The sequence below is a fragment of the Streptomyces sp. NPDC048254 genome, from assembly GCF_043201895.1.
GTDB lineage: Bacteria > Actinomycetota > Actinomycetes > Streptomycetales > Streptomycetaceae > Streptomyces.
In genome coordinates, this window is the sequence record NZ_JBICZJ010000039.1 from 1 (window position 1) to 40,745 (window position 40,745).

The 40,745-nt window shown below is 71.4% G+C and carries 42 protein-coding genes and 3 pseudogenes; 22 read left to right on the forward strand and 23 right to left on the reverse strand.

Going from position 1 to position 40,745, the window contains the following annotated elements:
- Positions 1-144: 144 nt before the first annotated feature.
- The 4 genes from ACGFZQ_RS51320 to paaI form a co-directional block, all read right to left on the reverse strand.
- Entirely contained in the window at positions 145-807 is a 663-nt protein-coding gene (locus tag ACGFZQ_RS51320) for a DUF5701 family protein (protein ID WP_393846382.1), read from the reverse strand.
- A 73-nt stretch (positions 808-880) separates the two neighbouring features.
- Positions 881-1,360, reverse strand: coding sequence for a GNAT family N-acetyltransferase (locus ACGFZQ_RS51325; protein ID WP_393846383.1), 480 nt, complete (start codon positions 1,358-1,360; stop codon positions 881-883).
- Between the two features lie 129 nt (positions 1,361-1,489).
- The gene (gene paaK / locus ACGFZQ_RS51330) at positions 1,490-2,836 is read right to left on the reverse strand and encodes a phenylacetate--CoA ligase PaaK (protein WP_393846384.1); all 1,347 of its coding nucleotides are present in this window, start codon (positions 2,834-2,836) and stop codon (positions 1,490-1,492) included.
- Positions 2,836-3,264, reverse strand: a complete 429-nt coding sequence (gene paaI, locus ACGFZQ_RS51335) for a hydroxyphenylacetyl-CoA thioesterase PaaI (protein ID WP_351734763.1) — start codon at positions 3,262-3,264, stop codon at positions 2,836-2,838. The genes paaK and paaI overlap by 1 nt, the downstream gene beginning before the upstream one ends.
- Positions 3,265-3,357: 93 nt before the next feature.
- Here paaI and ACGFZQ_RS51340 point away from each other — a divergent pair, with 93 nt between their 5' ends.
- From ACGFZQ_RS51340 to paaE, 9 genes are all read left to right on the forward strand, one after another.
- Positions 3,358-3,543 (forward strand): hypothetical protein, encoded by a 186-nt coding sequence (locus tag ACGFZQ_RS51340; RefSeq protein ID WP_393846385.1) that lies wholly within the window; start codon positions 3,358-3,360, stop codon positions 3,541-3,543.
- A complete protein-coding gene (locus tag ACGFZQ_RS51345; protein WP_393846386.1) occupies positions 3,543-4,763 on the forward strand; it encodes a thiolase family protein in 1,221 nt (406 codons plus the stop codon). The genes ACGFZQ_RS51340 and ACGFZQ_RS51345 overlap by 1 nt, the downstream gene beginning before the upstream one ends.
- Positions 4,760-4,942 carry a hypothetical protein gene (locus ACGFZQ_RS51350; RefSeq protein ID WP_393846387.1) on the forward strand — a complete coding sequence of 61 codons (183 nt, stop codon included), beginning with the start codon at positions 4,760-4,762 and terminating at the stop codon, positions 4,940-4,942. Before ACGFZQ_RS51345 ends, ACGFZQ_RS51350 begins: the two co-directional genes overlap by 4 nt.
- Positions 4,939-5,790: a 3-hydroxyacyl-CoA dehydrogenase family protein gene (locus ACGFZQ_RS51355; RefSeq protein ID WP_393846388.1), complete on the forward strand. Its 852-nt coding sequence runs from the start codon at positions 4,939-4,941 to the stop codon at positions 5,788-5,790. Before ACGFZQ_RS51350 ends, ACGFZQ_RS51355 begins: the two co-directional genes overlap by 4 nt.
- A gap of 77 nt (positions 5,791-5,867) precedes the next feature.
- Entirely contained in the window at positions 5,868-6,839 is a 972-nt protein-coding gene (gene paaA / locus ACGFZQ_RS51360; RefSeq protein ID WP_393846389.1) for a 1,2-phenylacetyl-CoA epoxidase subunit PaaA, read from the forward strand.
- Entirely contained in the window at positions 6,836-7,126 is a 291-nt protein-coding gene (gene paaB / locus ACGFZQ_RS51365) for a 1,2-phenylacetyl-CoA epoxidase subunit PaaB (protein WP_351734775.1), read from the forward strand. The genes paaA and paaB overlap by 4 nt, the downstream gene beginning before the upstream one ends.
- A 9-nt stretch (positions 7,127-7,135) precedes the next feature.
- Complete coding sequence (paaC, locus tag ACGFZQ_RS51370) at positions 7,136-7,966, forward strand: 1,2-phenylacetyl-CoA epoxidase subunit PaaC (RefSeq protein WP_393846390.1); 831 nt, start codon at positions 7,136-7,138, stop codon at positions 7,964-7,966.
- Entirely contained in the window at positions 7,960-8,475 is a 516-nt protein-coding gene (paaD, locus tag ACGFZQ_RS51375) for a 1,2-phenylacetyl-CoA epoxidase subunit PaaD (RefSeq protein ID WP_393846391.1), read from the forward strand. Before paaC ends, paaD begins: the two co-directional genes overlap by 7 nt.
- A gap of 11 nt (positions 8,476-8,486) precedes the next feature.
- The gene (gene paaE / locus ACGFZQ_RS51380) at positions 8,487-9,587 is read left to right on the forward strand and encodes a 1,2-phenylacetyl-CoA epoxidase subunit PaaE (RefSeq protein WP_351734883.1); all 1,101 of its coding nucleotides are present in this window, start codon (positions 8,487-8,489) and stop codon (positions 9,585-9,587) included.
- A gap of 153 nt (positions 9,588-9,740) precedes the next feature.
- Here paaE and ACGFZQ_RS51385 read toward each other — a convergent pair whose 3' ends face one another.
- Complete coding sequence (locus ACGFZQ_RS51385) at positions 9,741-10,430, reverse strand: alpha/beta fold hydrolase (RefSeq protein WP_393846392.1); 690 nt, start codon at positions 10,428-10,430, stop codon at positions 9,741-9,743.
- Positions 10,431-10,505: 75 nt separating this feature from the next.
- Positions 10,506-10,631: a hypothetical protein gene (locus ACGFZQ_RS51390; protein ID WP_393846393.1), complete on the reverse strand. Its 126-nt coding sequence runs from the start codon at positions 10,629-10,631 to the stop codon at positions 10,506-10,508.
- 167 nt (positions 10,632-10,798) lie between these two features.
- Here ACGFZQ_RS51390 and ACGFZQ_RS51395 point away from each other — a divergent pair, with 167 nt between their 5' ends.
- A complete protein-coding gene (locus ACGFZQ_RS51395; protein ID WP_351734785.1) occupies positions 10,799-11,140 on the forward strand; it encodes a hypothetical protein in 342 nt (113 codons plus the stop codon).
- A gap of 101 nt (positions 11,141-11,241) precedes the next feature.
- On the opposite strand, the gene ACGFZQ_RS51400 is transcribed toward ACGFZQ_RS51395, so the two are convergent.
- Together ACGFZQ_RS51400 and ACGFZQ_RS51405 are read right to left on the reverse strand one after the other, a co-directional pair.
- Positions 11,242-11,988, reverse strand: a complete 747-nt coding sequence (locus ACGFZQ_RS51400; RefSeq protein ID WP_393846394.1) for an SDR family oxidoreductase — start codon at positions 11,986-11,988, stop codon at positions 11,242-11,244.
- A gap of 138 nt (positions 11,989-12,126) precedes the next feature.
- Positions 12,127-13,029, reverse strand: a complete 903-nt coding sequence (locus ACGFZQ_RS51405; protein WP_393846395.1) for an RNA polymerase sigma-70 factor — start codon at positions 13,027-13,029, stop codon at positions 12,127-12,129.
- A 163-nt stretch (positions 13,030-13,192) separates the two neighbouring features.
- On the opposite strand from ACGFZQ_RS51405, the gene ACGFZQ_RS51410 reads away from it, so the two are divergent.
- Complete coding sequence (locus ACGFZQ_RS51410; RefSeq protein ID WP_393846396.1) at positions 13,193-13,639, forward strand: cupin domain-containing protein; 447 nt, start codon at positions 13,193-13,195, stop codon at positions 13,637-13,639.
- A gap of 82 nt (positions 13,640-13,721) precedes the next feature.
- Here the strand turns inward: ACGFZQ_RS51410 and ACGFZQ_RS51415 are convergent, their stop codons facing one another.
- Complete coding sequence (locus tag ACGFZQ_RS51415; RefSeq protein WP_393846397.1) at positions 13,722-14,195, reverse strand: carboxymuconolactone decarboxylase family protein; 474 nt, start codon at positions 14,193-14,195, stop codon at positions 13,722-13,724.
- A gap of 280 nt (positions 14,196-14,475) precedes the next feature.
- Here ACGFZQ_RS51415 and ACGFZQ_RS51420 point away from each other — a divergent pair, with 280 nt between their 5' ends.
- Both ACGFZQ_RS51420 and ACGFZQ_RS51425 read left to right on the forward strand, forming a co-directional pair.
- Positions 14,476-16,101, forward strand: a complete 1,626-nt coding sequence (locus tag ACGFZQ_RS51420; RefSeq protein ID WP_393846398.1) for a purple acid phosphatase family protein — start codon at positions 14,476-14,478, stop codon at positions 16,099-16,101.
- A 283-nt stretch (positions 16,102-16,384) separates the two neighbouring features.
- Positions 16,385-18,292 carry an FHA domain-containing protein gene (locus ACGFZQ_RS51425; RefSeq protein WP_393846399.1) on the forward strand — a complete coding sequence of 636 codons (1,908 nt, stop codon included), beginning with the start codon at positions 16,385-16,387 and terminating at the stop codon, positions 18,290-18,292.
- Positions 18,293-18,381: 89 nt separating this feature from the next.
- Here ACGFZQ_RS51425 and ACGFZQ_RS51430 read toward each other — a convergent pair.
- From ACGFZQ_RS51430 to ACGFZQ_RS51455, 6 genes and pseudogenes are all read right to left on the reverse strand, one after another.
- Positions 18,382-19,809: pseudogene (locus ACGFZQ_RS51430) on the reverse strand (alkaline phosphatase family protein).
- A 238-nt stretch (positions 19,810-20,047) separates the two neighbouring features.
- Entirely contained in the window at positions 20,048-21,403 is a 1,356-nt protein-coding gene (locus tag ACGFZQ_RS51435; protein WP_393846414.1) for an RICIN domain-containing protein, read from the reverse strand.
- 179 nt (positions 21,404-21,582) lie between these two features.
- A complete protein-coding gene (locus tag ACGFZQ_RS51440) occupies positions 21,583-22,551 on the reverse strand; it encodes a PfkB family carbohydrate kinase (protein ID WP_393846400.1) in 969 nt (322 codons plus the stop codon).
- Positions 22,548-24,026, reverse strand: coding sequence for a purine-cytosine permease family protein (locus ACGFZQ_RS51445; RefSeq protein ID WP_393846401.1), 1,479 nt, complete (start codon positions 24,024-24,026; stop codon positions 22,548-22,550). The genes ACGFZQ_RS51440 and ACGFZQ_RS51445 overlap by 4 nt, the downstream gene beginning before the upstream one ends.
- Before the next feature lie 97 nt (positions 24,027-24,123).
- Entirely contained in the window at positions 24,124-25,116 is a 993-nt protein-coding gene (locus tag ACGFZQ_RS51450) for an ADP-ribosylglycohydrolase family protein (protein WP_393846402.1), read from the reverse strand.
- Positions 25,113-25,832, reverse strand: coding sequence for a GntR family transcriptional regulator (locus ACGFZQ_RS51455; RefSeq protein WP_393846403.1), 720 nt, complete (start codon positions 25,830-25,832; stop codon positions 25,113-25,115). The genes ACGFZQ_RS51450 and ACGFZQ_RS51455 overlap by 4 nt, the downstream gene beginning before the upstream one ends.
- Before the next feature lie 276 nt (positions 25,833-26,108).
- Here ACGFZQ_RS51455 and ACGFZQ_RS51460 point away from each other — a divergent pair, with 276 nt between their 5' ends.
- Both ACGFZQ_RS51460 and ACGFZQ_RS51465 read left to right on the forward strand, forming a co-directional pair.
- On the forward strand, positions 26,109-26,315 hold the full coding sequence (locus tag ACGFZQ_RS51460) for a DUF2180 family protein (protein ID WP_351712645.1): 207 nt from the start codon (positions 26,109-26,111) through the stop codon (positions 26,313-26,315).
- A gap of 98 nt (positions 26,316-26,413) precedes the next feature.
- A complete protein-coding gene (locus ACGFZQ_RS51465) occupies positions 26,414-26,848 on the forward strand; it encodes a Fur family transcriptional regulator (RefSeq protein ID WP_393846404.1) in 435 nt (144 codons plus the stop codon).
- A 75-nt stretch (positions 26,849-26,923) separates the two neighbouring features.
- On the opposite strand, the gene ACGFZQ_RS51470 is transcribed toward ACGFZQ_RS51465, so the two are convergent.
- The gene (locus ACGFZQ_RS51470; RefSeq protein ID WP_393846415.1) at positions 26,924-27,523 is read right to left on the reverse strand and encodes a TetR/AcrR family transcriptional regulator; all 600 of its coding nucleotides are present in this window, start codon (positions 27,521-27,523) and stop codon (positions 26,924-26,926) included.
- 111 nt (positions 27,524-27,634) lie between these two features.
- Between ACGFZQ_RS51470 and ACGFZQ_RS51475 the strand changes: the two genes are divergently transcribed.
- Together ACGFZQ_RS51475 and ACGFZQ_RS51480 are read left to right on the forward strand one after the other, a co-directional pair.
- Entirely contained in the window at positions 27,635-28,312 is a 678-nt protein-coding gene (locus tag ACGFZQ_RS51475; protein ID WP_393846405.1) for a VC0807 family protein, read from the forward strand.
- 185 nt (positions 28,313-28,497) lie between these two features.
- On the forward strand, positions 28,498-29,766 hold the full coding sequence (locus ACGFZQ_RS51480) for an MFS transporter (protein ID WP_393846406.1): 1,269 nt from the start codon (positions 28,498-28,500) through the stop codon (positions 29,764-29,766).
- 146 nt (positions 29,767-29,912) lie between these two features.
- On the opposite strand, the pseudogene ACGFZQ_RS51485 reads toward ACGFZQ_RS51480, so the two are convergent.
- The 3 genes and pseudogenes from ACGFZQ_RS51485 to ACGFZQ_RS51495 form a co-directional block, all read right to left on the reverse strand.
- Positions 29,913-30,200 (reverse strand): annotated as a pseudogene (locus ACGFZQ_RS51485) (universal stress protein); the annotation flags it as partial.
- A 45-nt stretch (positions 30,201-30,245) separates the two neighbouring features.
- Positions 30,246-30,650, reverse strand: a pseudogene (locus ACGFZQ_RS51490) (SDR family NAD(P)-dependent oxidoreductase); the annotation flags it as partial.
- An 82-nt stretch (positions 30,651-30,732) separates the two neighbouring features.
- Positions 30,733-31,026, reverse strand: coding sequence for a helix-turn-helix domain-containing protein (locus ACGFZQ_RS51495; RefSeq protein WP_393846416.1), 294 nt, complete (start codon positions 31,024-31,026; stop codon positions 30,733-30,735).
- 306 nt (positions 31,027-31,332) lie between these two features.
- On the opposite strand from ACGFZQ_RS51495, the gene ACGFZQ_RS51500 reads away from it, so the two are divergent.
- Positions 31,333-32,106 (forward strand): hypothetical protein, encoded by a 774-nt coding sequence (locus ACGFZQ_RS51500; RefSeq protein WP_393846407.1) that lies wholly within the window; start codon positions 31,333-31,335, stop codon positions 32,104-32,106.
- An 83-nt stretch (positions 32,107-32,189) separates the two neighbouring features.
- On the opposite strand, the gene ACGFZQ_RS51505 is transcribed toward ACGFZQ_RS51500, so the two are convergent.
- Positions 32,190-33,422, reverse strand: a complete 1,233-nt coding sequence (locus tag ACGFZQ_RS51505; protein ID WP_393846408.1) for an MFS transporter — start codon at positions 33,420-33,422, stop codon at positions 32,190-32,192.
- Positions 33,423-33,476: 54 nt separating this feature from the next.
- Here ACGFZQ_RS51505 and ACGFZQ_RS51510 point away from each other — a divergent pair, with 54 nt between their 5' ends.
- On the forward strand, positions 33,477-34,223 hold the full coding sequence (locus tag ACGFZQ_RS51510) for an AraC family transcriptional regulator (RefSeq protein WP_393846409.1): 747 nt from the start codon (positions 33,477-33,479) through the stop codon (positions 34,221-34,223).
- 44 nt (positions 34,224-34,267) lie between these two features.
- Here ACGFZQ_RS51510 and ACGFZQ_RS51515 read toward each other — a convergent pair whose 3' ends face one another.
- A complete protein-coding gene (locus ACGFZQ_RS51515; RefSeq protein ID WP_393846410.1) occupies positions 34,268-35,464 on the reverse strand; it encodes an MFS transporter in 1,197 nt (398 codons plus the stop codon).
- A gap of 115 nt (positions 35,465-35,579) precedes the next feature.
- On the opposite strand from ACGFZQ_RS51515, the gene ACGFZQ_RS51520 reads away from it, so the two are divergent.
- Positions 35,580-36,161, forward strand: a complete 582-nt coding sequence (locus tag ACGFZQ_RS51520) for a TetR/AcrR family transcriptional regulator (RefSeq protein WP_382541199.1) — start codon at positions 35,580-35,582, stop codon at positions 36,159-36,161.
- Positions 36,162-36,184: 23 nt separating this feature from the next.
- Here the strand turns inward: ACGFZQ_RS51520 and ACGFZQ_RS51525 are convergent, their stop codons facing one another.
- Together ACGFZQ_RS51525 and ACGFZQ_RS51530 are read right to left on the reverse strand one after the other, a co-directional pair.
- Complete coding sequence (locus ACGFZQ_RS51525; RefSeq protein ID WP_393846411.1) at positions 36,185-37,042, reverse strand: DMT family transporter; 858 nt, start codon at positions 37,040-37,042, stop codon at positions 36,185-36,187.
- 147 nt (positions 37,043-37,189) lie between these two features.
- Positions 37,190-38,962, reverse strand: a complete 1,773-nt coding sequence (locus tag ACGFZQ_RS51530; protein ID WP_393846412.1) for an ABC transporter ATP-binding protein — start codon at positions 38,960-38,962, stop codon at positions 37,190-37,192.
- Between the two features lie 206 nt (positions 38,963-39,168).
- Between ACGFZQ_RS51530 and ACGFZQ_RS51535 the strand changes: the two genes are divergently transcribed.
- Positions 39,169-39,432, forward strand: a complete 264-nt coding sequence (locus ACGFZQ_RS51535) for a DUF2630 family protein (RefSeq protein WP_351712674.1) — start codon at positions 39,169-39,171, stop codon at positions 39,430-39,432.
- A gap of 167 nt (positions 39,433-39,599) precedes the next feature.
- Positions 39,600-40,574: an amidohydrolase family protein gene (locus tag ACGFZQ_RS51540; protein ID WP_393846413.1), complete on the forward strand. Its 975-nt coding sequence runs from the start codon at positions 39,600-39,602 to the stop codon at positions 40,572-40,574.
- Positions 40,575-40,745 lie beyond the last annotated feature (171 nt).

Genomic DNA, 40,745 nt, shown 5'->3' on the forward strand with positions numbered 1-40,745 from the left:
TGTCAACGTCCCCCAGCCTTCGGCCGGGGGTGCCCCCACCGCGTTGCCGCCCTCCTCCGCCTTGCAGCTGGACGCACCAGACCCCGCTCACCGGCACTGATGATGTGCCGTTGTTCTCCTGCGACCTGATCCGCCGGACAGGCCCTACCGGCCCCGGCGGCCCGCTGTCGAGGCGAAGCCCAGCCAGGTATGCCGGTTCCCCGCCCAACACCAGCCCACCTTCGGCGCGTTGCGGCGCTCACGGCCGTCCCGTCCGGTGCCGTTGCTGAGCCAGATCGCCGGAGTGCGGGAGTCCAGGCCGCCGTTGGCCTTGCGCAGCCGCGAACCGATCGTCATGAAGCAGTGGTTGCGCTCCAGGACCGCGGGCTGTTGCAGCACCCAGTGGATGCCCTCGCTGAGCAGCAGCGGGGTGCGGTCCTGCGCGGTGAGCGCGGGAAGCGCCTCGTCAGGGCTCCAGTTCGCCATCCCGTCGCCCCGGTCGAGGCCGGTGAGGACGTAGAGCGGGGCGTCGGGCAGCGTGAGCGTGTCGAGCGGGGCGAAGAGGTCGACGTCGGTCATGTCGGTGACGACGAAACCGGGCCTGCCGTCGTGCCGCAGCAGCGGTGCGAGCGCGGCGGCCGGGGCGTGCTCCGGGTGGACGGCGAGCAGGGCGCCGTCCTCGGCGGGGGCCGCGGCGACGGCGCGGACCTCGGCCGCGGACAGTCCGGCGATCTCGTGCACCCCCGACTCGATGAGCCTTTCGGCCTGCGTGCCGAGGGACGGGAGTGCGGGGAGAAGGGTGGAGGTGACGGACGCGGAGTCGGGCACGATGCTCCCAGGGTCGGGGACGGGATCGGCCCCGGGGCAACGAGGCGGCCCGCCGGGATGTTCCCGCGCATCCCTACAGACGGAGCAGATACGTCAGACCGGGGCGGCCGGAGAGCCGTGTCTCGCCGGTGACGGTGAAGCCGACACGGGCGAGTACGGCCCGGGACGCGGCGTTGTCCAGGGTGGTCGCGGCCCGCAGGACGGTCAGTCCGTACCGGGTGGCGGCCAGCACGCGGATCTCCCGCACGGCCGAGGTGGCCAGTCCCCGTCCCGCGGCCCGCTGTGCCATCCGGTAACCGAGGTCGGCGCCCCCGTCCGCCACGTCCACCAGGTTGAACCGCCCCAGCACCTCGCCCGCCTCCCCGACCAGCACATGGAAGTAGCAGGTCCCGGCCTCCTGTTCGGCCAGCAGCGCGCGGTGCCGCTCCTGGAACCGGGCGAAGTAGTCGTCGCCGCGGTCGGGGATGGTCGCCGCGAAATAGGCGCGGTTCTCCTGCTCGAAGGCGAGCAGGGCCGGGGCGTGGTCCGGACGGAGCAGGTGCAGCTCGGGCATGCGGAGGACAGTAGGCACCCCGGCCGTGTGTCCGCCAGCGTATTAGGGCCTGTCCGGCGGATCAGGTCGCAGGAGAACAACGGCACATCATCAGCCCCGCGTCTGCGGCATGATCCGCCGGACCAGGCCCTAGCCCTTGCGCAGGTCCTTGACCCGGCGGAGTTTGCCGACCGAGCGCTCCAGGGTCTCCGGGTCGACGACGGCGACCTCCACGGTGACCCCGACGCCGTCCTTGATGCCCTGGACGATCGCCTTCGTGGCGGCCTCGCGGTCGGCGGCAGCGGCGTCGGGCCGTGCCTCCACGCGGACGGTCATGTGGTCCATCCGGCCCCGCTGAGTGATCTGGATCTGGAAGTGCGGAGCCACGCCGGGCGTCCGCAGGACGATCTCCTCCACCTGGCTGGGGAAGACGTTGACCCCACGCAGGATGATCATGTCGTCGCAGCGGCCGGTGATCTTCTCGATCCGGCGCAGTCCGGGACGCGCGGTGCCCGGCAGCAGCCGCGTCAGGTCACGGGTGCGGTAGCGGATGACGGGCAGCGCTTCCTTGGTGAGCGAGGTGAAGACCAGCTCGCCGCTCTCGCCCTCGGCCAGTACCTCGTCGGTCAGCGGGTCCACGACCTCGGGGAGGAAGTGGTCCTCCCAGACGTGCAGTCCGTCCTTGGTCTCCACGCACTCCTGGGCGACACCAGGGCCGATGACCTCGGACAGTCCGTATATGTCGACCGCGTGGATGTCCAGGCGCTCCTCGATCTCACGGCGCATCTCCTCCGTCCAGGGCTCGGCGCCGAAGATGCCGACCTCCAGGGAGGTGGATCGGGGATCGATGCCCTGACGCTCGAACTCGTCGAGCAGGGTCAGCATGTAGGAGGGAGTGACCATGATGATCTCGGGGCGGAAGTCCTGGATGATCTGCACCTGGCGTGCGGTCATGCCGCCGGAGGCGGGGATCACGGTGCAGCCGGCGCGTTCGGCGCCGTAGTGGGCCCCCAGGCCGCCGGTGAACAGGCCGTAGCCGTAGGAGATGTGCACCTTGTGCCCGGGCCGGCCGCCGGCGGCCCGGATGGAGCGGGCGACGACGTCCGCCCACATGGACAGGTCGTTGTCGGTGTAGCCGACCACGGTCGGGCGGCCGGTGGTGCCGCTGGAGGCGTGCACGCGCCGTACCTCGGACATCGGGACGGCGAACATGCCGAAGGGGTAGGTGTCCCGCAGGTCCGCCTTGGTCGTGAAGGGGAAGCGGGCGAGGTCCGCGAGAGTGCGGCAGTCCTCGGGCCGGACGCCGGCCGCGTCGAACTTCCCGCGGTACAGCTCCACGTTGTCGTAGGCGTGCCGCAGTGTCGCGCGCAGCCGGGTGAGCTGGAGCGCCGCCAGCTCCTCGCGGGACATCCGCTCGGCGTCGTCCAGGAGTGCCTCGGGAAGCGGCTCCCCACGGCGGGTGGCCCTCGGCTCGGGCGCGATCACTTCGCTGCTCATCACGGCTCCTCAATCCGCGCGCGGAGGGTGCGACTGCGCCCGCGGAACTCCGCGATCACTTCGTCTCCGCGCACAACGCTCACGTCGTAGACACCGCTGCGGCCGAACCGAACGCGCTCCCGCGCCGTGGCCACCAGCACATCGCCTTCGTACGCGGGCGCGATGAAGTCGATGTCGGCGCCGGCGGCGACGGTCACGGGGCCGTGGCTGTTGCAGGCACAGGCGAACGCCGTGTCGGCGAGGAGGAAGAGATAGCCGCCGTGGGCGATCCGGTGCCCGTTGACCTGGGAGGACGTCACGGTCATCTGAAGTACGGCGGTCCCTTCGCCGTACTCGAGCAGCTCGATGCCGAGCCCTCGTGACGCCTCGTCCGCGGCGAACATCGTCTCGACGGGGCCAGGCGTCGTATCCGGTACCCGGGTCGTCATTTCCACCACCTTGTGGACCGACCGAACATTCGGTTAGCGTGCGGTGTGGTCAAGTAATCCAGCAAGCCCTCCGCATGTCAAGAGGTGCACCGCATGCCGCGCAAGACCCCTGAGGGACCCGGCCACTTCGGGCGTCACCGCCCGCTGACCGGGCGTGCGGCGGCCGCCGCCACGAGCCGCGATCACCGGTTCCGCGAGTGGTTCGGGCCCGGCTCCCTCGTCTTCGCCGCCCCGCGGTCGCGCCGCCCCGTCCCCACCGCAGCCGAGGAGGCCGCCTGATGCCGGACGTCTACCTGATCGACGGGGCCCGCACCCCGCAGGGCCGCTACGGCGGTGCCCTGGCCGGCGTGCGTCCCGACGACCTCGCCGCACTCGTCGTCGCCGAGGCCGTCCGGCGCGCCGGAGTGCCCGGCGAGGCCGTGGACGAGGTCGTCCTGGGTGCCGCCAACCAGGCGGGCGAGGACAACCGGGACGTGGCCCGGATGGCGGCGCTGCTCGCCGGGCTGCCGCACACCGTGCCCGGCTACACCGTCAACCGCCTGTGCGCGTCCGGCCTGACGGCGGTGGCCTCGGCGGCCCAGGCGATCCGCGCCGGAGAGGTGGACCTCGTGGTCGCCGGGGGAGTGGAGTCGATGACCCGGGCGCCCTGGGTCATGGAGAAGCCCGGTACCCCGTGGGCCAAGCCGGGGCAGGTGCACGACACCGCCCTGGGCTGGCGGTTCACCAACCCGCGCTTCACCGCCGCCGACCGTGCCGTCCCCCAGGACGCCGGACCGGAGACGGCGAAGGTCACGCTGTCCATGGGCGAGACCGCGGAGGAGGTCGCGGCCCTGGACGGCATCACCCGCGCCGAGTCCGACGCCTTCGCCCTGCGCAGCCACCAGCGGGCGGTGGCCGCCCAGGAGGCGGGCCGCTTCGACCGCGAGATCGTCCCCGTCCCCGTGCGTGACGGCGAGGTGGCCCGCGACGAGGGCCCCCGCCCCGCCACCACCCTGGAGAAGCTGGGCTCCCTGCGGACCGTCTTCCGCGAGGACGGCGTCGTCACCGCCGGCTCGTCCTCCCCGCTGTCCGACGGCGCGGCGGCCCTGATCGTCGCCGGCGCCGAGGCGGTGGAGCGCTACGGCCTCACCCCCCGGGCCCGGATCGTCGCCTCGGCCTCCGCCGGCGTGCAGCCCAACCTGATGGGGCTGGGCCCGGTCCCCGCCACCGAGAAGGCGCTGGCCAGGGCCGGCTGGCAGACGGACGACCTGGACGCCGTGGAACTCAACGAGGCCTTCGCCGTGCAGGCCCTGGCCGTCATCCGCCGTCTCAAGCTCGACGAGGGCAAGGTCAACGCCGACGGCGGCGCCATCGCCCTCGGACATCCGCTCGGCTGCTCCGGCGCCCGCATCCTGCTGACCCTCCTCGGCCGCCTCGAACGGGAGAACGGCCACCGTGGCCTGGCCACGCTCTGTGTGGGCGTGGGCCAGGGCGTCGCGCTCCTGGTGGAGCGGGTGTGACCACCTCTCTGCCGTACGCGTACGGCACGCGGCCGGTGGCGGAGCGGGCCGACCGGGGCGTCGCCGCCCGCCACCGCCCTGAGGCCCGCCACCGCCCCGGGGCCCGCGCCGCCGTCGGCGGCCGCGTGATCGTCGAGGACCGCATGGCAGGTTCTCCTGAGCAGAGGAGTCGCGCATGACGTCGGCACCCGACACCGTCGCGGTCATCGGCGGCGGCCGGATGGGGGCGGGGATCGCCCAGTCCTTCGCCACCGCCGGTTCCGCCGTGACCGTGGTGGAGAGCGGCGAAGAGGCCGCCGCCGCGGCGCTGGAGCGGATCGGCGGCAGCCTGCGGCGGGCCGCGGAGCGCGGCCGTCTGAGCGAGCCCGCGGAGCGGGTGGCCGGCCGGGTGACCGTCGTACCCACGGTGGACGACCTGCCGCCGGGGACCGAACTCGTCGTGGAAGCGGTACCGGAGGACGCGGCGCTCAAGGCCCGCCTCCTGAAGGCCGCCGAGGAGGCCGTGGGCGACACGACCGTCCTGGCCACCAACACCAGCTCGCTGTCGGTCACCGACCTCGCCGCGGTCCTCAGGCGGCCGGACCGGTTTCTCGGGATGCACTTCTTCAACCCGGTGCCCGCCTCCGCGCTGGTCGAGATCGTCGTCGCCCCCGACACCGCCGAGGGCACCGTCCGGGCCGCTCTGGAGTGGACCAGGGCGCTGGGCAAGCAGGACGTCGTCGTCAAGGACTCGCCCGGCTTCGCCAGCAGCCGGCTCGGCCTGGCCCTGGGTCTTGAGGCGATCCGCATGGTCGAGGAGGGCGTCGCCGCCCCCGAGGCCATCGACGACGCGATGCGGCTCGGCTACAAGCACCCCATGGGGCCACTGCGCCTGACCGACCTGGTCGGACTCGACGTCCGGCTCGCCATCGCCGAACACCTCCACGCCACCCTCGGCGACCGTTTCGCCCCGCCGCGGCTGCTGCGCGACAAGGTCGCCCGCGGCGAACTCGGACAGAAGACGGGTCAGGGTTTCTACACCTGGTGACAGGGCGGCCCTTGCCAGATCAGGGAGTGCATACCTTATGATGAACCGAACGAATGGTCGGTAGGGAGTGGGTGGAGATGACTGAAGCGGCCGGAAGGGACGCCGAGCACGACCTGGAGTCCCATTTCGAGACGACGATCTCGCGCGACCAGCGGATCGAACCGCGCGACTGGATGCCGGAGGGCTACCGTAGGACCCTGGTCCGGCAGATCGCCCAGCACGCGCACTCGGAGATCATCGGCATGCAGCCGGAAGGCGAGTGGATCACCCGGGCGCCTTCGCTGCGCCGCAAGGCGATCCTGTTCGCCAAGGTCCAGGACGAGGCCGGCCACGGCCTGTACCTGTACTCCGCCGCCGAGACCCTGGGCATCGACCGGTCGGAGCTCACCCAGCGCCTCCTCGAAGGCCGCCAGAAGTACTCGTCGATCTTCAACTACCCCACGCCCAGCTTCGCGGACGTCGGGGTCATCGGCTGGTTCGTCGACGGCGCGGCCATCTGCAACCAGGTCCCCCTGTGCCGCAGCTCGTACGGGCCCTACGCCCGCGCGATGGTGCGGATCTGCAAGGAGGAGTCCTTCCACCAACGGCAGGGCTACGAACTGCTGATGACCATGATGCGCGGCACCGACGCCCAGCGCGAGATGGTGCAGGACGCGGTGGACCGCTGGTGGTGGCCGTCCCTGATGATGTTCGGACCGCCCGACGACGACTCGCCCAACTCCGCGCAGTCGATGGCCTGGAAGATCAAGCGGCACAGCAACGACGAACTGCGCCAGCGCTTCGTCGACATGACCGTGCCCCAGGCGGCCAAGCTCGGCGTGACCCTGCCCGACCCCGAGCTGCGCTGGAACGAGGAGCGCGGCCGCCACGACTTCGGCACCCCCGACTTCTCCGAACTCAAGGAAGTCATCAGCGGCAACGGCCCCTGCAACGCACAGCGGATGCAGCGCAGGCGCGACGCCCACGAGGAGGGCGCCTGGGTGCGTGCGGCCGCGGTCGCGCACGCCGCCAAGCAGGCCGCCCGGGCACGTAAGGAGGCAGTCGCATGAGCGACTCGGAGAACTGGCCCCTGTACGAGGTGTTCATCCGCGGCAAGCGCGGCCTCAACCACGTCCACGTCGGATCCCTGCACGCCGCGGACGACGAGATGGCCCTCACCCACGCCCGCGATCTGTACACCCGGCGCAACGAAGGCGTCAGCATCTGGGCCGTGCGCTCGGACCACATCGCCGCCTCCAGCCGGGACGAGAAGGACCCCTTCTTCGCCCCCAGCGCCGACAAGGTCTACCGGCACCCGACCTTCTACGACATCCCCGACGATGTCCCGCACATCTAGGAGCCGGTGATGAGTGACGACCACGTCTACCTGTCGCTGGCCGAGGGCCACGACGACGGCGACGCCCGCTGGGCCTTCGGCACCGGCTTCGAAGACCCGCTGTACGGCGTCGACACCGCCGTACCCGAGGGCGTCGACGCCGCCGCACTGGCCGCCCAGTGCCTGGCGCTCGGCGACGACGCCTTGGTCCTGGCCCAGCGGCTCGCCGAATGGGTCACCCGGGCGCCCGAGCTGGAGGAGGAGGTGGCGCTGGCCAACATCGGGCTCGATCTGCTCGGCCAGGCACGGCTGCTGTACGCCCGCTGCGGCCAGGTGGACGGCACCGGCCGTACGGAGGACGCCTACGCCTACTTCCGCGACGCCGGCGACTTCCGCAACGTACGCCTCGCCGAGCTCCCCAACGGCGACTTCGCCTTCTCCGTGCTGCGGCTGCTGGTGTTCGCCAGCTGGCGCCTCGCCCACTTCACCGAACTGGCCGCCGCACCCGACCCGGTGCTCGCCGCGATCGCCGCCAAGGGCGTGAAGGAGCTGACCTACCACCGGCAGTACGCCGCCGAATGGGTCGTACGCCTGGGCGACGGCACGGAAGAGTCCCACGCGCGCATGCTGACGGCCCTGGAGTCGCAGGCTCCCTACTGGGAGGAGCTGTTCGCGGCGCAGGACGTGCGCGGCGCGGTCCTCGGGGATCTCCAGCAGGTCCTGGCCGCGGCCGGACTCCCCATGCCGCACACCGCGGCCCTGCCCGGTAACGGCCGGCATGGCGGACACACCGGACACCTGGCTCCGCTCCTGGCCGAGCTGCAGAGCGTGGCCCGCGCGCACCCGGAGGCGACATGGTGACCGTCCTGTCCGACGCCCGGCGGGCCCGGCAGATCGCCGAACAGGCCCCCGACCCCGAACTTCCCATGCTCACCCTGGCCGACCTCGGGGTGCTGCGGACCGTGACGATCGAGGGCGACGGCACCGTGGTCGCCGGCCTCACCCCCACCTATTCGGGCTGCCCCGCCATGGCCGAGATGCGGGCCGGAGTCGCCGCGCGCCTGCGGGACGCCGGTTTCGACCGCGTCGAGATCCGTACGGTCCTCGACCCGCCGTGGACGAGCGACTGGATCACCCCCGCAGGACGCCGCAAGCTCGCCGCACACGGCATCGCACCGCCCTCGACGGCGCCGCGGCACCCCGCCGGTCCCGTCCCGCTGAACCTGTCACCGACCCGGCGCACGGTCGCCTGCCCGCGCTGCGGATCGGCCGACACCGAGGAGACCTCCCGCTTCGCGGCCACCTCCTGCAAGGCGCTGTGGCGGTGCCTGGCCTGCCGCGAGCCGTTCGAGTACGTCAAGGAGATCTGATGGCAGAGCTGATGGCACCGACCGCCGGTGCCCCCGCGACGACAGCCCGCCGGCGCCGCCCAGCCTTCCATCCCCTGCGCGTCGCCGCCGTCCAGCGCCTGTGCGAGGACGCCGTGGCGGTCACCTTCGACATCCCCGCGGCGCTGGCGGAGGAGTTCGCCTTCGGCCCCGGGCAGTCACTCACCCTGCGCCGCGAGGTCGACGGCCGCGACGAGCGGCGCTCCTACTCGATCTGCTCGCCCGTCGGCGCACCGCCCCGCATCGGCGTCCGGGAGGTGCCCGGCGGACTCTTCTCCTCCTGGCTGGTCCACGAGGTACGGCCCGGCGACACCGTCCAGGTGATGGCCCCGACCGGAGCCTTCACCCCCGACCTCACGGTGCCCGGCCACCATGTGCTGATCGCGGCCGGCTCGGGCATCACCCCCATGATGTCCATCGCCGAGTCCGTCCTGGCTGCCGACGACCGCTCCAGGGTTACGTTGTTCTACGGCAACCGGCGCACCGACACCGTGATGTTCGCCGACGAACTGGCCGACCTGAAGGACGAGTACCGCACCCGTTTCCACCTCGCCCATGTCCTGTCCCGCGAGCCCCGCGAAGCCGAGATCCTCTCCGGCCGTCTGGACGGCGACCGCCTGGCCGCCCTCGTCTCGGGACTGATCGACGTCCCCTCCGCCGATCACTGGTGGCTGTGCGGCCCGCACGGCATGGTGCTCGACGCCCAGCAGGTCCTGGCCGGACTGGGCGTCCCCGGCGGGCGGATCCACCAGGAACTCTTCTTCGCCGACGAGCCGATCGAACCCGTCCGCCACGAGGAGGCGGCGGCGACGGGCCCGGCCAGCGAGGTCACCGTCACCCTGGACGGCCGCTCCACCACCGCCCTGCTGCCGCGCGGCACCGCACTCCTCGACTCCGCCGCCCGCATCCGCCCGGACCTCCCCTTCGCCTGCAAGGGCGGCGTCTGCGGCACCTGCCGGGCACGGATCACGGACGGCGAAGCGGACATGCGCCGCAACTACGCCCTCGAACCGGCCGAGGTGGACGCCGGCTACGTGCTGACCTGCCAGTCGTACCCGGTCTCCGAGAAACTGACGGTCGACTACGACAGCTGACCGACCGGGACGGGGAGTGCCCGCGCGAGCCGGGCTACCTGCCGGCCGGGCGCCGGCGTCCGCACCCTGCGCCGCGACGCCACCCCGGGCATCCGGTGTGCGGCCGGGATCGCGGGGCTGCCCGGATCCCGGCCGCACACCGGCCGCCGCGGGTCAGTGACCGGCCGCGGCCTGTTTGATCAGATCGGCCACCGCGTCCGGCCGCGACACGTACACGGAGTGGCTGCCGGGAACCTCGACGACCGTCGAGCCCGCCCGCTCCGACATCGCCCGCTGCGCCGGCGGCGGGATCATACGGTCGTCGGTGGCGACCAAGTACCAGCTTGGCTTGACCCGCCAGGCCGGCTCCGACACGGCGCCGTTGAGGGCGTCGAGGCCCCACGGGACCTGCGAGTCGGCCATGAACGCCGCCAGTTCGGCGGGCACGTCAGCGGCGAAGGAGTCCGCGAACTTCTCGCGGTCCAGGAACAGGAAGCCGTCCCTGGGCGGCAGGATCGGCGGCACGGGGGCGCCGGGCGGCGGGTCGGCGATGAGCGTGCTCACCGATTCGTCCTTGTCGGGCGCGAACGCGGCGACGTAGACGAGCGCCGCGACCTTCGGGTGACTGCCCGCCTCGGAGATCACGGCACCTCCGTAGGAGTGCCCCACGAGGACCGCCGGGCCGTCCTGGGCGTCGAGGACCATCCGCGTCGCCGCCACGTCCCCCTCCAGCGACAGCGTCGGGTTCTGGACGATGCTGACGTTGTACCCGTCCCGCTTGAGGACGTCGTAGATCCCCTGCCAGCCGGATCCGTCCACGAAGCCTCCGTGGACGAGAACGACGTTCCGCGATTCCGCACTCATGGCTTCTCCCTCGGCGTGTCCGACCGTCGCGGCCACGCGAAGAAAGCTAGACGGCAACCGTCGGCACCGATTCCGTCAATTGACGTAGTTCTCGGAGAGGACCACGCCGGCCGCCCTCGGACCGCGCGGGGAAGCGTCCAACACGCTGCTGTGCCGGTGCCCTTGCGGCTTCACGCGGATGTTGCCACGCTGGTCGTTCACGTTGCCTGCTCCAGCTCTCTGCGCGGCGGTCGCGAGATCGCCGGCCCGACCAGTTCCGGCCCGACCGTTCGTGCGCGCTGCTCTCCTCCCCGGCGCTGACGCGCGTACACCGCGCCCGGACCACAGCGCCCGGCCGGACAGCCGCCGCCTCACCCGGGGAGCACACGATGGACACGAACGAGGAGGCCGCGCGCGGCCTGACCGACATCCAGGACTTCCTCTACCGGCAGGCCCATCTGCGAGCGGCACGTCAGCGGGTCGCGGACTTCACCGCGCAGGAGCCGGGACTGACGCAGGACCAGAGGACGGACATCGAACGCTGGTATCTCGCGGAACAGACCTATGTGGCCCGGATGGTGACGGAGCACATCGCCGCGAGCATCGACGTCGTGGAACAGCGGCATCGCGCCCGCTTCGGACACTGGCTGCGCGGGACGCTGACCGCGATGATCCTGATCACCGTGGCGATGGCGCTGTGCGTCACCGTGGTGCTGGTCGGCGCGTCGTAAGCTCTCGGGCCCGCTTCCCCGCACATGTCACGGAGTCTGTGAGCGCGCTCGGCAGCCGGCCGGTGGCCCCGCTGTCCGGCGGGGGCACCATCCTTCGACGCCTACTGCTGCCGCGCGAGCCAGTCCGTGAACCTGACCTCGCCGAGGCTCGCGTCCGGACCGGGCAGGAGCGTGTCCTCCCGCAACTCGGCACCCCAGTACCGCGCCTGCGGGTCCGTGACGACCTTGCGGGGGTCGTTCGCCGCGTCCAGCGCCATCCGGATGAACTCCTCGAGCTGGAACGCCTCGGGCCCGCCGACCTCCACCACACCGTCGACCGGCGCGCCCACCGTGGCGCGGGCCACCGCCGCGGCCACGTCGTCGGAGACGAGGGGCTGGATCTTCGCGTCCGGCAGGCGCACGGTGTCGCCCTCGGTGACCCCGTCCGCCAGCCCCTTCGCGAACTCGAAGAACTGGGTCGCGTGGACGATGGAGTACGGGATCCCGGACGCCTTGATCAGATCCTCCTGGGCCTTCTTGGCCCGGAAGTACCCGCTCTCCTGGAGCCGGTCGGTGCCCACCACGGACAGTGCCACGTGGTGCCGCACGCCGGCGTCGGCCTCCGCCTGGAGGAGGTTGGCCGTGGAGGTGCGGAAGAAGTCCAGGACGGCCTGGTCCTCGAACGAGGGCGAATTGGACACGTCGAGCACGACCGAGGCGCCCTGGAGGACCTCGGCCAGTCCCTCGCCGGTGAGGGTGTTGACGCCGGTGCTGGGCGCGGCCGCGACCGCCTCGTGCCCGTGTTCGCCGAGCCTGCCGACCACCTTCGAGCCGATGAGCCCGGTACCACCGATCACGACGACCTTCATGACGGAATTCCTCTCGGAGTTTTTCTGGTGTCTGCACCAGAAGAGACCGGGCAGCTCCTCCGCTTGTGACAGCCCGTCCGGAAGGACGGGGAAAATCATCCGTTGCCGCGTCGGGGTGCGGCCTGTCGGGCGAGGGGCTCAGCCGTCGAGCGAAGCCACGTAGGGGGCCAGCTTGGCCGGGTTCATCACCCACATGATGCGTTCGACGCCGCGTGCCGACACGTCGACGGACAGCAGCGCCACCGCTTGCCCGTCGGCCGAGATCAGGACGGCCGGCCTGCCGTTGGCCTCGACCCACCGAACCTCCGCCTGGGGCCAGAAACGCGGCGCGAAGGCGACGAGGTACCGGGAGACATGCGGGAGCCCCACGACCGGGATCTTGGACGCCCCGCGGATACCGCCGCCGTCGGAGTAGCTGACCACGTCCTCGGTGAGGACCTCTTCGAGCGCCGAGAGACGGCCGTTCTGCGCCGCCGCGAGAAACACCTCCAGGAAACGCCGGTGCTCGGCGGAGTCCACCGGTTCCCGGCGCTCCGCCGCCAGCCGCCTGCGGGCCCGGCTCACCAGCTGGCGGGCGTTGGCCTCGCTCGTCTCCACGATGTCCGCGATCCGCCCGTACGTGTAGTCGAACGCTTCCCGCAGTACGTACGCGGCCCGCTCCACGGGGTTGAGCTTCTCCAGGAGGAGGAGAACCGCCATGTCGAGGGCCTCCGCGCGTTCCGCGCCCAGCTGCGGGTCCAGGCTCGTGTCGACGGGCTCGGGAAGCCAGGGGCCGACGTACGACTCCCGGCGCACCCTGGCGGACTGGGTGAAGTTGATCGCCAGCCGGGTGGTGACCGTGGCCAGGAACGCGGCCGGCTCGCGGATGCCGGCACGGTCGGTGTTCTGCCACCGCACCCACACCTCCTGGACGATGTCCTCCGCTTCCACGGCGCTGCCGACCAACCGATAGGCGATACCGAAGAGCTGGGGACGCGCCCCGAGGAAGTCCTTCGTCGCCTGGTCGAGGGAGCCCGAGTCCCCGTTCTCACCGCCGCGCATCGATGTCCTCCAGAGTTGGATCATCATGCTACAAGCTGGCACCGCGCAGAACGGCATGGAGCGGTACATACCGGTCCCACCGTTGCGGAGATCCACCGGGTACCCGGTCATCGGTGGCGAAGGCCGGTACCGAGGGACGACGAATCCATGGAGGTGCCAGACCATGTCGGACAGGAACGCAGCGCACGGGCCCGGCGGGCAGCCCCGTCCGGAGGGGTGGAAGACGGCGGTGACAGTGTTGCAGGACGCCGCACCGTTCACCGTCCCCGAGGGAGCCTCGGCGATGACCATCTATGTCGAGTGGCAGCCCGGAGACCCGGGAACCCCGCCGCACCGCCACTCGGGACCCGCGTTCGGGTACGTCCTCGAGGGCGCCGTGCGCTTCGAGCTGGAGGGCGAGCCCGAGCGGGTGGTCGAGGCCGGCGGGACGTTCTGGGAACCGGGCGGTGATGTGATCCACTACCAGGACGGCAACGCCCTCTCGGATGCGCGGACCCGGTTCGTCGTGACCATGATGTGCGCACCGGGCAAGCCCATGCTGGAGCTGGTCGACGAGAGCGAACTGGCCGAGCGGGCCCACCTGCGCGCCCCGCGTCCCGCCACGGACTGACGGGACGGTGGACCGGCTGCGCCTTCGCCTTCCCCTCCGCAGTGAGGAGAAGGCGCGGCCGGCTCCCGGTACCGGGCGTCGGTCACCCGAACTGGCCGGGCTGGTAGCCCCCGGCGGGCTGCTGGTTGATGACGTTGATGCGGTTGTAGGCGTTGATGACGGCGACCAGGGAGATCAGGGCGACGAGCTGTTCCTCGTCGAAGTGCTTGGCGGCGTTGGCCCACACCTCGCCGGAGACGCCTCCCGCCGCGTCGGCGATCCGGGTGCCCTGTTCCGCCACCTCCAGCGCGGCGCGCTCCGCCTCGGTGAACACCGTCGCCTCACGCCAGGCGGCGACCAGGTTGAGTCGCTGCGCGGTCTCCCCGGCAGCGGCGGCGTCCTTGGTGTGCATGTCGGTGCAGAAACCGCAGCCGTTGATCTGGCTCGCGCGGATCTTCACCAGCTCCTGGACCGAGGCGGGCAGCGTCGAGTCCGAGACGGCCTTGCCGGCCGAGTTGATGTGCCTCAGCACCTTCCCCGCGAGCGGGTGGCCGAAGTAGTCGAGACGCGATTCCACGATGATCTCCTTGCCGTGTAGCGATACACACCAATGACCGGAGCGGCGGGCAAGATGTGACAGGAAGCCGTGTGTGACGTAGGTCTCACCCGATGGGCTCGGGTTCGACGGGTTGGTCAAGACCAGGGCGGCCGCAGGTAAAGGCGAGGGCATGTGTCGGTCTTGGCGGTCTGATGCCTGACGGGTGATGGCCAGGTGGCCATGTGGTGTTCATGTGGCGGCAGTTGGGCTGGGTCAGGGTGCGGTCGTTGTCAGCTCAGCTGCACGTCGGGAGGGCGTCATGACCACACAGGCAGACTCAACAGAGGGCAGATCGGCGGGGGGCTCGGAGGGCGGTTCGGAGGGGTTCAGCCGTCGTCACGCGCTGGGCCTGCTGGGGACCGCGGGGGCGGGCGCCGCCGCCACCGGGCTGCTCGGCGCGGGTGCGGCACAGGCCGCCCCGCTCGCCGCCCCGGCCTTCCACCTCACCGCGGACTCCTCGGGCGCGCCTCCGGTCCAGGGCCTGCACCTGACCTTCGGCGCGGACCCGCGGACCCAGATGACGGTGTCGTGGATCACGGACCGGCCGGTGACCAAGCCCGTCGTGCGCTACGGCACCCTGGAGCACGGCTTCGGATCCAGCAAGAAGGCCCAGACCGTCACCTACGTCGACGGCACCTCCAACCGCACCGTCTACGTCCACCACGCCCCGCTGAAGGGGCTCGCTCCGGACACGGACTACCTGTACCTCGCCACGCACGAGGGGGCGACCCCCGACAGCGGGACGTTCCGCACGGCCCCGCACGGACGCCGGCCGGTCACCTTCACCAGCTTCGGCGACCAGTCCGCCCCGCAGGTGACCTGGGCGGCCAACGGCACGGTGGGGCTCGACGCGAACTCCACTCCCGCGACGAAGGACATCGTCACCGGCATCGAGCAGGTCGCCCCGCTCTTCCACCTGCTCAACGGCGACCTGTGCTACGCCAACCTGGACGTTGACCGGGTGCGTACCTGGAACAACTTCTTCACCAACAACACCCGTTCGGCCCGGTACCGCCCCTGGATGCCGGCGGCCGGCAACCACGAGATCGAGAAGGCCAACGGTCCGATCGGGCTCGGTGCCTACCAGGCCTACTTCTCCCTTCCGTCCACCGAGACCGACGCCGAACTCGCGGGCCTCTACTACGCGTTCACGGCCGGCTCGGTCCGGGTGATCGTGCTGCAGAACGACGACAACTGCCTCCAGGACGGCGGCGACGTCTACATCAACGGCTATTCCGGAGGACGTCAACTCTCCTTCCTGGAGAAGGAGTTGAAGGCGGCCCGGTCGTCGAGCGACATCGACTGGGTGGTCGTCGCCATGCACCAGGTCATGGTCAGCTCCACGGACGCGAACGGCGCCGACCTGGGCCTGCGCCAGAAGTACGGCCCCCTCTTCGACCGGTACGGCGTGGACCTGGTGCTGTGCGGCCACGAGCACAACTACGAGCGTTCCCTGGCCGTCCGCGGAGTCGTCAGCGGAACCGAGACGCTGACCCCCAACCCGGTCTCGACGGCCACCGACGACATCGACACCGGCCTCGGCACCGTCCACATGATCCTCGGCGGCGGCGGAGTCTCCGGCACCACCAACCAGAGCTTCTTCAAGGACGGCACCGGCAAGGTGATCACGTCCGTGTCGGCGACCCCCGGCTCCAACGGCAAGCGCACCTCCACCTACACCAAGGAGGAGGCGGTCTGGATCGGCGTCCGGGACACCGAACACCCCTACGGCTTCGCCGCCTTCACTGTCGACCCCGGCAGGCACGCCGGTGACACCACCCGGATGCACGTCACGTACTACAACGTGAACAAGCCGAACGGCGATCTGTCCGTCTTCGAGAACTTCACCCTGCACCGCAAGCGCTCCGACGGCCACGGCCACTGATCCTGCGCCCGACGGGCCGACAGGGAAACGCGGGCCGGGCGGCATCCGCCCGGCCCGCGTTTCCCTGCGGCGGCTTCCACACTGGCCGAAAACCGACGAACTCCCGTCAGATCGGCAGGGATTGTACCGAAGCGCGCACTGGAAATACTTGGCTAAGCAAGTATATGCTCCGCCGTGTGGGGGTTGGCGGACAGAGCCGCACGCCGCTTTGGGAACTGCCGCGCTGTAGCGCATGATCGGTGTCCCGGTTCAACAACATGACAAGCTTGTGGAAGGAAGTGCCGTGGCACCGGTGCTGGTCGGACTCGAAGGTCTGCTGGCGGGGGAGCGCATCCCGGTCCTGGACACCCGCGTCACCTTCGGGCGCAACTCGGAGAACACCGTCGTCATCTCCAGCCTCAGCGTCTCTCGCTTCCACGCGGAGATCGTCTTCGACGAGGACAAGGGTTACGTACTGAGTGACCTGGAGAGCAGCAACGGCACCCTGGTCAACGGAGAGGAAGTCGAGTCCCGGCTGCTGCAGCCCGGTGACGAGATCTCCCTCGGCGACCAGGAGTTCCGCTTCGAGGTGGCGGACGCCATGGAGACGCTGATGGCGCTCTCCCTCCCGCGATCCGTGACGCACGGCCCGGAGGAGAGTGAACGCGGGCCCGTCCTGCGGGTCACCGTGGCCGGCGGCGGCCCGGTCGGCCTGTCCCTCGCTCTGCTCCTCGAGCACTTCCTCGGCCCCCAGGTGCAGATCGCCGTCTACGACGGCCGGTGGCGCAAACAGGGCCGCAACGTCGTCTGGAAGGGCCCGGACGAGGGCAACGTACGGCGCCTGCAGGTGGTGACCGTGCAGAGCCGCCAGTACCTCGCCTGGCCGGAGGAGGTCCGGGAGCGCCTCTTCGACCCGGAGCACTTCACCGAGATGTGGCCCTCCGGCCCGGACTCGGTCGGCGACAACCACCCGCGCAACATGCGCATCGCCTATATCGAGGACCGGCTGCTGGAGCTGGCGAACGAGAAGCGGGACCGGATCCGGCTCATACCCGCCCGGTTCGACGCGGAGGAGCAGCAGGAGGCGCTCGCCACCCAGCACGTGCTCGCGATCTGCGACGGCGGCCGCTCGCGCACCCGGGAGCGCTTCGCCGCCCGCTTCGGCAAGGCCGACGAGTCGATCTACTCCCTCGACGGGCGCCACCTCCAGGACGTCGTCCTCGGCCTGCGGGTGAAGTCCGGCCTGACCGACCCCATGGCGGTGCTGCTGACCGTCGCCCAGAACCGCTTCCTGCTCAACTCGCTGCGCGGCGAGGGCTTCCTCAACATGCGGCTGACCGACGCCGAGGCCGCGGAGGTCATCGGGCTCGACCCGGTCCGCCGCGTCTTCGAGGAGTGCATCGCCTCCCGGCCGTGCCTGATGGACCGCGACGAGTACGGCGACTTCCAGTGCGCGACACACGGCACGCTGTTCCTGCCCGCCCTGGTCAAGGGCTCACCGCTGTGGCGCCGGGTGCGCGAGGGACTGCTGCTGTTCGGCGTCGAGTCCGACGACCTGTCGGCGGTCACCAGCTTCCGCCTCGACATGGTGCAACGCCCGCGCTTCTCCGCCGAGTTGCTGCCGCCCACCGCCAACTCCCCGGGCACCTACGGCTTCCTCCTCGGCGACGCCGCCAACGCCATCCACTTCTGGCCGGGCCGTGGCCTGAACAGCGGCCTTGCCTCGGCGATCTCGCTGGCCCGTTCCCTCAACGGGGCCTGGCACGGGCGGCCGTTCCGGGACGCGGACTTCCTGCGGCACGAGGCGGCCATGTCGATGCTCCAGTACCGGCACAAGAGCCGGGCCTGGAAGGCGATGGTCACCACCGACGACCAGGGTGTCACCTGGGCCATCAAGGACATCATCGGCCACGGCATCGACGGGATCCCCGACGAGCCCGACCGTGAGGCGGACACCAAGACGCTCCTGGAGCGTATGCAGGCCATCCGGGCGCGTCTGTCCCTCCGGCTGGAGGGCATGCCGGACGACGAGGCGATCCTGGAGCGCCTGCGCACCCTGCAGCCCGCCACGCTGCGCATGCTCGTCCTCAGTGGCGCCTGGGACACGCTGACGATGGGCGGCGAAGAGGTCGACATCGACATCTTCTACGGCGAGGACTCGTCCGCTGCCGCCGCGGCCGTGGGCGCACTGGAGCCGGCCGCCAAGCCGTAGGACGTACTGCGTTCGGCGTGTGCCGCCGCACGGACGGGCCGTTCGCCCGGCACCCCGCCGCCGACCACGGCGGCGGGGTGCGATGGCGGTCAGGTGTGGGGGCGGTGGCCTTTCTCCTGATGCGGGTAGCTCTGGTCGGCCTGCGGGAGCGTGGGCTTGGGGAGGGTGGCGACCTCTTCCTTCGCCTTCTCCAGCTGCGCGGCCGTGTCGTGGGGGAGGCGGGGCGGGCGCGGACGGGCCTCGCGGAACCGGAAGGCGGAGGTCAGGTCGCCGAAGGTCTCCCGGCGCCAGTCGCTGACGTTCGGCTCCTCGACGCCGGTGAAGCGTTCGAGGAACTGCAGGGCGGAGGTGTGGTCGAAGGCCTCGGTGGCGACCCAGCCGCCCACCGTCCACGGCGAGACGACGATGGCGGGGACCCGGAAGCCGCCGCCGATCGGCAGGCCCTGGATGAACTCGTCCTTGGTGCCCGCGGGCGGGGTCGGCGGGACAACGTGGTCGAACAGGCCGTCGTTCTCGTCGTAGTTCAGGATGAACGCGGTCTTGCGCCACACCTTGGGGTTCGAGGCGATCGCCTCGATCTTGGACGCCACGTAGTCGGCGCCGGCGGCCGGAAGGTAGTCCGGGTGCTCCGACTGGTAGCTCGTGGGGCAGATTCACGACACCGTCGGAAGGCGGTCGTTGCGGGCGTCGTCCTCGAAGGTGCCGTGCGGCTGCGGGCGTACGCCCCGCTCGTACAGGTCGGAGCCGGGCTGCGCGTTCTTGAACGTCGCGAACTGCTCCAGCATGTTCGTGCCGTAGTCGTCCTCCTCCTGGTACACCTTCCAGCTGACGCCGGCCGCCTGGAGGCGCTCGGCGTAGGTGGTCCAGCGGTACGGAGTGGGCGCGACGTTGCTGATGATCGGGCCGCCATTGGTGCCGCCCGGGTCGATGCTCCCGGTCATCCACATCAGCCGGTTGGGCCAGGTGGGGCCGAAGACGGAGCAGAAGTAGTTGTCGCAGATGGTGAAGGTCTCCGCGAGGGCGAACTGGAAGGGGATGTCCTTGCGGGTGTAGTAGCCCATCACGTACGGGCCGTTGACGCCGTCGGCCTTGCGGTGGGCGGGCAGCCACTGGTCCATCTTGCCGTTGTTCCAGGCCTGGTGCTGCACGGACCAGGCATGGCTGGTGGACGGGATGGCCTGGGCGCTCGACTTGTGCGTGTCGAGATGGAAGGGCAGCAGGTAGCCCTTGGGGTTGACGGCGTCGGGCTGGCAGAAGACGGACCGCCCGTTGGCCAGCTTCAGCGCGTGCGGGTCGGCGAAGCCGCGGACACCGGAGAGAGTGCCGAAGTAGTGGTCGAAGGAGCGGTTCTCCTGCATCAGCATGACGACGTGTTCGATGTCGTGCAGGGAACTGTTCTTCGGCGGTCCGGCGGCGACGGCCTGCTGGACACTGGGCGGCAGCAGGGAGAGGGCCGCGGCGCCGCCGAGCGCGCCGGCGGCGGAGCCCAGGAGTCGGCGACGGGCCAACTCGGCCATGGATGCTCCATTCTCAGGTCCTCGGGGGGGCGGGAACCTTTGCGGGAGTGACGGCAGGCCCGGCCGTGAGGACGGGCCGCCGTTCACTGTGGGCCCCGGGAGGTGGGGTGCATCAGGGGCGGCTGATGAACTCCGGGCCAACGCACGGAAGGAGTTGGCCAAGCGTTTACGTACAACACCCCTGCGTCGCACGGGTGTTGCCGAGTGTTGAAGAACGTTGGCTGTTACATGGGTCGGGTCACTGGCCCGGCGTGAGGATGTAGGTGTTGAGGGAGCCCACGGTCGTCAGCGGGGTCGGTGAACCGGTGTCGTAGCGGTCCACGGCGAGATAGTTGGGCTTCTTGCGGGCGGCGGGGGTGCAGAAGCTCTGGGCGCGGTTGAGGAGTTTGCCGTTGTCGGTGGCGGCGGTGGAGCTGATCGGGTAGTCCCGGAACTGGTTCATGACGAAGAGCGGGTGGAACGCCGCCGAGTCGGTGGTGAGGGGTCTGTCGGTGCCCCAGCGGCTGTAGCAGGACCAGTCGGAGTCGCCTATGCCGCCGCCCATGGACCAGTAGTTCTCCACGGTCCATTCGCGCTGGTACATCACGCCGAAGGTGTCACGGGTGGCCCAGCCGTTGGCGGTGTCGCTCGCCCGGGTCCGGTCGCTGAAGATCAGCAGCTGCCTGCCGCGGGCGGCGAGATCGGCCATCGTGGGCCAGCCCTTGGCGGCCACGCCCTCCTGGTCCGGCCGGTACAGCACGTCGGAGAGACCGTTGACCGAGGCCAGCGACGACTTCAGCACGTCGGAGGAGGCGTAGTCCTCCAGGAAGACCGTGGCGAACTGGCCGGGGTTGGCCTTGAGGAAGTCGACCATGCGCTGGAGGTCGGTGGCGAGCGGGACGGGGTTGCTGACGCCGTCGCAGCTGTTGTGGCAGAGCACGGCCTGTCCGGAGACCGTGTAGTCGTCGAGCATGAAGCCGCGGACGCCGTCGGACAGCTGTCGGCTGATGCCGTAGTTCTGGTTGGGGAACAGGTTGACGGGGAACGAGGCGAAGTTGCCGTCGGAGCCGTTGGCGAAGGCGTTGTGCGCGGTCAGGAAGGTGACCTGGTCCAGGGTGCGGGTGTCGGCGGAGGGCATCGCCGTGGTGGCGTAGGAGACCGGGGTGAGGTACCAGCGGGCGAGGTCGCCCGCGGAGCCGAGCTGTACGGCGCCGGAGTCCGAGGCGGAGCCGGTGAGGTACTGCGAGGTGCCGGGAGCGGAGACGGTGTAGGTGCTGTCGGCGCCGGCCGTGATGCTCCAGGTGGTGCCGTCCGCGCCGCAGGCGGCGGTCACCGCGGCGGTGCCGCTGCGTCCGAGGCAGGTGCCGGACTCGTCGGCGTTCTGGAGCTGATAGCCGCCGCTGACCGCGACGGCCGTCCACTGCTGGTGGTCTTCGTTGCCCTTGGGGTTGTGGGCCGCCACGGTGCCACCGCTGTCGGCCGCGTTGAGGCCGGTGACGAAGTTCTGCAGATAGACCGAGGAGGCGGGGACGGCCGCCGCGGCGGTGCCCGGCAGCAGGGCGGGCGCCGACAGGGCGAGGACGGCGGAACAGCACAGGACGCGCAGGGGGCGCAGTCGCACGGGATTTCCCTTCACTCTGACACGAGATGCCAACGCTGTCAGAGGCATGAGATATCTGGTGGGACGTGTGCTGCGCCAGTGGTCCTGATTGAATTCCTTTCCCCGCTACGGGATATGACGATATGTCAGCCACGCCGTGGCCGACCGGTACCGTCGGGATGTGCCGCCGTGTCTCAGCGGTCCCCGGAGCCGGAGATCGCCTCGGCGAGGGGGTCGCCGGCCAGGAACGCGGCCAGCTCCGACGGGCCGGGCGCCGTGGCCGGGCCGCGCCGGGTCACCGCGTAGGCCGCCGCCGCGTTGGCGCCGCGCGCCGCCGTCAGCGGGTCGAGCCCCTGGCCGAGCAGGGCGAGGAACGCACCGACGTGGGCGTCGCCCGCGCCGTTGCTGTCCACCGCCGTGACCGGGAACCCCGGTACGTGCGCGGGCGGCTGACCGGGGGCGGCCAGCCAGCAGCCGTCCTTGTCGGCCCGTACGAGCACACCGGCCCCGGGCGCCAGCCGTTGCCGAAGAGCCGCCGCCGCGGAGCGCGGGTCCTCGTGCCCGGTCATGAGACGTGCCTCGCGGGCGTTGGCGCTCAGCCAGTCGGTCCGTGCGAGGACAGGGCCGAGGACGCTCTCGGGGATGTCGGCGACCAGAGGCCCCGGATCGACGCAGAGGGTGATCCCGGCGGGCAGCGCGGCGGTGAGCCCGGACAACAGCGGGCCGTTGCCCGGCAGGGCCAGCCCGTAACCGGAGAGCTGGAGAAGGTCACCGGGGCGCAGGTGTGCCGCGACGGCGGCCGCGTCGGCCGGGCCCAGGGTTGCTTCGGCCCCGAAGCTGGTCACGAAGGTGCGCTCGCCGCCGGAGTCGACCAGGGCCACCGTGAAGCCGGTGTCATGGTCGGTGCGGGCGGGCAGCAGCGTCCCGATGCCCTCGGCGGCCAGCGCCGCGCGGACGAGGTCGCCGTGCGGTCCGGTGCCGTGCAGACCGGCGTAGACGGCCTCCGTACCCAGGCGGCGGGCCGCGACCAGCATGTTGAAGCCGCCGCCGGCGGTCGTCTCGGTCCGGGTGCCGATGACGTCGCCGCCGCGTTCCGGCAGCGCGGGCACCTCGATCACCAGATCGGCGATCACGTTCCCGGCGAGGACCACCCGGCCGGTCATCGTCCGGCTCCCTGGAGGCGCGCGGCGGCGGGTTCGCCGCCGCCGTCGGGGCTCCGGGTGTCCCGTCGGCCGAAGAGCGCGTACACCCCGGCGGCGACGGCCATCGAGACGGCCCAGCCGAGGCCGTTGACGCCGAACCAGGTGTCGGAGAGCGGGCCCGCGAACCAGACGTCGGCCGCACTGGTGGACGCCTTGGTGAAGAGCAGGCCGGCCACGATGGCGAGGGCCCAGCCGAGCACGGCGGGCAGTCGCAGGCCGCCCGTGTACCAGTACGCGCTGGAGCGGCTGGTGTCCATCAGGGCCTGCTCGTCGTAGGTACGGCCGCGCAGCGAGTCCACCGCGACCACCCCGATCCAGGCCGAGATGGGCACGGCCAGCAGCGTCAGGAAGGTCGAGAACGGGCCGTAGAAGTCGTCGGCGATCAGCATGAAGTAGATACCGCCGGCGAACATGACCACCACGTCGATGGCGACGGCGTAGGCGCGCGGCACCCGCAGGCCGAGGGTGATCATCGTGAGCCCCGCGGAGTACGTGGAGAGGTGGTTCGACATCAGCAGTCCGCCGAAGGCCGCGACGAGGTAGGGGATCGCCATCCAGGTCGGCAGCATCGCGTTGATCGCCGCCACCGGGTCGGAGGCGGTGGCCAGCGTCCGGTCGCCCGCGGAGAGCAGCGAGCCGAGCGAGATCAGCACCACGAGCGGGATGCCCGCGCCGAAGGCCGAGGCCACCACGAGCCGTCGGCCCGGGATCGCGCGGGGCAGGTAACGGGCGTAGTCCGCACCGGCGTTGGCCCAGCCGATGCCCGTGCCGGAGGCGATGAATCCCACGCCGGCGACCACCGCGCTGGCCGGCCCCGCCGGGGCGTCGAGAACCTTGCTCCAGTCGACGGTCGAGATCAGGAAGCCCATCACGACGAGGTTGAGGACGCCGAAGACGACCGTGGCCCACTTGTTGATCCACATGATGGTGGCATGGCCGAGGCCGCTGATCAGCAGCGTGCAGGCGATGAAGACCAGCAGGCAGACAAGGGTGAGCACGGTGTTCCGCCGGATGCCGAACGCCGTGTCGAGCAGGGCCAGCAGGGCGTAGGCCGCGGTGGTCGTGGAGATGGTCTCCCAGCCGACCCGGCTCAGCCAGGTGATGAGGGTGGGCCCCGCGTTGCCCCGCTGCCCGAAGACCGCGCGGGACAGGGTGAGGGCAGGGGCGCCGCCCTTCTTGCCCGCCAGGCTCAGGGCGCCCACCAGGGCGAAGGAGCCGAAGGATCCGAGGACGGCGACGAGCACCGACTGCCAGATGTCCAGGCCGCGGAACGCCACCAGGGTGGCCCCGAGCGGCAGTCCGAGGATGCTGATGTTGGCGGCGAACCAGGTCCAGAACATCTGGCCGGCGTGGCCGTGCCGTTCGCTGTCGGGGACCGGTTCGATCCCGCGGGTCTCGATGGCACCGACGCGATCGTTCGTCTTCGAAACGGCCATGACGGAACCTCCTTGCAGGGTGCGGTGCGGAAGGGCGGGCGGTGTCGTGAGCCAGGGCGGCGCCACGTGACGCGCGCTCCTGGTGACGGCGGATGAGTCAGCGGAAGGTGAGCAGACGGGCCGTCAGAGGCTCCAGTTCGAGGGAGTTGACGGTGCGAAGGGTTCGTACGGCCTCGGCGGGCAGCGCGGAGAGTCCGGCGACCGAACCGGCCACCGCCCCGGCGATCGCGCCGATGGTGTCGCTGTCGCCGCCGAGGTTGGCGGCGAGCAGCGCGGTCCGCCAGGGATCGCCGTCGGCCAGGGCGAGCACCGCGAAGGCGGCGGGCACGGACTCCTGGCTCGCCACGCTGGTGCCGACGAGCGCGACCACCCGGTCCAGGGCCTCGGCCTCCGGGAGGTCCCGTACCAGTTCCCACGCCCACTCGATCCGGGCGGCGATGTCCGCCCCGGCGATCCAGTGCCCGCGCCGCGCACCGGCGCGGGCGGCGGTCACGGCGGCGGTGACGGCCTCGCCGAGCGAGCCGCCGCCCACTCCCGTGCTGACCGCGGCGGCCACCGCGGCCGCGCCCGCGATGCCGATCGTCGTGTCATGGGTGACCTGGCAGGACTCCACGACCCGGTCGACGAACGGGTCGAGCGGGTCGGCGGCGAAGGCGATCCCCACCGGGGCGACGCGCATCGCGGCGCCGTTCGTCGTGCCGTTGCGGCCCGCCTCCTCGGGGGAGACTCCGCGGGCCACCGCGTCCAGCGCGGCCTTGGTGGACGGACCGAGGAGATCGAAGGACCCCTTGGCCTTCATCTCCTTCTCCCAGTCGAGCAGTTCATGGGCCAGGCGCAGCGGATCGATCCGCCCGTGGCCCTCGTCGATGAGCCGGGCGACGATGACGGCCTGCTCGGTGTCGTCGGTGACGGAGCCGGCGGGCATGCCCGCGCTGACCGGATTGTCGGGCCGGGCGGCCTCGAAGCCGCTGATGGTGCCGTAGACCCGGACGACGTCCTCCCGGGACATCACCTGGGTGGGCATGCCGAGGGCGTCACCGAGGGCGAGTCCGTAGAAGGCGCCCAGGGCGCGGTCGAGTCGGTCGGTCACGAGCGGCCTCCATGGCCCGAGCGGACGTGCAGTTCGAAGTGGGCGGGATCGAGCAGACTGCTGACCTGCTCGACCACCGAGCCGTCGGCGGCCCGGTACACCTGGTCCAGGCGGAGGAAGGACTCGCCGGGGGCGCGGTGCAGGACGACCGCCTCGTCCGCCGCCAGTCCGCGCACCGAGACGACTCCCTCACCGGAGTCGGTGACCCGGCCCGCCGCGATCAGCGCGCGGCTGAGCGAACCGCCGTCGAGACCGCGCTCGGGCAGCCCGGCCAGGCTCCCGGTGGCCGGCACCCGGCTGCGCTCCAGCGACACGCCCGGCCCGGCGGGCAGCCGTCTGACCCGGTCCAGGGCGATGAACGCGTGCGACGTGAGCCCCAGCCGGGCGGCCAGGTCCGGATCGGTCACCTCCTCGAAGCGGAGGATCTCCGTCGCGAGTTCCGTGCCCTGCTCGGCCAACGACCGGGTCCAGCCGAGGCGGTTGTCGATCGGTGTCCCGTCGAAGGTGACGAACGAGCCGATTCCCGCGTGGGTGGCGATGAGGCCCTCCTCGCCGAGAACCTGAAGAGCCTGCCGAAGGGTGGTCCGGCTGACGCCGAACCGTTCGGTGAGTGCGTGCTCTCCGGGGAGCCGGCTGCCGTCGGCATGGACCCCGGCGCGGATCTCGTCGGCGAGGACGCGGGCGATGCGATGGTGCTTGTGAACCTGTCCAGGCATGTCTAGACAGTAGGTGAACAAGTGTCGGCGGTCCAGACCCGTCGGGCGATTTCTCTCCCGACCCTAGACTTGACTCTGTCAAAACTAGCCGGTTATGTTCGACGCGTGCCCAGGGAGCGAACGCTCGTCGCGGCACATGGCCATCCCTGCCGGAACCGCCTTCTGCCTGCCCGAGGGTGCGCAGTACGGCGTCGGCGGGATGTGGAAACCACGCAACCACGCAACCACGTACCCCACTGCGCGAGACGAGTGGGCCAGTTCTCTTCGGGAAGCACCATGCACTGTTACGACTGCGCCCAGGACGGGCGGAACGAGACCACCGGGATCGGCGCCTGCACCCGCTGCGGACTCTTCACCTGCGCCGACCACGCGCGGATCCTGCGGACGACCGTCCAGCGGCCGATCGGCGTGATCCCCATGACGAGCGTCCGCCCCGCCCGGCGTCTCGTCTGCGGCTCCTGCCGCACGGCGGAAGCCTCCTAGGGGCGTCTGCCCAGATCTGACCGAGTCAACTCTGGGTTGTATCGTGGGCCGCGCCGGCAGCGCGGCCGCGCTGCCCGGATCCGCGGAGGGGAGTGACCATGGAGCAGCTGGTGGGCGACCTGCTCAAGCGCAAGGGGCTGCGCAGTACGGCCCAGCGCCGGGCGGTGCTGACCGCGCTGCAGGGCCATCCGCACTCCACCGCGGCGGACCTCGAGGCGCGCATCGGCACGGATCCGGCCGCGGCCGGCGGACTCTCCCGGCAGGGCCTGTACAACGTCCTGGAAGACCTGACGAAGGCGGAGCTCGTCCGCTGTATCGAGCCCGCCGGCTCACCTGCGCGGTATGAGCTGCGGGTCGGTGACAACCACCATCACCTCGTCTGCCGCCGCTGCGGCCGGATCGAGGACGTCGACTGCAGTGTCGGCGCGGCACCCTGTCTCACGCCCGAGAAGGACCTGGGCTTCGCCGTCGACGAGGCCGAGATCACCTGGTGGGGACTGTGCGCGGAGTGCCAAAAGGCCATCGGCGTCTGAACCGGCCGCCGATGGCCGGACGCGCCGTCCGCCCGGACCGCGACTGACATCGACAGGCTTACGGGTGGCCCCTGTTCAGGGCGCGTCCGCGCCGCCGTCCCGCCCGGCGCCGGGCAGCTGCGCCACATGGTGCCGCAGGACCGCGCGGACCGTGTCCGGGTCCAGGCGGTCGGGGTGGAGTGCCGCGTTGAGGGCGAGGCCGTCGAGGACGGCGGCCAGGTGTTCCGTCGCCACCCGGTCGTCCACGTCCAGGCGGCGCAGCAGCCGGCCGCTGATGTCCCGCAGCCCGTCGTGGAGTTCGGCGGCGATCGCGGCCAGGGTGGGGTGCGTACGCGCGGCCACCGAGAACTCCAGCCAGACCGCCGTCTCGTCGGAGCGCGCCGGGTCGAGCGGCAGGAACTCGCTCGCGATCGTCTCCACGAAGCGGTGGGGATCCCCGCCGTGGCTCTGCTCTTCCAGTCGCGCCAGCACCCGTGCCTCCACGCGGTGCACCATCTCGCGGGCCGCGGCCGAGAGCAGTTCGGCGTGGCTGTCGAAGTAGTGCCGTACGGAGCCGACGGCGAGCCCGGCCTCCGCGGCCACGTGCTGGAGGGTGGCCGCCTGGATGCCACCGCGGGCCACGACCCGGAAGACGGCCTCCACCACTTCGCGACGACGCTGCTCGGGGTCCACCATCTTCGGCACCCGTCTTTTATAGCACGGCCATGCTACGATTTTTATTTAGCACGACCAGGCTAAAAAGGTGGCCGAATCAGGACCAGGATCAGAACCGCATCCGGAGAAGCCATGGAACCGTCCCGCACCCACCGCACCGGACGCCTGGCGCGTCTGACCCGGCTCGCCCTTGACCTCGGCGTCGCGTCCTTCGTCTACTACGGCTGTGTCCTCGCCGGACTGGACACACCGCCCGCCCTGCTCACCGCGTCGGCGGCCGCGGCCGTCTGGCTCGGCGCCACCACGCTGTACGACCGCCGGGCCGACGCCCTGGCCCTGGCCATGCTGCTGATGTACGGCCTCTCGGCCGTCCTCGCCGCCCTGACCGCCGAGCCCCGCCTGCTGCTCCTGCGGGACCCGCTGGCGAGCGGCCTGGCCGGCCTGGTCTTCCTGGTCAGTGGGCTGCGCGGCACACCGGCCACCGGCTATCTGGCCGACAGGCTGCACGGGCACCCGCCCGGTGACGTCCGGCTGCGCCGCGTACACCGGACGCAGACCCTCGTCCTGGGCGCGGGGATCACCGCCGAGTCGCTGGCGCGCGCCCTGCTGGTGTGCACGCTGCCCGTGGCCACGGCCGCCGCGGTCACGCCGCCGCTGGAGTACGCGGTGCTCGTACCCCTCGCCGCCTGGACCGTGCTGTGGCGCCGCCGGATCCTGTCCGGCACGGCGCCAGGATCCCCACCCCGACCGGGCACGGTCGCGCCCTCCACGGGAGGGGCGCACCAAGGACCCCGGCCGGCGCCGCGGTGACGCAGGTCACCCCGCTGTTCGAGCCGATCGCGGAATGCACACCCGGTCCATCTCGCTGCAACGTTCTTGGGGTGTGCTGGGCAAGGGCGCTCGGCGCGACGGGCCCCGGAGGCCGAAGACACCTCCCGGTCCCGTTCCGCTCCCCGTCCCCGGACCACCGTCCCCGAAAGGTTCGCTCACCCACCATGCCTCTGGCTCTACTGGCCCTTGCCGTCGTCACGTTCGGAATCGGCACCACCGAGTTCGCCACCATGGGGCTGCTGCCCCAGATCGCGGACGGACTCGGTGTGTCGGTGCCGCACGCCGGCAACCTCGTGTCGGCCTACGCCCTCGGCGTGGTCGTCGGCGCCCCCGTGCTGACGGGTATCGGCGCACGGGTGTCCCACAAGCGGTTGCTGCTCCTGCTGACCGGGCTGTTCGTGGTGGGCAACACGGCGTCCGCGCTCGCCCCGGACTTCGGAACGCTCTTCGCCGCCCGCTTCCTGGCCGGACTGCCGCACGGCGCGCTGTTCGGCGTGGGCGCCGTCGTCGCCTCCCGGCTGGTGGCTCCGGAGCGCGCCGCACGCGCCGTCTCCAGCGTGTTCCTCGGGCTCACCGTCGCGAACATCGTAGGCGTCCCCGCCGGCACCGCCCTCGGCCAGCATCTGGGCTGGCGGTACGCCTACTGCGCGGTCGCCGTCATCGGCCTCGTCGCGCTCGCCGCGCTGGCCCTCCTCGTGCCCCACCAGCCGCGCGGCCCGCAGGCGGGCATCCGGCGGGAACTGCGGGCGATGGGCAACCGGCAGGTCTTCATCGGCCTGGGCACCGCCGTCGTCGGGTTCGGCGGCTTCTTCGCCGTCTACAGCTACCTCGTCCCCATGCTGACGCACCTGACCGGCATCTCCGACTCCTCGACCACCGCGGTCCTCGCCCTGTACGGCGTCGGCATGACCCTCGGCACCCTGGCCGCGGGTCCCCTCACCGACCGGGCCCTGCGCCCGACGCTGTACGCCGGGATCACCCTGCTGGCGGCCGCGCTGGTGACGTTCTACTTCACCGTCCACAGCACGGTGCCGGCGCTGGTGACGGTCACCTTCATCGGCGCGATGGGCGCGCTCATCACCACGCCCGTCCAGATGCTGCTGATGATGAACGCGAAGGACGCCCCGACGATGGCGGCCGCCTCGAACCACTCCGCCTTCAACCTGGCCAACGCGGCCGGTGCCTGGCTCGGCGGCGTGGTCATCTCGGCCGGCTGGGGCTGGGCCGCCCCCAACCTGGTCGGCGCGGCCCTCGCGATGGCCGGCCTGGCGCTGGCCGTCACCGGCGGCATCCTGGACCGCGGCAACCGCCCCTCGAAGGTGATCACATCCCAGGGCGGCGGCGAGGCGGGCCACGCCTCCGTGGCCGCGGCCACCGCCAACGCCGAGGTCGGCCCGGAGCGTGCCGTCGAGGACCACCGCCCCGCCACCTGACTCACCGGCCCGCGATGCCAGGCACCCAGGGGCGGTGCCGACCGGACCGGAGCCGGATGCGCCTGCCCGTGCCGTCAGGCACTCACGGGGGCCGGGCCACGCCGGGAGGCCAGATACCCAGGGGGCGTGCCGGCCGGATCGCCGGATCAGGCCGGGGTGTCGCGTAGTTCCGCGAGGGTGGACGCCGTCAGCCGCAGGGGCGCGTCGGCCGGGTCGACAAGGACGACCGTGCAGGTCGCGGCGTGCGTGAGCGCGGTGGTGAGACTGCCGTCGGCGAACTGGGCGAGCGGACCGCGTGGCGAACGCCCGACTGCGACGGCTCGTGCGTGGACCTCGGCGGCGTGCCGGGCCAGCACCCGCCCCGCGGCGGCGTGATCACCGACGCTGTCCAGGACCTGGCCGGTGGCGGCGAATCCCTGGGCGGCGAGCCGGTCGTTCTCGATCCTGCGGGCGGCCTCGCGCATGACGAAGAACGCGGCCTTGGAGTTGACCGCGAACATCCGGTCGTACTCCTCTTCCGTGATCTCGGTGAGCGGCTTCTTCAGCACCATGCCGGCGGTGTTGACGCTGTAGTCGAGCCTCCCGAACCGGTTCACGACCTCGTCGAAGACCCGCTCCACCTCGTCGACCTTCGTCAGGTCGGCCCGGATCGCGAACGCCTCGCCCGGTCCTCTGCTGATCTGCTCGACGACGTCCTCGGCCTTGGCCCGGGAGTGGTGCTGATCAGACCGCCGAGGTTGCGGGACGCGCCGCCGACGAAGGCGACCTTGCCATTGAGTGTCTTGTCCGGGGTACTGACCATGACAGGCCTCCTGCGATGTTTCGAACGGGGACGGCACGGCTCCGACGGATCGTGGAGGCCATGCCGTAACCCATGAGGTCACCGCAGCAGGGACCGCGCATCTCGAACGATCCGATCACCGGTGGAACAAACCGCTCACCACGTCAGGCACGGCGAGTGACCGGTCAGCGCCGTCCATGGTCGCCGGCTCGCAGCATGCGGGGGGTAATCCCTTTGTGGCGCCGCATCATCCCTGTTATACGGCTCTGGTCGGCGAAGCCTGCCTTCGCCGCGATCTCCGCGATCGGCCGGTCGGTCCGCACCAGCTCACGCTTGGGTCGGCGTGCCTGAGGGCCACGGTTGGCGGGAGGGTGGGCCGTGACGCCGTTGGCTGGGACCCGACGGCTTCGCGTCGGCGGACGATCTCGATCAGGTGAGTCAGGCGTAAAGCGTCGGCTCGGCACTTTCCGGGTGGGCATGATCGTCGGATGCCGCACACCGAGCCTCCACCGTCGGCCCAGTCGAACTCCTGCCCCTTGTGCATGACGCGCGGGGTGGACGGGCCGGTGCCGCACTCGGTCGGCCGGTACTCACTGACCTACGGCTCGCAGTTCCGCTGCTCAGCCTGCGACGCATGGCTGTGCGCGGGCTGCGGCGACAGGCCCGTGGCAGGCGCCGATGTCCGCTGTGCCAGGTGCTCCACCCCGCGGACGCCCGAGGGGCCCCGGCAATTCCCTCCCCCCGTCATGCTCCCCGAGCAGGTGACCGAGGCGAGGTGCATCCGCATGGTGAAGACCAAGGCGCGCCGCTGTTCCAGCCTGCCGACGCACTGGCCCGCGGTCCCGGGAGAGCCGGCGCCCGTTGCTGCCTGCTGGACCCACCTCAGTGAAGAGGAGCGCGAGAACTGCACCCGGGCACGGGGCCTCGTGCGTGCGGAACGGGCGAGGATCTGGGCGGAAGGAGAACCGGAACGGCAACGCCGCGCTGCCGAAGCCGAGGCCGAACGGCGCGCGCGGCTGGTCGCGTGCCCGTGCGACGAGCAGTTGCCCGAAGAATTGAGAACGTACTCCGCGGGCTATGACGCGAAGCGCTGCAAGGGGTGCGGCTCTTGGCTCTGCGCGTCGTGTGACCGACTACGTGTGGCGATCGAGGGTGCTCAGTGCGACACCTGCCGCCCACAAGTCCCCGAACCCGCGTGCAACGGCGATCACACGGGGGAGGACGGCCCCTGCTACCGGATCACGATGGGTGGCCTGGAGTGCTTCGAGGAGGCGATGTGCCTGTTGATCCGCGCGGGGGCACACAACGGGGGCAGCCCCCGCGTGTTCGCGGTTCACCTCCCGATCTGCGACAGCCAGGCGGAAGCGCTGCAGGCCCTGAAAGAGTTCGACCGTGGGTCGGACGCGGGGACCATTGAGGTGGTGCTGGTACCCGATGGTGCGAACGCGATGGTCGACCCGGGCCTGCCGGAGCCGAACCTGTCCGGCCTGGGGGACATCGACAGCTGGTGGTACGCCAACGGATACCCGGCCGGCGACAGCAGACGCCGGTCGCGGTGAGCCGGGTCAGAGCCACCTGCAACGCTCGGGCTCACCAACTGAAGGCCCCTGGCCGCGCTTCCGTGATGGCCCTGATCGACGGCTCACGGCTTGGGTGAGCGGTGTCCCGGTGCGGTCGGAACGGCGGTGGCGCCGTCGGCGTGCCCAGTGGCGGTCCCGGGCGTCGTGTCGTGCCGCCGGGTCCCGCCGGGCTCGCGCAGGGTGCCGAACAGGAGCCGGCTCAGCACCGGCATCAGGACCAGCGGCGCCAGCGCGGTCTGCAGGGAGGTGGCGTCGGCGAGGCTGCCGAGGGCGGGTCCGGCGAGGCCGCCGATGCTCACGGTCAGGCCGAGGGTGACCCCGCTGGCCGTGCCGATGCGGGAGGGCAGATAGTCCTGCCCGAGCGTCACCTGGAGCGAGAACGGCACATACAGGCCGACCGACGTCAGCGCCACGAACAGGTAGAGGGCCGGGCCCGGCACCCACACCACACCCGCGACGGCCACCACGGCCAGCACGTAGGACCAGCGGGAGACGGTCACCCGGTCCCAGCGGCCGGCCAGGGATCCGCCCAGCACGGAACCGACCGCGCCCCCGAGGTAGAGCACCGTCAGGGCCGCGGTGCCGGCGGCGGTGCCACCGCCCGTGCGCTGCTCGGCGTAGAGCGAGATGAAGGTGCTCAGACCCACGAACGCGATCGACCGGAACACCACGGCCAGGGACAGCCGTACGAAGGACGCGACGTCGTCGCTCCCGGCCGGCACCGACGCGGCGGTGCCGAGGGCCTGGTCGGCGCGGAGCGCGCGCAGCACCGGCAGGCACAGCGCGGTGCCGGCCAGCGCCGGTATCACCAGTGCCGGTGTCCAGCGCAGCCCGCCCGCGCCGACGACGACACCCACCATCAGCGGGGCCAGTCCGAAGCCGATGTTGCCGCCGGTGGCGAACACCCCCATCGCGTTGTGGCTGCCCCGGCTGGCGATGCGGGCGACCCGGGCGGACTCGGGGTGGTAGGCGGCCACCCCCATCCCGGACAGGGCCATGAACACCAGGGTCAGCGGATAGGAGCCGCTCACCCCGCTCAGCGCGACACCGGCACCGCCCAGCAGGGTGCTGACCGGCAGCAGCCAGGGCATCGGCCAGCGGTCGGTCAGCACCCCGAACAGCGGCTGGGCCACCGAGGAGAGCACGGACGCCGCCAGTACGACACCGGAGGCGACCGCGTAGGAGTAGCCGCGCTCGGAGACGAAGAACGGCAGCAGTGCCGCCACGGCACCTTGGTAGATGTCGACACAGGCATGGCCGGCGGACAGCAGAGTGATCGATGTATTCCTTCGCACCCCGCCATGGTCCGAGCCCGACGGCCTGTCGCACTTCCGGTAATCTGCCAAGCAATGACGGAAATCCGCCACGAGGCCACCGCCCCGACCCACACCCGATGGCTGGCCGCCGGCCACGCCATCGACGCGCACCGGCATGACGACCACCAGATCGCCTACGCCGGCCGGGGCGTGCTGGCCGTGACGACCGGCTCGGGCTCCTGGGTCGCCCCCGGCAACCGCGCCATCTGGGTGCCGGCCGGCACCGTCCACGCGCACCGGGCTTACGGCGAACTCGAACTGCACTTCATCGGACTGCCCGCCACCGAGAACCCCCTCGCGCTCGACGCCCCGACCGTGCTCGCCGTGGGTCCACTGCTGCGCGAGCTGATCATCGCCTACACCCGCGGCGAGGACGACGACAGCCCCGAACGGGCCCGGCTGCGCGCCGTCCTGCTCGACCAGCTGCGGGCCTCACCGCAACAGCCACTGCACCTGCCCACCCCCACCGCACCCCTGCTGCGCGACGTGTGCGCGATCCTTCAGGCCGACCCGGCCGACGGCCGCACGCTCAGGGAACTCGGCCGTGCCGTCGGAGCCGGCGACCGTACGCTGTCCCGGCTGTTCCGCAGCGACCTGGGGATGACCTTCCCGCAGTGGCGCACCCAACTGCGCCTCCACCACGCGCTGATCCTGCTCGCCGACCGGACCCCGGTGACGGCGGTGGCCCACGCCTGCGGCTGGTCGTCGGCCAGCGCGTTCATCGATGCCTTCCGGCGGGCCTTCGGTCACACCCCGGGCTCCCATCCGACGGCGGGGTGACGGCGGACCGCCCGCGGATCGGCGGCCCTCGCCGGTGTCCACGCTCACCCGCGCGCCGGTTCCGCATCTCGTGCCCCCTGCGGCGAACGGGCGGCGGGCGTGGCGAAGGCGGCGGCCACCACCAGGGCGAGCACCAGGACGAGGGCGTGCCGCAGGCCGAAGTGCTCACCGAGGTAACCGAGGGAGGGCGGGCCCACCAGGAAGGCGACGTAGCCGACGGTCGCGGCCAGTGCGACCCGGGCGGCGGAGTCGGTGCCGGAGTCGCCGGCCGCGGAGAGCGCGACCGGGAACCCGAGTGACGCGCCGAGGCCCCAGAGGACGGCTGCGGCGGCCGCCACGACCTGGTTGTCGACGAAGATCACCAGAGCCAGTCCCGCGGCCCCGACGAGCGCGCTCCCGCACAGTGCCGCCGCCCGCCCGAACCGGTCGACGAATCGCCCGCCGACGAAGCGTCCGACGGTCATCGCGGCGGCGAACACGGCGTACACGGCCGAGCCCAGCGCCGCGTCGAAACCGTGACCGTCCACCATGACCAGCGGCAGCCAGTCGTTCGCGGAGCCCTCGGCCATGGCGAGGGCGAGGATGACACAGCCGATGAGCAGCAGCGTCGGATCCTTCCACGCCGCGGCCCGTGCCGCGCCCGGCTCGGGGCGCCCGGCGGCGGTCCGCCGGCCCACCTCCGAGGGGACGCTCCGGATCACCAGGGCGAGTGCGGCCAGGACCATGCCGGCGACCGTGACGAGATGGACGAGGACGGGGAAACCGATCGCCGTCAGGCACATACCGGCGATGGCGCCGACCACGGTGCCGAGACTGAAGAAGCCGTGCATGGCGGGCATCGTGGAGCGGCCGAGCAGCCGCTCCACCTCCGCGCCCTCGACGTTGAGGGCCACCTCGCCGCCGCCCATGCCGAGGCCGAACAGTCCGAGGCCCAGGGCCACGCCGAGGCCCGTGCCGGCGGCGGCCCCGATGCCGATCAGCGCGGCACCGGCGGCGATCGCCGACGTTCCGGCGAGGACGACGAGCCGGGCACCCCAGCGGGCCACCAGCCCGCCCGAACAGAGGATCCCGGCCATCGAGCCGACCGAGAGGCCGAACAGGATCAGACCCATCTGGGCGGTGGAGGCACCGAGCATGTCCCGCACGTCCGGGGTGCGGGTGACCCAGGAGGAGGTGGTCAGGCCGGGCACGAAGAAGAGGACGAAGACGGCGGTACGGCGCCGGGCGAGGTCGGCGGTCATGGCTGGTGGCTCCAGATGTGCCCGATGGGTCCGTGGGAGAGTCTGTACGAATGTACACACTGGCCTGTACATCCGTACACACTCTGTCCCGGTCAACCCATGGCAGATTGAGGGCGTGACCGGCACACGACGCGAGATCCCGAACGACCCCGGACGCAAGGAGCGCATTCTGGATGCGGCCCTCGAGGTGATCGCCGAGGGCGGTGTGCACACGACCACCCATCGGAGGATCGCGGCGCGGGCGCAGGTCCCGCTCGGCTCGCTGACGTACTACTTCGACGGCATGGCGGACCTGCTCGCCCAGGCCTTCGCCCGCCTGTCGGACACCATGTCCCAGCTCTACCGGCGGACTCTGCAGTCCGCCGCCTCCACGGCCGAGGCCGAGGCGGCCGTGGTGGAGCTGATCTGCGGACCGGCGTACGCCACGGAACGCGACATGACGCTCATCTTCGAGATGTACGCCTACGCCAACCACAACGAGGCGGTGTCCGCGACCACCCGCACCTGGCTCGAACGCAGCAGGGACAGCCTCGCCCTGCACTTCACCCCCGGGGTGTCCCGCGCGCTCGACGCGCTGATCGAGGGCTGGCCGATGCACCGCGCCTTCGACGAGGCCCCCCTGGACCGGCGCCTCGTCACCGAGACCGTGCACGCGATCGTCACCGCCGCCCCGAGACTCACCGCCGACGGCCCCTGAACCGGCCGCCACCGCACGACGTCTCAGTGCACGACGTCCGCGAGGTTCGGTACCACGCGGGTCAGCCGGACCACGCCCCACATGATCAGTCCGGCGCCGAGCGCCTCGGGCAGCAGCCACCAGCCGGTGCGCACCGACTCGCCGAACAGGGCGACGCCCAGCAGCAGGCTCACCGCCGCGTCGCCGATCGTCAGCGCGGGCTGGGACGCCACGAGCGGACCGGCCTGCAGCGAGTTCTCCAGGAGCATCAGCGCCGTGATCCCGGCGAGTGCGAAGCCGTAGGTCTGCCAGGTGGTGAGGAAGGCGGGCAGGCCCGCGTCGGCGAGCCGGCCGGTGGCCGACTTCATCAGCGCGGCGGTCAGCGCGTTGCCGATCGCGGCACCCGATGCCAGGGTCGCCGCGCGGAACAGGGGTGACGACGAGGACCGTTCGAGCAGCACGGTGCCGGCGATCGCCCCCACGGTGAGGGCCAGGGCCGGGATCCAGCGCTGCATGGACGCCTGCTCCCGTCCGCCGGACGGGGCCGCCGAGCCGAGCAGGAGGGCCAGGCCGGCCACCACCACGGCGATCGCCCACCAGCCCTGCGGGTTCGGCCGCCGGTGCAGCAGCGGTATGGCGATCAGCAGGGCGAACGGCAGCTCCAGCATGAACAGCGGCTGGACCAGCGCCATCGGGCCGTTCACCAGGGCCAGCGCCTGGAACACCGCGGCCCCCGTGACGCCGATGATCCCGATCGACCAGGCGGGCCGCCGTGCCAGGGCGAGCAGCAGGCGCACCCCGCCCCCGGTGGGCAGGGTCGACGCGGCCTTCCGCTGGAAGGCCGTGCCCGTCGCATTGCTGACGGCACCCAGGACGGCGAAGAGCACGGCGAGCACCATCATGGTTCCAGCATGCCGTGAGCGGGCCCCGCGCTCTCTCCGAAGACGTGGCGAGGGCCGTCCCGGACCGCTTCGTTCTCTCACATACCGGTAGGCGAATGCCGAGGACCAGGATGCCCGGCCGCCGCACGTCCGCGGGCCTCCCGCCGGTCAGGCCACCTGCCCACCGTGCAGCGCGGTGTAGGCACCGCCCCGGTGCAGCAGTTCCTCGTGGGTGCCGATCTCGTGGATGCGGCCGTCGTCCATCACCACGATGCGGTCGGCGCCGCGCACGGTGGACAGCCGGTGGGCCACCACGAAGGTGGTACGCCCGCGCAGCAGACGGATGAGCGCCTGCTGCACCAGCGCCTCGGAGCGGGTGTCCAGCGCCGAGGTGGCCTCGTCCAGCACCAGGACCCGCGGATCGCGGATCAACGCCCGTGCGATGGCGAGGCGTTGGCGCTGACCGCCGGAGAGCCGGGCACCGCGCTCGCCGACCAAGGTGTCCAGGCCCTGGGGCAGCTCGTCCACGAACTCCAGGGCGTTCGCGTCGCGCAGCGCCGCGCGGACCGCCGCCTCGTCGGCCTCGTCCTCCATGCCGTAGGCGACGTTCTCCCGGATCGTGCCGTCGAAGAGGATCGACTCCTGCGGGACGACCGAGACGAACCGCCGGTAGGTGCGCAGATCGAGGCCGCTCATATCGGTGCCGTCCAGGAGCAGCCGGCCGGCGGTGGGCCGGATGAACCCGATGACGAGATTGAGCACGGTGGACTTGCCGGCACCCGAGGCGCCCACCAGGGCGACGGTCTCGCCCGGCGCCACGTCGAGGGTGAAGTCCGCCACGGCCGCGCGACCGGCGTCCTCGTAGGCGAAGCCGACTCCCTCGAACACGACGGCACCGCGGACGGCGGTGACCTCCGCCCTGCCCTCGTTGTCCTCCAGTTCGGGCGCCTGCAGCACCTCACCGACCGAACGCACCGACTCCAGCCCCTTGGTGACCACCGGGGCCAGACTCGTCAGCGTCGTCGTCGAGTTGGTGAGGGTGGTCAGGAAGGCGCTGAGCATGACGACGTCACCGGCGGAGACGCCCCACACGCCGTAGTACGACACCAGCGCGGCGGCGGCGAGGACGGCGACGCCGATCACGTTGAGGACCACCCAGGCCAGCGAGCCGAAGCGGCCGTTGACCAGGTCCAGGCGCATCCCGGAGGTGAGCAGCCGGCTCAGGGTGCCGTCCATGCGGCGCAGCGCCTTGCCCTCCAGTCCGTGGGCGCGGGTGACCGGGATGAGCCGTGTCATCTCGGTCACCCGGGAGGACAGGGTCTCCACCTCGTGCCGGAAGTGTTCGTTGTGGGTCCGCAGCCGCGATCGCAGCCGGGCCACGATCAAGGTCGCGCCCGGCACCACGACCAGGAAGACGGGCAGGAACTCCGGTGTGCGGACGGCGATGATCACCAGCCCGCCGGTCAGCACGGTCAGCGCGCCCAGGCCCTGTTCGGCGGTCTGCTGGACCATCTGTTCGACGGTCTCGACGTCCCGCACGACCTTGGCCTGGAGGACACCGGCGCTGACCCGGGAGTGGTAGCCGATGGACAGCTGCTGCATGCGGGTGCACAGCGCCGAGCGCAGCGTGGTGCCCATCCGGCGCACGCTGCCGTAGAGCAGCCGCACATACAGCACATGCAACGGGTAGTTGACCAGCAGGATCGCCATGATGATCCCCACGGCCGTCCAGAGCCGGGATATCTCCCGGTGCTGTACGACCGTGTCCACGACCGAGGCGGTGATCAGCGGCAGGAGCCAGACGGGGCTGTGCTTGACGGTGAAGACGAGGACCGCTGCCGTCAGGCTGCGGCGGTCGGCGCGCAGCAGGTACCGGAGGGTGCGGATGGGGTGTTCGCCCCGGTAGCGGTGGTCGAGCGGTCGTTCCGACGTCGACACCATCGGCGGTGGTCCTCCTTGCGCGCCAGGCTTTCAGCAACCGCTTTCCGTCGGTCACCGTACACCCCGCGCCCGACGATCACAGAGGTGTGGTCGACCGACCGATGCGGCTGGGGGCCGAGTGGGAGAAGGTGGGGGAGAGGGGCGGACGGAACGGCGAGCGCCCCGTGGTAGTTGTGATCCACTCCGTCGTCCGGAAAGAGGCAGCCATGACAGGACCAGAGGCCGAGGCCGAGAAGCGGATACTCGGCCGCATCACGGAAATGATCAGCCAGGAGAAGGACCTGCGTGAGCGCCTGGCGCAGGAGGAGATCGACGGGACGACCGAGCACGCCCTCCTGGCACACCTGGAGACCGAGCTGGACCAGTGCTGGGACCTGCTGCGGCAGCGCCGGGCCAGGATCGCGGCGGGCCAGGACCCCACCGGGGCGAATGTCCGCCCGGCGTCCGAGGTGGAGGGCTACCTGTCCTGAGGACCGCACGGGTCACGGCCCCGGAGGACGGGACCGCAGGCGCCACGGCCTGATGGGCCGGTAGGGCGGCCCCCGCACCACGGGAGCCGCCCTACCGGACCACGCCGGGCACGACCGTCGTCGGAGAGGGACTGGACGCACCGTTCACGAGCACCGATCGTGGCGGTATGAACGATCACCGCACAGCCTCCGCCGACGCCCCCGTCCGTCCACCGGCGCCGGACGATGCCGCAGGCGCGGCGGAGGGCATGGGCGAGGGAGCCGCGCGTGCGGACGCCGCCGAGGTTCGCCGGTTCCGGGAGCGGCTCGGGCTGCCCGGACTGGTCGACGTCCACACGCACTTCATGCCCGAGCGTGTTCTCCACAAGGTCTGGAACTACTTCGACACGACCGGGCCGCTGATCGGCGGACTGGAATGGCCGATCACCTATCGCAAGGAGGAGGCCGAACGCACCGTCCTGCTCCGGGAGTTCGGTGTCCGTGCCTTCACCGCGATGCTCTACCCGCACAAGCCCGGCATGGCGACGTGGCTGAACGCGTGGGCCGCCGACTTCGCCCGGCGCACCCCCGACTGTCTGCACACCGCGACCCTGTACCCCGAACCGGGCGTGGAGACGTACGTCCGCGAGGCCGTCGAAGCAGGCGCTCGGGTCTTCAAGGCGCATGTCCAGGTGGGAGCGTACGACCCGGCCGACGAACTCCTCCAGCAGGCGTGGGGACTGCTGGCCGACGCCGGGGTTCCCGTGGTGATCCACTGCGGTTCCGGTCCCGCGCCCGGCAAGTACACCGGCCCCGAGCCGATCGCGCGGGTGCTGGCACGGCATCCGAGGCTGCGGCTGATCGTCGCGCACATGGGGATGCCCGAGTACGAGGACTTCCTCGGCCTCGCCGAGCGGTTCGAGGAGGTGCGGCTGGACACGACGATGGCGTTCACCGACTTCACCGAGGAGTTCATGCCGTTCCCCCGTGGCGCCCTGCCCCGCGTCGCCGCCCTGGGCGACCGCGTACTGCTCGGGTCCGACTTCCCCAACATCCCTTATCCGTATGTGCACCAGCTCCACGCCCTGGAGCGTCTGGACCTCGGGAACGAGTGGCTGCGGGCGGTCTGCCACGACAACGCGGCCCGGTTGTTCCGGCTGTGACCGGTCCGGCACATCATCAGGCCGGTGGACGTGCCAGGCCCCGCGTCTGCGGCATGATCCGCCAGACAGTCCCTAATAGTGCTTCGTTAGGTTCTGGTTCTGCTGGTCGGTAGGGGTCGGCCGCAGGTGGTGCAGGTGCCGGCCCAGCACCTGAGCAGGTCCTGAAGGGCG

What these genes read in the sequence shown, in the direction of transcription:
- paaK (WP_393846384.1), bottom strand. Translation starts at nt 2,836, where the DNA reads ATGAGCAGCGAAGTGATCGCGCCCGAGCCGAGGGCCACCCGCCGTGGG.
- ACGFZQ_RS51500 (WP_393846407.1), top strand. Translation starts at nt 31,333, where the DNA reads ATGGTGAAGACCAAGGCGCGCCGCTGTTCCAGCCTGCCGACGCACTGG.
- ACGFZQ_RS51405 (WP_393846395.1), bottom strand. Translation starts at nt 13,029, where the DNA reads ATGCGCGGCGGTGAGAACGGGGACTCGGGCTCCCTCGACCAGGCGACG.
- ACGFZQ_RS51340 (WP_393846385.1), top strand. Translation starts at nt 3,358, where the DNA reads ATGCCGCGCAAGACCCCTGAGGGACCCGGCCACTTCGGGCGTCACCGC.
- paaI (WP_351734763.1), bottom strand. Translation starts at nt 3,264, where the DNA reads ATGACGACCCGGGTACCGGATACGACGCCTGGCCCCGTCGAGACGATG.
- ACGFZQ_RS51540 (WP_393846413.1), top strand. Translation starts at nt 39,600, where the DNA reads ATGAACGATCACCGCACAGCCTCCGCCGACGCCCCCGTCCGTCCACCG.
- ACGFZQ_RS51465 (WP_393846404.1), top strand. Translation starts at nt 26,414, where the DNA reads ATGGAGCAGCTGGTGGGCGACCTGCTCAAGCGCAAGGGGCTGCGCAGT.
- ACGFZQ_RS51510 (WP_393846409.1), top strand. Translation starts at nt 33,477, where the DNA reads ATGACGGAAATCCGCCACGAGGCCACCGCCCCGACCCACACCCGATGG.
- ACGFZQ_RS51460 (WP_351712645.1), top strand. Translation starts at nt 26,109, where the DNA reads ATGCACTGTTACGACTGCGCCCAGGACGGGCGGAACGAGACCACCGGG.
- paaA (WP_393846389.1), top strand. Translation starts at nt 5,868, where the DNA reads ATGACTGAAGCGGCCGGAAGGGACGCCGAGCACGACCTGGAGTCCCAT.
- ACGFZQ_RS51535 (WP_351712674.1), top strand. Translation starts at nt 39,169, where the DNA reads ATGACAGGACCAGAGGCCGAGGCCGAGAAGCGGATACTCGGCCGCATC.
- ACGFZQ_RS51420 (WP_393846398.1), top strand. Translation starts at nt 14,476, where the DNA reads ATGACCACACAGGCAGACTCAACAGAGGGCAGATCGGCGGGGGGCTCG.
- ACGFZQ_RS51355 (WP_393846388.1), top strand. Translation starts at nt 4,939, where the DNA reads ATGACGTCGGCACCCGACACCGTCGCGGTCATCGGCGGCGGCCGGATG.
- ACGFZQ_RS51525 (WP_393846411.1), bottom strand. Translation starts at nt 37,042, where the DNA reads ATGATGGTGCTCGCCGTGCTCTTCGCCGTCCTGGGTGCCGTCAGCAAT.
- ACGFZQ_RS51530 (WP_393846412.1), bottom strand. Translation starts at nt 38,962, where the DNA reads ATGGTGTCGACGTCGGAACGACCGCTCGACCACCGCTACCGGGGCGAA.
- ACGFZQ_RS51395 (WP_351734785.1), top strand. Translation starts at nt 10,799, where the DNA reads ATGGACACGAACGAGGAGGCCGCGCGCGGCCTGACCGACATCCAGGAC.
- ACGFZQ_RS51445 (WP_393846401.1), bottom strand. Translation starts at nt 24,026, where the DNA reads ATGGCCGTTTCGAAGACGAACGATCGCGTCGGTGCCATCGAGACCCGC.
- ACGFZQ_RS51515 (WP_393846410.1), bottom strand. Translation starts at nt 35,464, where the DNA reads ATGACCGCCGACCTCGCCCGGCGCCGTACCGCCGTCTTCGTCCTCTTC.
- ACGFZQ_RS51345 (WP_393846386.1), top strand. Translation starts at nt 3,543, where the DNA reads ATGCCGGACGTCTACCTGATCGACGGGGCCCGCACCCCGCAGGGCCGC.
- ACGFZQ_RS51475 (WP_393846405.1), top strand. Translation starts at nt 27,635, where the DNA reads ATGGAACCGTCCCGCACCCACCGCACCGGACGCCTGGCGCGTCTGACC.
- ACGFZQ_RS51455 (WP_393846403.1), bottom strand. Translation starts at nt 25,832, where the DNA reads ATGCCTGGACAGGTTCACAAGCACCATCGCATCGCCCGCGTCCTCGCC.
- paaD (WP_393846391.1), top strand. Translation starts at nt 7,960, where the DNA reads ATGGTGACCGTCCTGTCCGACGCCCGGCGGGCCCGGCAGATCGCCGAA.
- ACGFZQ_RS51385 (WP_393846392.1), bottom strand. Translation starts at nt 10,430, where the DNA reads ATGAGTGCGGAATCGCGGAACGTCGTTCTCGTCCACGGAGGCTTCGTG.
- ACGFZQ_RS51325 (WP_393846383.1), bottom strand. Translation starts at nt 1,360, where the DNA reads ATGCCCGAGCTGCACCTGCTCCGTCCGGACCACGCCCCGGCCCTGCTC.
- ACGFZQ_RS51480 (WP_393846406.1), top strand. Translation starts at nt 28,498, where the DNA reads ATGCCTCTGGCTCTACTGGCCCTTGCCGTCGTCACGTTCGGAATCGGC.
- ACGFZQ_RS51470 (WP_393846415.1), bottom strand. Translation starts at nt 27,523, where the DNA reads ATGGTGGACCCCGAGCAGCGTCGTCGCGAAGTGGTGGAGGCCGTCTTC.
- ACGFZQ_RS51410 (WP_393846396.1), top strand. Translation starts at nt 13,193, where the DNA reads ATGTCGGACAGGAACGCAGCGCACGGGCCCGGCGGGCAGCCCCGTCCG.
- ACGFZQ_RS51495 (WP_393846416.1), bottom strand. Translation starts at nt 31,026, where the DNA reads ATGCCCACCCGGAAAGTGCCGAGCCGACGCTTTACGCCTGACTCACCT.
- ACGFZQ_RS51440 (WP_393846400.1), bottom strand. Translation starts at nt 22,551, where the DNA reads ATGACCGGCCGGGTGGTCCTCGCCGGGAACGTGATCGCCGATCTGGTG.
- paaB (WP_351734775.1), top strand. Translation starts at nt 6,836, where the DNA reads ATGAGCGACTCGGAGAACTGGCCCCTGTACGAGGTGTTCATCCGCGGC.
- paaC (WP_393846390.1), top strand. Translation starts at nt 7,136, where the DNA reads ATGAGTGACGACCACGTCTACCTGTCGCTGGCCGAGGGCCACGACGAC.
- ACGFZQ_RS51400 (WP_393846394.1), bottom strand. Translation starts at nt 11,988, where the DNA reads ATGAAGGTCGTCGTGATCGGTGGTACCGGGCTCATCGGCTCGAAGGTG.
- paaE (WP_351734883.1), top strand. Translation starts at nt 8,487, where the DNA reads ATGGCACCGACCGCCGGTGCCCCCGCGACGACAGCCCGCCGGCGCCGC.